Annotated in this window: 52 protein-coding genes (1 of these 52 running past the window's edge); 26 read left to right on the top strand and 26 right to left on the bottom strand. The window is 70.7% G+C overall.

Annotated elements, in window-relative coordinates:
• Window positions 1-596: the 5' portion of a CPBP family intramembrane glutamic endopeptidase gene (locus tag FFS51_RS06310; RefSeq protein ID WP_171006123.1), read on the bottom strand. It extends 217 nt beyond the left edge of the window; the window shows 596 of its 813 coding nt (coding positions 1-596); the start codon lies at window positions 594-596; its stop codon lies beyond the left edge, outside the window.
• Window positions 597-839: 243 nt separating this feature from the next.
• On the opposite strand from FFS51_RS06310, the gene FFS51_RS06305 reads away from it, so the two are divergent.
• From FFS51_RS06305 to FFS51_RS06295, 3 genes are all read left to right on the top strand, one after another.
• On the top strand, window positions 840-2,606 hold the full coding sequence (locus FFS51_RS06305) for an ABC transporter family substrate-binding protein (protein WP_045246954.1): 1,767 nt from the start codon (window positions 840-842) through the stop codon (window positions 2,604-2,606).
• 201 nt (window positions 2,607-2,807) lie between these two features.
• The gene (locus tag FFS51_RS06300; protein WP_249352668.1) at window positions 2,808-4,265 is read left to right on the top strand and encodes an ABC transporter permease; all 1,458 of its coding nucleotides are present in this window, start codon (window positions 2,808-2,810) and stop codon (window positions 4,263-4,265) included.
• Window positions 4,265-5,275, top strand: coding sequence for an ABC transporter permease (locus FFS51_RS06295; RefSeq protein WP_045246956.1), 1,011 nt, complete (start codon window positions 4,265-4,267; stop codon window positions 5,273-5,275). Before FFS51_RS06300 ends, FFS51_RS06295 begins: the two co-directional genes overlap by 1 nt.
• A gap of 5 nt (window positions 5,276-5,280) precedes the next feature.
• Here FFS51_RS06295 and FFS51_RS06290 read toward each other — a convergent pair whose 3' ends face one another.
• On the bottom strand, window positions 5,281-5,907 hold the full coding sequence (locus FFS51_RS06290) for a PH domain-containing protein (protein WP_249352667.1): 627 nt from the start codon (window positions 5,905-5,907) through the stop codon (window positions 5,281-5,283).
• A gap of 77 nt (window positions 5,908-5,984) precedes the next feature.
• On the opposite strand from FFS51_RS06290, the gene FFS51_RS06285 reads away from it, so the two are divergent.
• Entirely contained in the window at window positions 5,985-7,745 is a 1,761-nt protein-coding gene (locus tag FFS51_RS06285) for an ABC transporter ATP-binding protein (RefSeq protein WP_137877796.1), read from the top strand.
• An 87-nt stretch (window positions 7,746-7,832) separates the two neighbouring features.
• The gene (gene typA, locus FFS51_RS06280) at window positions 7,833-9,743 is read left to right on the top strand and encodes a translational GTPase TypA (RefSeq protein ID WP_137877795.1); all 1,911 of its coding nucleotides are present in this window, start codon (window positions 7,833-7,835) and stop codon (window positions 9,741-9,743) included.
• A gap of 18 nt (window positions 9,744-9,761) precedes the next feature.
• On the opposite strand, the gene FFS51_RS06275 is transcribed toward typA, so the two are convergent.
• On the bottom strand, window positions 9,762-10,112 hold the full coding sequence (locus FFS51_RS06275) for a DUF2200 domain-containing protein (RefSeq protein WP_045246960.1): 351 nt from the start codon (window positions 10,110-10,112) through the stop codon (window positions 9,762-9,764).
• A 57-nt stretch (window positions 10,113-10,169) separates the two neighbouring features.
• On the opposite strand from FFS51_RS06275, the gene FFS51_RS06270 reads away from it, so the two are divergent.
• From FFS51_RS06270 to ddaH, 7 genes are all read left to right on the top strand, one after another.
• Complete coding sequence (locus FFS51_RS06270; RefSeq protein ID WP_137877794.1) at window positions 10,170-10,904, top strand: AzlC family ABC transporter permease; 735 nt, start codon at window positions 10,170-10,172, stop codon at window positions 10,902-10,904.
• Window positions 10,901-11,215 (top strand): AzlD domain-containing protein, encoded by a 315-nt coding sequence (locus tag FFS51_RS06265; protein WP_137877793.1) that lies wholly within the window; start codon window positions 10,901-10,903, stop codon window positions 11,213-11,215. The genes FFS51_RS06270 and FFS51_RS06265 overlap by 4 nt, the downstream gene beginning before the upstream one ends.
• 9 nt (window positions 11,216-11,224) lie before the next feature.
• The gene (locus tag FFS51_RS06260; protein ID WP_171006122.1) at window positions 11,225-11,617 is read left to right on the top strand and encodes a DUF6113 family protein; all 393 of its coding nucleotides are present in this window, start codon (window positions 11,225-11,227) and stop codon (window positions 11,615-11,617) included.
• A 13-nt stretch (window positions 11,618-11,630) separates the two neighbouring features.
• Window positions 11,631-11,951, top strand: coding sequence for a ferredoxin (gene fdxA / locus FFS51_RS06255; protein WP_137877792.1), 321 nt, complete (start codon window positions 11,631-11,633; stop codon window positions 11,949-11,951).
• A gap of 2 nt (window positions 11,952-11,953) precedes the next feature.
• Window positions 11,954-13,066, top strand: a complete 1,113-nt coding sequence (dapC, locus tag FFS51_RS06250) for a succinyldiaminopimelate transaminase (protein WP_137877791.1) — start codon at window positions 11,954-11,956, stop codon at window positions 13,064-13,066.
• 147 nt (window positions 13,067-13,213) lie between these two features.
• Entirely contained in the window at window positions 13,214-14,509 is a 1,296-nt protein-coding gene (locus FFS51_RS06245; RefSeq protein ID WP_137877790.1) for a citrate synthase, read from the top strand.
• Window positions 14,510-14,513: 4 nt separating this feature from the next.
• Window positions 14,514-15,275 (top strand): dimethylargininase, encoded by a 762-nt coding sequence (gene ddaH, locus FFS51_RS06240; RefSeq protein ID WP_045246965.1) that lies wholly within the window; start codon window positions 14,514-14,516, stop codon window positions 15,273-15,275.
• Here ddaH and ppk2 read toward each other — a convergent pair.
• Both ppk2 and dapD read right to left on the bottom strand, forming a co-directional pair.
• Window positions 15,244-16,086 (bottom strand): polyphosphate kinase 2, encoded by an 843-nt coding sequence (gene ppk2 / locus FFS51_RS06235; RefSeq protein WP_171006121.1) that lies wholly within the window; start codon window positions 16,084-16,086, stop codon window positions 15,244-15,246. The two genes, ddaH and ppk2, sit on opposite strands and share 32 nt — an antisense overlap.
• 84 nt (window positions 16,087-16,170) lie before the next feature.
• Complete coding sequence (gene dapD, locus FFS51_RS06230) at window positions 16,171-17,112, bottom strand: 2,3,4,5-tetrahydropyridine-2,6-dicarboxylate N-succinyltransferase (protein ID WP_137877789.1); 942 nt, start codon at window positions 17,110-17,112, stop codon at window positions 16,171-16,173.
• 53 nt (window positions 17,113-17,165) lie between these two features.
• Here dapD and dapE point away from each other — a divergent pair, with 53 nt between their 5' ends.
• From dapE to FFS51_RS06215, 3 genes are all read left to right on the top strand, one after another.
• Window positions 17,166-18,239 carry a succinyl-diaminopimelate desuccinylase gene (dapE, locus tag FFS51_RS06225; protein WP_137877788.1) on the top strand — a complete coding sequence of 358 codons (1,074 nt, stop codon included), beginning with the start codon at window positions 17,166-17,168 and terminating at the stop codon, window positions 18,237-18,239.
• Window positions 18,224-19,462 (top strand): putative hexosyltransferase, encoded by a 1,239-nt coding sequence (locus FFS51_RS06220; protein WP_249352666.1) that lies wholly within the window; start codon window positions 18,224-18,226, stop codon window positions 19,460-19,462. Before dapE ends, FFS51_RS06220 begins: the two co-directional genes overlap by 16 nt.
• Window positions 19,463-19,555: 93 nt before the next feature.
• On the top strand, window positions 19,556-19,729 hold the full coding sequence (locus FFS51_RS06215; RefSeq protein WP_019179788.1) for a DUF3117 domain-containing protein: 174 nt from the start codon (window positions 19,556-19,558) through the stop codon (window positions 19,727-19,729).
• A gap of 63 nt (window positions 19,730-19,792) precedes the next feature.
• Here FFS51_RS06215 and FFS51_RS06210 read toward each other — a convergent pair whose 3' ends face one another.
• Window positions 19,793-20,431: an O-methyltransferase gene (locus tag FFS51_RS06210; RefSeq protein WP_056207314.1), complete on the bottom strand. Its 639-nt coding sequence runs from the start codon at window positions 20,429-20,431 to the stop codon at window positions 19,793-19,795.
• A 72-nt stretch (window positions 20,432-20,503) separates the two neighbouring features.
• Between FFS51_RS06210 and FFS51_RS06205 the strand changes: the two genes are divergently transcribed.
• Window positions 20,504-20,872, top strand: a complete 369-nt coding sequence (locus FFS51_RS06205; protein WP_137877787.1) for a Sec-independent protein translocase subunit TatA/TatB — start codon at window positions 20,504-20,506, stop codon at window positions 20,870-20,872.
• Here FFS51_RS06205 and FFS51_RS06200 read toward each other — a convergent pair.
• Genes FFS51_RS06200 through FFS51_RS06190 form a run of 3 tightly spaced genes read right to left on the bottom strand, consistent with a single transcriptional unit; the run spans window position 20,851 to window position 23,880 of the window.
• Window positions 20,851-22,026 carry an Mrp/NBP35 family ATP-binding protein gene (locus FFS51_RS06200; protein WP_045246969.1) on the bottom strand — a complete coding sequence of 392 codons (1,176 nt, stop codon included), beginning with the start codon at window positions 22,024-22,026 and terminating at the stop codon, window positions 20,851-20,853. The genes FFS51_RS06205 and FFS51_RS06200 overlap by 22 nt on opposite strands.
• On the bottom strand, window positions 22,013-22,615 hold the full coding sequence (locus FFS51_RS06195; RefSeq protein WP_137877786.1) for a DUF1003 domain-containing protein: 603 nt from the start codon (window positions 22,613-22,615) through the stop codon (window positions 22,013-22,015). The genes FFS51_RS06200 and FFS51_RS06195 overlap by 14 nt, the downstream gene beginning before the upstream one ends.
• Complete coding sequence (locus FFS51_RS06190) at window positions 22,615-23,880, bottom strand: magnesium transporter MgtE N-terminal domain-containing protein (RefSeq protein WP_045246970.1); 1,266 nt, start codon at window positions 23,878-23,880, stop codon at window positions 22,615-22,617. The genes FFS51_RS06195 and FFS51_RS06190 overlap by 1 nt, the downstream gene beginning before the upstream one ends.
• A 71-nt stretch (window positions 23,881-23,951) precedes the next feature.
• On the opposite strand from FFS51_RS06190, the gene FFS51_RS06185 reads away from it, so the two are divergent.
• Window positions 23,952-24,524 (top strand): YflT domain-containing protein, encoded by a 573-nt coding sequence (locus FFS51_RS06185; RefSeq protein ID WP_045246971.1) that lies wholly within the window; start codon window positions 23,952-23,954, stop codon window positions 24,522-24,524.
• A 15-nt stretch (window positions 24,525-24,539) separates the two neighbouring features.
• Here FFS51_RS06185 and FFS51_RS06180 read toward each other — a convergent pair whose 3' ends face one another.
• Together FFS51_RS06180 and FFS51_RS06175 are read right to left on the bottom strand one after the other, a co-directional pair.
• Window positions 24,540-25,949, bottom strand: coding sequence for an aminopeptidase P family protein (locus tag FFS51_RS06180; protein WP_045246972.1), 1,410 nt, complete (start codon window positions 25,947-25,949; stop codon window positions 24,540-24,542).
• Between the two features lie 31 nt (window positions 25,950-25,980).
• Window positions 25,981-27,003 (bottom strand): endonuclease/exonuclease/phosphatase family protein, encoded by a 1,023-nt coding sequence (locus FFS51_RS06175; RefSeq protein WP_137877785.1) that lies wholly within the window; start codon window positions 27,001-27,003, stop codon window positions 25,981-25,983.
• Between the two features lie 77 nt (window positions 27,004-27,080).
• Between FFS51_RS06175 and FFS51_RS06170 the strand changes: the two genes are divergently transcribed.
• The gene (locus FFS51_RS06170; protein ID WP_137877842.1) at window positions 27,081-27,950 is read left to right on the top strand and encodes a PHP domain-containing protein; all 870 of its coding nucleotides are present in this window, start codon (window positions 27,081-27,083) and stop codon (window positions 27,948-27,950) included.
• Window positions 27,951-27,978: 28 nt separating this feature from the next.
• Here the strand turns inward: FFS51_RS06170 and FFS51_RS06165 are convergent, their stop codons facing one another.
• The gene (locus FFS51_RS06165) at window positions 27,979-29,397 is read right to left on the bottom strand and encodes a DEAD/DEAH box helicase (protein WP_137877784.1); all 1,419 of its coding nucleotides are present in this window, start codon (window positions 29,395-29,397) and stop codon (window positions 27,979-27,981) included.
• A gap of 235 nt (window positions 29,398-29,632) precedes the next feature.
• Window positions 29,633-30,007 carry an SPW repeat domain-containing protein gene (locus FFS51_RS06160; RefSeq protein WP_045246976.1) on the bottom strand — a complete coding sequence of 125 codons (375 nt, stop codon included), beginning with the start codon at window positions 30,005-30,007 and terminating at the stop codon, window positions 29,633-29,635.
• A gap of 67 nt (window positions 30,008-30,074) precedes the next feature.
• Between FFS51_RS06160 and FFS51_RS06155 the strand changes: the two genes are divergently transcribed.
• Window positions 30,075-30,794, top strand: coding sequence for a ferritin-like fold-containing protein (locus FFS51_RS06155; RefSeq protein WP_137877841.1), 720 nt, complete (start codon window positions 30,075-30,077; stop codon window positions 30,792-30,794).
• Window positions 30,795-30,836: 42 nt separating this feature from the next.
• Here the strand turns inward: FFS51_RS06155 and FFS51_RS06150 are convergent, their stop codons facing one another.
• Together FFS51_RS06150 and FFS51_RS06145 are read right to left on the bottom strand one after the other, a co-directional pair.
• Window positions 30,837-31,127, bottom strand: a complete 291-nt coding sequence (locus FFS51_RS06150; RefSeq protein WP_045246977.1) for a hypothetical protein — start codon at window positions 31,125-31,127, stop codon at window positions 30,837-30,839.
• A 5-nt stretch (window positions 31,128-31,132) separates the two neighbouring features.
• Complete coding sequence (locus FFS51_RS06145; protein ID WP_045246978.1) at window positions 31,133-31,357, bottom strand: DUF3107 domain-containing protein; 225 nt, start codon at window positions 31,355-31,357, stop codon at window positions 31,133-31,135.
• A gap of 164 nt (window positions 31,358-31,521) precedes the next feature.
• Between FFS51_RS06145 and FFS51_RS06140 the strand changes: the two genes are divergently transcribed.
• Together FFS51_RS06140 and FFS51_RS06135 are read left to right on the top strand one after the other, a co-directional pair.
• Window positions 31,522-34,617 (top strand): ATP-dependent DNA helicase, encoded by a 3,096-nt coding sequence (locus tag FFS51_RS06140; protein ID WP_048809224.1) that lies wholly within the window; start codon window positions 31,522-31,524, stop codon window positions 34,615-34,617.
• Complete coding sequence (locus FFS51_RS06135) at window positions 34,614-37,871, top strand: ATP-dependent helicase (protein WP_045246979.1); 3,258 nt, start codon at window positions 34,614-34,616, stop codon at window positions 37,869-37,871. Before FFS51_RS06140 ends, FFS51_RS06135 begins: the two co-directional genes overlap by 4 nt.
• Before the next feature lie 22 nt (window positions 37,872-37,893).
• On the opposite strand, the gene FFS51_RS06130 is transcribed toward FFS51_RS06135, so the two are convergent.
• Window positions 37,894-39,201 (bottom strand): phosphotransferase, encoded by a 1,308-nt coding sequence (locus FFS51_RS06130; RefSeq protein ID WP_045246980.1) that lies wholly within the window; start codon window positions 39,199-39,201, stop codon window positions 37,894-37,896.
• Between the two features lie 62 nt (window positions 39,202-39,263).
• Here FFS51_RS06130 and nudC point away from each other — a divergent pair, with 62 nt between their 5' ends.
• Window positions 39,264-40,157, top strand: coding sequence for an NAD(+) diphosphatase (nudC, locus tag FFS51_RS06125; RefSeq protein ID WP_045246981.1), 894 nt, complete (start codon window positions 39,264-39,266; stop codon window positions 40,155-40,157).
• Window positions 40,154-41,899, top strand: coding sequence for an ATP-dependent helicase (locus tag FFS51_RS06120; RefSeq protein WP_048809225.1), 1,746 nt, complete (start codon window positions 40,154-40,156; stop codon window positions 41,897-41,899). Before nudC ends, FFS51_RS06120 begins: the two co-directional genes overlap by 4 nt.
• 833 nt (window positions 41,900-42,732) lie before the next feature.
• Here FFS51_RS06120 and FFS51_RS06115 read toward each other — a convergent pair.
• Complete coding sequence (locus FFS51_RS06115) at window positions 42,733-44,025, bottom strand: zinc-dependent metalloprotease (protein WP_157013156.1); 1,293 nt, start codon at window positions 44,023-44,025, stop codon at window positions 42,733-42,735.
• Between the two features lie 246 nt (window positions 44,026-44,271).
• Between FFS51_RS06115 and FFS51_RS06110 the strand changes: the two genes are divergently transcribed.
• Complete coding sequence (locus FFS51_RS06110) at window positions 44,272-45,441, top strand: YlbL family protein (protein WP_045246985.1); 1,170 nt, start codon at window positions 44,272-44,274, stop codon at window positions 45,439-45,441.
• An 83-nt stretch (window positions 45,442-45,524) separates the two neighbouring features.
• Window positions 45,525-48,443 (top strand): UPF0182 family membrane protein, encoded by a 2,919-nt coding sequence (locus FFS51_RS06105; protein ID WP_045246986.1) that lies wholly within the window; start codon window positions 45,525-45,527, stop codon window positions 48,441-48,443.
• Window positions 48,444-48,497: 54 nt separating this feature from the next.
• Here FFS51_RS06105 and FFS51_RS06100 read toward each other — a convergent pair whose 3' ends face one another.
• Genes FFS51_RS06100 through idi form a run of 7 tightly spaced genes read right to left on the bottom strand, consistent with a single transcriptional unit; the run spans window position 48,498 to window position 54,001 of the window.
• Window positions 48,498-49,364: a prenyltransferase gene (locus FFS51_RS06100; RefSeq protein WP_137877783.1), complete on the bottom strand. Its 867-nt coding sequence runs from the start codon at window positions 49,362-49,364 to the stop codon at window positions 48,498-48,500.
• Window positions 49,361-49,672 carry a lycopene cyclase domain-containing protein gene (locus FFS51_RS06095; RefSeq protein ID WP_056207231.1) on the bottom strand — a complete coding sequence of 104 codons (312 nt, stop codon included), beginning with the start codon at window positions 49,670-49,672 and terminating at the stop codon, window positions 49,361-49,363. Before FFS51_RS06095 ends, FFS51_RS06100 begins: the two co-directional genes overlap by 4 nt.
• Window positions 49,669-49,992: a lycopene cyclase domain-containing protein gene (locus FFS51_RS06090; protein WP_137877782.1), complete on the bottom strand. Its 324-nt coding sequence runs from the start codon at window positions 49,990-49,992 to the stop codon at window positions 49,669-49,671. Before FFS51_RS06090 ends, FFS51_RS06095 begins: the two co-directional genes overlap by 4 nt.
• 1 nt (window position 49,993) lies before the next feature.
• Window positions 49,994-51,538, bottom strand: a complete 1,545-nt coding sequence (gene crtI, locus FFS51_RS06085) for a phytoene desaturase family protein (RefSeq protein ID WP_137877781.1) — start codon at window positions 51,536-51,538, stop codon at window positions 49,994-49,996.
• Complete coding sequence (locus tag FFS51_RS06080) at window positions 51,535-52,404, bottom strand: squalene/phytoene synthase family protein (protein WP_137877780.1); 870 nt, start codon at window positions 52,402-52,404, stop codon at window positions 51,535-51,537. The genes crtI and FFS51_RS06080 overlap by 4 nt, the downstream gene beginning before the upstream one ends.
• Window positions 52,401-53,459 (bottom strand): polyprenyl synthetase family protein, encoded by a 1,059-nt coding sequence (locus FFS51_RS06075; protein WP_137877779.1) that lies wholly within the window; start codon window positions 53,457-53,459, stop codon window positions 52,401-52,403. Before FFS51_RS06075 ends, FFS51_RS06080 begins: the two co-directional genes overlap by 4 nt.
• Entirely contained in the window at window positions 53,456-54,001 is a 546-nt protein-coding gene (gene idi, locus FFS51_RS06070) for an isopentenyl-diphosphate Delta-isomerase (RefSeq protein WP_137877778.1), read from the bottom strand. Before idi ends, FFS51_RS06075 begins: the two co-directional genes overlap by 4 nt.
• A 76-nt stretch (window positions 54,002-54,077) precedes the next feature.
• Here idi and FFS51_RS06065 point away from each other — a divergent pair, with 76 nt between their 5' ends.
• Window positions 54,078-54,554, top strand: a complete 477-nt coding sequence (locus FFS51_RS06065) for a MarR family winged helix-turn-helix transcriptional regulator (protein ID WP_045246994.1) — start codon at window positions 54,078-54,080, stop codon at window positions 54,552-54,554.
• 25 nt (window positions 54,555-54,579) lie between these two features.
• On the opposite strand, the gene efeB is transcribed toward FFS51_RS06065, so the two are convergent.
• Entirely contained in the window at window positions 54,580-55,872 is a 1,293-nt protein-coding gene (gene efeB / locus FFS51_RS06060; RefSeq protein ID WP_249352665.1) for an iron uptake transporter deferrochelatase/peroxidase subunit, read from the bottom strand.
• Window positions 55,869-57,080: iron uptake system protein EfeO (gene efeO / locus FFS51_RS06055; protein WP_349303919.1), on the bottom strand; the 1,212-nt coding region annotated here is incomplete at its 5' end. The genes efeB and efeO, both read right to left, overlap by 4 nt.

Below are 57,080 nucleotides of genomic sequence, written 5' to 3'. Positions count from 1 at the left end.
GCCCACCACGACCAGCCGAGCCGCCGCAGCCTGTCGAAGAGGTAGCCGTTGAACACGACCTCCTCGAGCACGCCGGCGCGCAGCGCCGCGAGCAGGAGGAGCGGGACGGTGTACCACGCGGCATCCAGGGGCGACGCCTGCACCTGAAGGGTCAGCCCGAGCAGTCGACCGACCACGTAGAGCCCGAGCCCTGGCACGCCGATGACCGCGGCGAGAAGCGCCGCACGATCCAGGTCGCCGCCGAATCGGCGGAAGTCGAGCCCGATGCGTCGCAGCGCGCTGTCGCCCGCGCTCCACAGCAGGTAGACGACCAGCGCGATCAGCACGAAGCTGAAGAACACATCGAGGAACTGGTAGAGGATGTCCCAGAACGCCGCAGCGTCCTGCGTGGGGTTCAGCTGCGTCTGCGCGTCGCCGACCGTCTGGCCGCGAGACATCGTCTCGATCGTCGTGCGCACGATCGACAGCACCGAGTACAGGGCCGACTGGCCGACGCTGACGCCGAGGACGAGCCAGACCTCCCAGCGCAGCCGGGTGCGGTCGAAGCCCACGGCCCGCGGGCGCTCGGCGGGAAAGGGACGCGTCGTCTCGGTCACCCCGGCATCGTTTCACGGGATGCCGCTTCCGCCGTGATGCGCAGGTAAAAGGCGCATCGGCCCGCTCTGCACCCCGACTGTGCAGATTGCGCATCGCACCGTCATTCGCGTTAAGGGTATGTAACGGTTTCCGGTCCGGCTTTGAACAGGCGGATGGCCGTGCTTAGGGTTTCCGTATCTGCGCCATGCGAAGTTTTCGGACTTCGTGTGGGGCCACATCCCTTCTCATAAGGAGTCACCAAGTTGAAGAAGTCACGTCTCGGAGTGGTGATCGCGGCAGCAGCCGCGGGTGCCCTCCTGCTGGCGGGCTGCACCACGAGCGGCACCACCACCAAGCCCCGCTCGGGCGGCACCGTCACTGAGGCCATCGTCAACGACCTCACCTCGCTGAACTACAACACGCCGCAGGGCAACCTGGACACGAACGGTCAGTACGCGTACTTGACCAGTGCGGCGTTCCAGTACCCCGACAACAACTTCAACGTCGTGGCGAACACCGACATCGGCACGTACGAGAAGACCTCGGACAGCCCGCTGACGGTCAAGTACACCCTCAAGTCGGGTGCGAAGTGGTCGGATGGCCAGCCCATCACCGCAGATGACATGGTCCTCGCCTGGGCGATCGCCTCGGGTCACTACGACGACGCCACGTTCGACGCCGACGGCAACGTCACCAAGGGCACGCAGTACTTCGCCATCGCCGGTTCGACCGCGGGAATCAACAGCACCGCGTTCCCGACCGTGGGCGACAACAACACCTCGATTACGCTCGTCTACAGCCAGCCCTACGTCGACTGGAACCTCTTCTCGCCGATCGCGCAGCCCGCGCACATCGTCGCGAAGAAGGCCGGTCTCTCGTCGGCTGCCGACCTGACGAAGCTCCTCCAGGGCCTGCCCGCAGGTAACCCGTCGAGCCCGGTCGCCCCGAATGCGACCCTCGAGGCCGCGGCGAAGTTCATCAACACCGGCTACGACATCACGTCGTTCCCGACCGACTCCGACCTCCTCGTGTCGAGCGGCCCCTGGGTGCTCTCCGCGTGGACTCCGGGACAGTCGCTCGAGTTCTCGCTGAACCCGTACTACGACGGCAACCTGAAGCCGCAGATCGACAAGCTCGTGATGCGCGTCATCCCCGACGCCGCCGCACAGGTGACCGCCCTCCAGAACGGCGAGGTCGACATCGTCTACCCCCAGGCATCGGCCGACACCAAGAAGTCCCTCGAGGCCGTCACCGGCGCCACCGTGCTCACGGGTGACCAGGTCTCGTACGACCACCTCGACCTGAACTTCAAGTCGTCGGTGTTCAGCGACCCGACCGTGCGCCAGGCGTTCCTGCTCACGATCCCGCGCCAGCAGATCGTCGACGCGATCGTGAAGCCGGTCAACCCCGACGCGAAGCCGCTCGACTCGCAGATCTGGCTCCCGAACCAGTCGCAGTATGCGACCTCGGTTGCACAGAACGGCTCGTCCGCCTACGACTCGGTCGACATCGAGAAGGCCAAGAGCCTGCTCGCCGGCAAGACCCCGACCGTGAAGATCCTCTACAACTCGAAGAACCCCAACCGCGTCGACGAGTTCCAGGCGATCCAGGCGTCGGCCAAGCAGGCCGGTTTCAACGTCGTCGACGGCGGTGACCCGAAGTGGTCGTCGCTGCTCGCCGGTGGCAACTACGACGCGTCGCTGTTCGGGTGGATCAGCCCGGGTGTGGGCACCGCCCAGATCCCGCAGCTGTTCACCAGCCAGGGTGGCGGCAACTACAACGGCTTCACCGCCGCGAACGACCTCGCCACGCAGACCCAGACGACGCTTGACCCCGCCAAGCTGACCGATCTGGAGATGCAGATCGACAAGATCGCCTTCGAGCAGGGCTACGGCCTCCCGCTCTTCCAGGCCGCCGGTATCTACGGCGTCTCCAGCAAGGTTCAGGGTGTCAAGTACATGGGCAACCAGACCGGACCGATCTGGAACTTCTGGGAGTGGTCGGTGCAGACGAGCACCAGCTCCAAGTAAGGTCATGATGCTGGGGGTGGCGTCCGATCAGGGCGCCACCCCCAACTTCTGTCAGTGATCACCGACGCGGGGTGAGCCGGAAGATCCCGGCGAGCTCCGCGCGTGAGCGAGGAAAAACACACATTGGTCGGATTCATCCTCAGAAGAATCGGCGTTTCCGTTCTGATTCTCGTCGCGGCGTCGTTCGTGATGTTCAACCTGGTGGCGTTGTCCACCGATCCCCTCGAAGACCTGCGCACCTCGATCCTCCCAAACAAGGAGCAGTTGATCCAGGCGCGCATCCAGATCGGCAATCTCGATGTCCCGCCGCCGCTGCGCTGGTTCATCTGGATCGGTGGGGCCGCCAAGTGCCTCGTCCCCTTCGCCGGGCAGTGCAGCCTTGGCCAGACGTTCCAGGGGGCGCAGGTCACCGACCTGCTGCCGACCGCCATGCTCTCGACCGTGCAGATGGTCACCGCGGCACTGATTCTCGCGATCCTCTTCGGCATCGCGACCGGCATCCTGTCGGCCATCCGTGAGAACAGCGGTTTCGACATCACGTTCACCGTCATCAGCCTGTTCCTGTACTCGCTCCCGTCGTTCCTCGCAGCAACGATGCTCAAGAGCTTCGTCGCGATCGGGTACAACAACTTCCTGGCCTCACCAGAGGTGCCGATCTGGCTCTCGATCGTGATCGGGCTGGTGCTCGCGCTGATCATCCAGGCGGTCGTCGGCGGCGAGATGCGTCGGCGCCTCATCACGACGGCGTCCGCCTTCGTGGTCTCCGCCGGCCTCCTGATCTACATGAGCGCGACCGATTGGTTCGCCCAGCCCGCCATCGGCCCCGTCGGCATCATCGTGCTGAGCCTCGGCATCGCGGCCGCGGTCGCGGCGATCCTCGCCGGCATCTACAACCGCCGAGGACTCATCACAGCCGGCATCGTGGCGGTCATCGGCATCGCGTCGTACTTCGCCGTGCAGCCGCTGCTGGATGTCTCGACCGTTGGCACCATCGCGATCCTGGCGATCGCTGCGCTCGTCGTCGGTGCGCTCGTCGGCTTCCTCGTCGGCGGCGACGATCGTGGACAGAACATCCGCATCGGCATTCTCGTGGCGTTCTTCATCGGGTTCCTGATCATCATCGATCGGCTCATGCAGTCCTTCCCGGGCTACATGTTCGACATGAACGGCCGCCCGATCGCGACGGTCGGCTCGTCGACTCCCGGATATGATCCCGGCAACATGTGGCGGTCCGCGCTGGACACCTTCTTCCATCTGCTGCTGCCGACGGTCTCGCTGCTGACGATCTCGTTCGCGGGTTACACGCGCTACGCGCGCGCCGGAATGATCGAGGTGCTCGGGCAGGACTACGTGCGCACGGCCCGGGCGAAGGGCATGCCCGAGCGGGTCGTCGTGGTGCGCCACGCCTTCCGCAACGTGCTCATCCCGATCACGACGCTGGTCGCGACCGACCTCGGCGCCCTGCTCGGCGGCGCGATCATCACCGAGTACATCTTCGGCATCCCCGGCATGGGCGCGCTCTTCCAGAACTCGCTCGGTCGCGGTGACGTCTACCCGGTCATGGGCTACTTCCTCGTGATCGCCTTCATGGCCATCCTGTTCAACTTCCTCGCCGATCTCAGTTATGCGGCACTCGACCCGAGAGTGAGGGTCCGCTGATGTCCACCTCTCTGCCCAGTTCGGTCGACACGGTCGACCACCGCTCCGTCAGTCAGGGGCGCCTGATCCTGCGTCGGTTCCTGCGCAACCCCGCCGGCGTCGTCTCGCTGGTCGTGCTTCTCGCCATCGTGGTGTTCGCCACCACGGCGATCGGCGTCGGACCGATCCACGGGTGGTGGAAGTGGAACTTCACCGACCCCGACCCGAACATCGCCATCGATGGCGCACCCACCCTGCAGCTGTGGCCGTTCTCGTTCGGCGACCACCCGTTCGGACAGGACCGCATCGGTCGCGACTACTTCGCGATGGTGATGCGCGGCATCCAGAACTCGTTCGTCGTGATGATCCTCATCACGGGGATCGCGGTCGTGCTCGGCGTGATCGTCGGCGCGATCGCGGGCTACTACCGCGGCTGGGTGGATGCGGTGCTCATGCGCATCACGGATGTCTTCATCGTCATCCCCGCCATCGTGCTCGCCGCGGTCGTCGGAAACTACGCGGGCGCTGTCGGCGTGTGGATCCTCGGCGTCATGCTCGGCGCCGTGAGCTGGATGGTCATCGCCCGTCTCGTGCGCGGTGAGTTCCTCTCGCTGCGCGAGCGCGAGTTCGTCGAGGCGGCTCGGGTTGCCGGGGCATCCGACGCCCGCATCATCTTCCGTCACATCCTGCCCAACGCGACCGGTGTCATCATCGTCTCGGCGTCGCTGCTGGCCGCGGCCGCCATCCTGCTCGAGTCGGCGATCTCGCTGCTCGGCTACGGCATCCGCTCTCCTGATGTGTCGCTCGGTCTGCTCATCGGGGCGAACCAGTCGGCGTTCGCGGTGCGGCCGTGGCTGTTCTGGTGGCCGGCGTTCTTCATCGTGGCGCTCGCGCTGTCGGCGAACATCTTCGGCGATGCCCTGCGGGAGGCCTTCGACCCGCGCAGCCGTCGGTTCTCGCGGCGTCGCACCAAGGAGGCCCCGGTGCAGGACGTGCCCGCCGAGGTCGAGGCCGAGGTCGAGCTGAGGTGATCCGTTCAGGCCAGAGCGATCGCGGGCAGGCTCGCGGTGAGCAGCGCCACGACGGTCGCCAGGCTCGCCAGGTGAATGCGTACTCGCGCGCGCTGTGCGTCGGCCTGGCCGAGCGGGATCCGTTCCGCTTCGGCCAGGCGCATCCAGCGGTCGCGCACGATCACCGCGAGGTCGCCCGAGTCGGTCCCGAGCGCCGACGACGCGCGTCGTCCGCCGTCGCGATCGGCCGGTCCGATCGCCGGGTGGGCGCTGGCGGCGCCGGTGATCGGACGAGTGAGGGGTCCCGGCGCCGGAGCGGCTGCGGCGCGGTAGCGACGCTGCGGGGTGACGAGGGTCAGCGCGAAGCGCGTGTCGACATCGATCAGGCTGCTCCAGGCGACCGTCACGGTGTGGAACGGGTTCACGAGGGTGACATCCGCGTCCGTCACGACCACCCGCGGGCGCCAGAAGAGTTCCCACACCAGCAGCGCGAGCAGCGCGACCGGCACGAGCGCCCACAGGCGATGGGGCTCCCCGAGCGCGATCGCGTAGCCGACGGCTGTCGCCCCTCCCAGTCCGATGAGGGCCCAGCCGCTCACCGACAGCACGATGCTCGTGGTCGGTCGGAATACCAGGGTGTCGCGCTCATCCACAGCTTCATCCTCCCATCCGCGTCGGCGACCGAACCGGGTCGCCACGACGCCACCGAGATCCCGGAAGGATCCGCATCATGAACGCCACGACGCACAGCTTCACCCCCGGCGAGGTGGTCCTCGAGGTCAACGACCTCTCGGTGGACTTCGGCGTCGACGGGGTCTGGGTGCCCGCGGCCAAGAAGGTCTCGTACAAGGTCGCCACCGGAGAGGTGCTCGCCATCGTCGGCGAGTCCGGCTCCGGCAAGAGCGTGAGCTCGATGGCGCTGCTCGGCCTCCTGCCCAACAACTCTCGAGTGGCGGGAAGCGCGAAGCTGCGCGGCCGCGAGATCGTGGGGCTGCGCCCCAGCCAGCTGCAGCAGGTGCGCGGGCGTCAGGTCGCGATGATCTTCCAGGAGCCGATGACGGCGCTGAACCCGGTTCTCACCGTCGGCTCGCAGATCGTCGAGACGCTGCGCCAGCACTTCCACCTGTCGCCGTCGGAGGCCCGCACCCGCGCTGTCGAGCTGCTCACTCTCGTCGAGCTCCCCGACCCCGAGAAGGCCTTCGCCTCGTACCCCCACCAGCTCTCCGGCGGTCAGCGCCAGCGCGCCATGATCGCCCAGTCGATCTCGTGCGACCCGGTGCTGCTCATCGCGGACGAGCCGACGACGGCTCTCGACGTGACGGTGCAGGCGGAGATCCTCGAGCTCATGCGGTCGCTGCAGGAGCGCCTGGGCACCGCGATCCTGCTCATCACCCACGACATGGGAGTCGTCGCCGACATGGCCGACCGCATGATCGTGATGCGCTCGGGCGACGTCGTCGAGACCGGCACGGTCGCCGAGGTCTTCGCGGCCCCGAAGCATCCGTACACGCAGGCCCTCCTCGACGCGGTGCCGCGTCTGGGTGAAGGCTCGAGCGCATCGGAGGCCATCGACATCACGGCAACCCTCGAGGATGTCGACGCCGGCGATATCGACGCGGATGCCGCGGCCACCGACCCGCTTGTCGAGCGCGCTGTCGTCGTGAAGTTCGAGGATGTCGCGATCGAGTACCCGAAGCGCGGCCGCGTTCCTGCCTTCCGCGCCGCCGACAAGATCTCGCTCGAGATCCGCCAGGGCGAGGTGCTGGGTCTCGTGGGTGAGTCGGGCTCCGGGAAGACCACGATCGGCCGTGCCACGATCGGCCTGCTCCCGGTGCACTCCGGGCGGTTGACTGTCACCGGAGTCGACCTCTCCACGCCCACCCGCGACGCGATCCGCAAGGTGCACCACAACGTGGGCATCGTGTTCCAGGACCCGTCGAGCTCGCTCAATCCGCGAATGACGATCGGCGACTCCATCGCCGAGCCGATCCGACTCTCGCAGGGTCTCAAGGGCAAGGCTCTCGACACACGTGTGTCGCAGCTCCTCGACTCGGTGCGCCTGCCGCTGGCTTACTCGTCCCGGTTCCCGCACGAGCTCTCGGGCGGTCAGAAGCAGCGCGTGGGCATCGCGCGCGCCCTCGCGCTCGACCCGAAGCTGCTGGTCGCCGACGAGCCGACCAGTGCGCTGGATGTCTCGGTGCAGGCGACGGTGCTCGAGCTGCTGCGCGAGCTGCAGCGCGAGAAGGGCTTCGCGTGCCTCTTCGTCACGCACGACCTGGCTGTCATCGACGCCCTCGCCGACCGCATCGCGGTAATGCGTCGGGGCGAGATCGTCGAGGTCGGCACCCGTGAGCAGATCCTGCGCTACCCGCAGGAGGCGTACACGCAGCGCCTCCTGGCCGCGGTGCCGGTTCCCGACCCCGAGGTGCAGCACGCGCGTCGGGAGCTTCGTCTCGCAGCCCTCGGCCTCGACAACCCGGACGCGTCCTAAGCGCCTCAGGCGGCGTGGAGCCGCCAGACGGTAGGATGGGGGGCGGTCCGGATCCGGGCCGCCCCCCTCTTCGCAAGGAAACCCTTCATGGCGCACGCCCTCCGTCCCGACCTCCGCAACGTGGCCATCGTCGCGCACGTCGACCACGGCAAGACGACGCTCGTGGATGCGATGCTCCGTCAGACCGGATCGTTCGGCGAGCACGCGCACGTCGAAGAGCGCGCGATGGACTCGAACGACCTCGAGCGCGAGAAGGGAATCACGATCCTCGCGAAGAACACCGCGATCACTTACAACGGCATCCACACCGAAGAGCCGGTCACGATCAACGTGATCGACACCCCCGGCCACGCCGACTTCGGCGGTGAGGTCGAGCGCGGACTGTCGATGGTCGACGGCGTGGTGCTGCTGGTCGATGCGAGTGAGGGACCGCTGCCCCAGACGCGCTTCGTGCTGCGCAAGGCCCTCGAGGCGAAGCTGCCGGTCATCCTGCTCGTCAACAAGACCGACCGACCCGATGCCCGCATCGCCGAGGTGGAGGGGGAGAGTCACGACCTTCTCCTCGGACTCGCGAGCGACCTCGTCGACGATGTGCCCGATCTCGATGTCGACGCGCTGTTAGACGTGCCGGTGGTCTACGCGTCGGGTCGTGCGGGTGCGGCATCCCAGAATCGTCCCGCCAACGGCGAGCTTCCCGACAACGACGACCTCGAGCCGCTGTTCGCCGCGATCCTCGAGCACGTGCCGGCGCCGTCGTACGACGACGAGGCGCCGCTGCAGGCCTGGGTCACCAACCTCGACTCGAGCCCGTTCCTCGGCCGTCTCGCGCTCCTGCGCGTGTTCAACGGCACGCTCAAGAAGGGGCAGACGGTCGCCTGGGTCCGTCACGACGGCACGCACTCCAACGCCCGCATCACCGAGCTGCTGAAGACGAAGGCGCTCGAGCGCTTCCCGGCGGAGTCCGCCGGCCCCGGTGACATCGTCGCGATCGCGGGCATCGAGGAGATCACGATCGGCGAGACGATCGCCGACCCCGAGGATGTGCGCCCGCTGCCGGCCATCACGGTCGATGACCCCGCCATCTCGATGACGATCGGCACCAACACCTCGCCCCTCGTCGGCAAGGTGAAGGGCCACAAGCTCACGGCCCGCATGGTCAAGGACCGCCTCGACCGCGAGCTCATCGGAAACGTGTCGCTCAAGGTCGTCGACATCGGCCGGCCGGATGCCTGGGAGGTGCAGGGCCGCGGCGAGCTCGCGCTCGCGATCCTCGTGGAGAACATGCGTCGCGAGGGCTTCGAGCTCACGGTGGGCAAGCCTCAGGTGGTCACGCGCAAGATCGATGGCACGGTGCACGAGCCGTTCGAGCACCTCACGATCGACGCGCCGGAGGAGTACCTCGGCGCGATCACGCAGCTTCTCGCGGCCCGCAAGGGACGCATGGAGACGATGACGAACCACGGCACCGGGTGGGTGCGCATGGAGTTCGTCGTGCCGTCCCGCGGCCTGATCGGATTCCGCACCGAGTTCCTGACGACGACCCGCGGCACGGGCATCGCCAACGCGATCTCGCACGGCTACGAGCCGTGGGCGGGTCACATCGTGACGCGTCAGAACGGCTCGATCGTCGCCGACCGTGCGGGCGTCGTCACGCCGTTCGCGATCATCGCGCTGCAGGAGCGCATGAGCTTCTTCGTGCTGCCGCAGGACGAGGTCTACGAGGGCATGGTCATCGGCGAGAACTCGCGCAGCGACGACATGGACGTCAACATCACCAAGGAGAAGAAGCTCACCAATATGCGCTCCTCCACGGCCGACACGTTCGAGTCGATGACGCCGCCGCGCACGCTCTCCCTCGAGGAGAGCCTGGAGTTCGCCCGCGACGACGAATGCGTCGAGGTCACGCCCGAGAAGGTGCGCATCCGCAAGGTCGTGCTGGACGCGACCGAGCGCGGTCGTGCCACAGCACGGCTGAAGCGCCAAGACGCGAACGCGTGAGTCGGTGCGGTCCGCGTCTCAGGATGCGGACCGCAGCACCTTCTCGAGCGCCTTTCCGCGGGCGAGCTCGTCGACGAGCTTGTCGAGGTACCGGATCTTCTGCATGAGGGGGTCCTCGATCGTCTCGACGCGAACGCCGCACACGACTCCGGTGATGAGTTCGACCTCGTCGGGCAGCCGGGCGTCGTCGAAGAACTCGCGGAATGTGGCGCCTCCGGTCAGTCGAGTTGCGAGGGCGTCGTCGTCGAATCCGGTCAACCAGGTCGTGACGGCATCGAGCTCCTCCCGGGTGCGTCCCTTCCGTTCGAGCTTCGCCTGATACAAGGGGTAGACCGACGCGACAGTGGTATCGAAGATCCGGTGCTCCATGTCGGGAAGGGTAGCTGTATGCCCGGCCGCGCGCACCCGCGCCGATAGGCTCGGCGGGTGCCCGACCCCGATGCATCCGCGCTCGAGCATCGGCGCGCATGGCGGCAGGGGCTCGCGGTCGCACTCGCCACGAGCGCGTACGGCGTCTCGTTCGGAGCGCTCGCGACGGCATCGGGACTCGACATCTGGCAGACGTGCGTGCTGAGCCTGCTCATGTTCACCGGAGGGTCGCAGTTCGCGTTCATCGGCGTGATCGCCGCCGGCGGGCTCGCCGCGGCGCCCGCCGCGATCGCTTCTTCTGCACTACTGGGCGTGCGCAACATCGCCTATGGCATGCGCATGGCTCCCGTCATCGGGGGGGCGCTGCGTCGACGTCTCGCTGCGGCGCCGTTCACGATCGACGAGTCGACGGCGGTCGCTCTCGCACAGGATGCGCCGCGGGCGCGCCGCGTGGGGTTCTGGGTGACGGGAGTGGGCATCTACGTCGGCTGGAACCTGTCGACTCTTCTGGGAGCCCTGTTCGGCGACGTGCTGGGTGATCCGCGCGCCTGGGGGCTGGATGCGGCGGCCGCCGCGGCGTTCCTCGCGCTGTTGTGGCCGCGACTGCGCGGTGCGCAGCCCATCGCCGTGGGGATCGCGGCTGCCGTTGTGGCGGTCGTGCTCACACCCGCGCTCCTGCCGGGGCTGCCCGTGATCCTCGCCGCGGTCGTCGCCCTCGTCGTCGGCTGGTTCGACGTCGGCGGTCGGCGCGCTCGCGGGCCGGGTGCATCCGCGGGGGAGGCCGTGCGATGACCCTCTGGAGCGCCCTGCTGCTGGCCGCCGTGCTGTGCGTCGCCCTCAAGGTCGTGGGCTATCTCGTGCCGCCGTCGCTCCTCGAGGCGCCCCGGCCGTTGCGCATCGCGGACCTTCTCACGGTCGCGTTGCTGGCGGCGCTCGTCGGTGTGCAGACGTTCGCCAGCGGGCAGGCCCTGCACGTGGATGCGCGTCTTCCGGCCGTGCTGGTCGCGGCAGGGCTGTTGGCCCTGCGGGCGCCCTTCCTCGTGGTGGTGGTGGTGGCGGCCGTCGTGGCGGCCGCGCTGCGGGCACTCGGGTGGGCCGCGTAGCATCGAGGCGTGACCCTGCTGCAGCGCCTCGGCGCATACGTGCTCGCCCTTGCGATCGGGCTGTTCTACGGTGCGGCGGGTTCGTTCGCGCATTCGATCGTCGTCGGAGGCTGGCTGCCGCTCGGGCTCATCGTCGCACTCATCGGCTCCACGGCGCTGCTGCTCGCGCTCCGGCTGCTGTCGGGTGACCGGTGGGCGGTGCTCGCGGCCGCCCTGGGCATGATGGGGGCGACCTGGGTGCTGGCCCAGACGTCGGCGGGAGGATCGATCATCTTCAGTCAGCTGCATCCCGTGCTGGCGAACGTCTGGATGATCGTGGTGCCGCTCGTGGCCGCCGTCATCGTCGCCTGGCCGGACCTCTCCCGGGCTCGGCGCGCTCGGCAGCCGGTCACGCACCCCTGACTACACTGGACGGGTGACGTATGTGATCGCCCTCCCGTGCGTCGATGTGAAGGATCGTGCCTGCATCGACGAGTGCCCCGTTGACTGCATCTACGAGGGGGAGCGTTCGCTCTACATCCACCCCGACGAGTGCGTCGACTGCGGCGCGTGCGAGCCCGTCTGCCCGGTGGAGGCGATCTACTACGAAGACGACCTCCCCGAAGAGTGGCAGGACTACTACAAGGCGAACGTCGAGTTCTTCGACGAGATCGGTTCGCCGGGCGGCGCCGCGAAGGTCGGCGTGATCCCGAAGGACCACCCGGTCATCGCCGCCCTTCCGCCGCAGGGCCACTGACCGTGGGGGTCGCCGACCTCGCCGACTACCCGTGGGACGCGGTGATCCCGTTCGCCGAGACCGCGCGGCGGCATCCCGATGGCATCGTCGACCTCTCGGTCGGGTCTCCCGTCGACGCGACGCCCGAGGTCGTCGCCCGTGCGCTCGCCGACGCGACCGACGCTCACGGTTATCCGCAGACGATCGGCACGGCGCCGCTGCGCGAAGCGATCGTCGACTGGTTTGCGCGACGTCGGGGCGTCCCCGGGCTGGATGTCTCGCAGGTGCTCCCCACGATCGGCTCGAAGGAGCTGGTCGCTCTGCTGCCGCTGCTGCTCGGCCTTCAATCGGGCGACGTCGTCGTCCATCCGCAGGCGGCGTACCCGACGTACGAGGTCGGTGCACGCCTGGTCGGCGCGACCGCCGTGGCGAGCGATGATCCCTCGGAATGGCCTGCGGGCACCCGACTGGTGTGGGTGAACTCGCCCGGCAACCCCGATGGTCGCGTGTGGGATGCGGCCGCCCTTCGCGCGGCCTACCTGCGCGCCCGTGAGCTCGGTGCGCTGCTGGTCGGCGACGAGTGCTACGCGGAGCTCGGCTGGGACGGCCGGTGGGCGAGCGAACCGGTGCCGTCCGTGCTCGATCCGTCGGTGACGGGCGGCGGGTTCGAGGGCGTGCTGTCGGTCTACTCGCTCAGCAAGCAGTCGAATCTCGCGGGCTATCGCGCGGCTTTCCTCGCGGGCGACGCGGACGTGGTCGCCCGCCTCGTGACCGCCCGCAAGCACCTCGGTCTGCTCGTGCCCGCGCCCGTGCAGCGGGCGATGGCGGCGGCCCTCGGCGACGACGCGCACGTGGCCGAGCAGAAGCATCGCTACCGGGTGCGACGCGACATCCTGAAGCCGGCCATCGAGGCCGCGGGGTTCCGCATCGACGGCAGCGAGGCCGGTCTGTACCTCTGGGCGACCGAGGGACGTGACGCGTGGGAGAGCCTCGGGCGCCTCGCGGAGCTCGGGATCCTGGTGGGTCCGGGACACTTCTACGGCCCGCATTTCCCGCAGCATGTGCGGTTCTCGCTCACGGCCACCGACGAGCGGATCGCGGCCGCAGCGAGCCGTCTGCGGGCGTCTTCGTCGTGATCCTCCACACGATCGCCCGGACCTTTGTGCGGTAACGGAGTTCCCTCCCCGCCCGGCTAGGCTGTAGTCGGTGTGCATCGAGGACCCGATGCGCATCCTGCCGCTCGGCGGCAACGACCTCGACGATTTCCCTCACGAGGAGGCGCGGTGAGCGACGAAGACACGCAGCAGCTGAAGGCGACCCTCACGGTCGGTGAGCGCACGGCGGAATTCCCCGTGCTGACGGGTACCGACGGCTACCCGAGCATCGACGTGTCGAGTCTGACCCGTCAGACCGGTCACACCGCCCTCGACTACGGCTTCGTCAACACCGCAGCCACCAAGTCCGCGATCACCTACATCGACGGCGATGCGGGCATCCTGCGGTACCGCGGGTACCCGATCGAGCAGCTCGCCCAGCACTCCACGTATCTGGAGGTGGCCTGGCTGCTCATCTACGGCGAGCTGCCGACCGCGGCGGAGCTCGAGGAGTTCGACGGACGCATCCGCCGTCACACCCTCCTCCACGAAGACCTGAAGCGCTTCTTCTCGGCGCTTCCGCACACGGCGCACCCGATGTCGGTGCTGTCGGCGGCGACCGCGGCCCTCTCGACGTACTACGAGAACGAGTCCGACCCGCACAACCCCGAGCACGTCGAGCTGAACACCATCCGCCTGCTCGCCAAGCTCCCCGTGATCGCGGCGTACGCCCACAAGAAGAGCGTCGGCCAGGCGTTCCTCTACCCCGACAACGCCCTCGGGTTCGTCGACAACTTCTTGAAGCTCAACTTCGGCGTGCTGAGCGAGCTGTACGACATCGATCCGGTTGTGACCCGCGCGCTCGAGCGCCTGCTGATCCTGCACGAGGACCACGAGCAGAACGCCTCGACCTCGACGGTGCGGCTCGTCGGCTCGACCGGCGCGAACCAGTTCTCGTCGATCTCGGCCGGCATCAACGCGCTGTACGGCCCGCTGCACGGCGGCGCTAACGAGGCCGTGCTGAAGATGCTCGGCCAGATCCGCGACTCCGGCGAGAGCGTCGAGCGCTTCGTCGAGCGGGTCAAGAACAAGGAGGACGGTGTGAAGCTCATGGGCTTCGGGCACCGCGTCTACAAGAACTACGACCCGCGGGCGAAGCTCGTCAAGGAGTCGGCGGACGAGGTGCTGCAGGCACTCGGCGTCAACGACCCGCTCCTCGACCTCGCGAAGCAGCTCGAGGAGATCGCGCTGAGCGACGACTACTTCAAGGAGCGTCGCCTGTACCCGAATGTCGACTTCTACACCGGCGTCATCTACAAGGCGATGGGTTTCCCGACCCGCATGTTCACCGTGCTGTTCGCGATCGGCCGCCTGCCCGGCTGGCTCGCCCACTGGCGCGAGATGAACACCGACCCGCAGACCAAGATCGGTCGCCCGCAGCAGCTCTACACGGGCTCGCCGGAGCGGTCGTACCCGGGCTTCTGACCGGATGCCGCGTCTCATCGTCCGTCCGCCGTCGAGCCGTCTGGCCGACGGCGAGCTGACCCACCTCGACCGCGTGCCGGTCGATGCCGCGCTGGCCCGTGCGCAGTGGGACGGTTACGTCGAGGCGTTCCGCTCGCGCGGATGGGAGATCCTCGAGGCCGAGGCCGCCGACGATCAGCCCGACGGCGTATTCGTGGAGGATGCGGTCATCGTCTTCGGCGACCTCGCCGTGCTCGCCCGGGCGGGCGCCGTCTCGCGCCGCGGGGAGCGGGACACGATCGCACGGGTGGTGGCGGCATCCGGTCTGGAGACGGTCGAGATCGTCGAACCGGGCACCCTCGACGGGGGCGACGTGCTGAAGGTCGGACGCACGGTCTACGTCGGTGCGTCCTCCCGCACGAACGCGGCCGGTATCGCCCAGCTCGCTGCCCTGCTCGATGCGCGTGGATGGACGGTCGTCACGCGCCCGGTCGAGCGGGTGCTGCACCTGAAGTCGGGGGTCACTGCACTTCCCGACGGCACGATCGTCGGCTACGAACCCCTCGTCGACGACCGCGAGGGCTACGCCGCGTTCGCGGCGGTGCCCGAGGAGCACGGCACCGCTGTCGTGGTGCTCGACGAGCGCACCGTGCTCATGTCGGCGGATGCGCCCCGCACCGCCGAGCTCTGGCGAGGGCGCGGACTCGACGTCGTCACGGTGCCGATCAGCGAGTTCGAGAAGCTCGAGGGATGCGTCACCTGTCTGTCGGTGCGGCTGCGCGACTGACGTGCGCGTGGTGATGCGCCTCGAGTGCCGCCGCGTAGTCGGGCACGAGCCCGGTCTCGTCGCGCAGCGGGCGCACGTACCCGCCCGACGCGGGGCGAGGAGGCACCTCGACCGGTGACGGATCGACGCGCTCGTAGGGGATGCGGGTGAGCAGATGGGTGATCATGTTGATCCGCCCGCGCCGCTTGTCCTCGTTGTCGACCTCGAACCACGGCGCCTCGGCGATGTCGGTGTGCACGAACATGGTGTCCTTCGCGCGGGAGTAGTCCTCCCAGCGGGTGATCGACAGCAGGTCGTTGGGGCTGAGCTTCCACCGCCGCATCGGATCGTTCGCCCGCGAGCGGAAGCGACGCTCCTGCTCGACGTCGGACACGCTGAACCAGTACTTCAGGAGCCGGATGCCGTCGTCGACCAGCATGCGTTCGAAGATCGGAGCCTGCTGCAGGAAGCGGTGGTACTCGGCATCCGTGCAGTAGCCCATCACCCGCTCGACGCCCGCCCGGTTGTACCAGGAGCGGTCCATGAGCACGATCTCGCCCGCGGCGGGGAGGTGGGCGATGTAGCGCTGGAAGTACCACTCGGTGCGCTGCCGCTCGGTGGGCGTCGGGAGGGCGACGATGCGCGTGACGCGAGGGTTGAGGTATTCGGCGACGCGTTTGATGGTCGATCCCTTGCCCGCGGCATCCCGGCCCTCGAAGATCACCACGATGCGGGCGCCGGTGTGCTGCACCCACGCCTCGAGGTCGACGAGCTGGGCCTGCAGGCGCGCGAGCTCGGTGCGGTACAGCTTCTTCGGCAGCGATGCGCTCATCCTCGGCCTCCTCGGTGCGGATGAGGCGACCCTACGCCGCGTCGCGACCTCGCCGCGGGAGCGCCCGCCGGGAGAATGCGCCCCTCAGGCGTGCAGGATCGCGTTGAGCGTCACGCCGACGCCGGTGCGCCGCACGGCCTCGACCGCGCCGGTGACGGAGTTGCGCCGGAAGAGCACCCCGTCGCTACCCGACAGCTGCGCGCCCTTCACGACGGGGCGTGCCCCCGCGGCATCCGCCGGCTCGTCGGCCAGCACGATCTTCGTGCCCGCCGTGACGTAGAGACCCGCCTCGACCACGCAGTCATCGCCGAGTGAGATGCCGATGCCCGAGTTGGCGCCGAGCAGCGTGCGTGCACCGATCGAGACGCGATGCGTGCCGCCGCCCGAGAGGGTTCCCATGATCGACGCGCCGCCGCCGATGTCGCTGCCGTCGCCGACGACGACGCCCTGCGAGATGCGGCCTTCGACCATCGAGGTGCCGAGAGTGCCGGCGTTGAAGTTCACGAAGCCCTCGTGCATCACTGTCGTGCCGGGGGAGAGGTAGGCGCCGAGACGCACGCGCGACGCGTCGGCGATGCGCACGCCGGGCGGGGTGACGTAGTCGAGCAGGCGGGGGAACTTGTCGAGGCCGGCGAGCTGGATGCCGGCGCGGACAAGGTGCGCCCGCCGCGCGGTGACGGCATCGGGATGCATCGGCCCGGCGTTCGTCCACGCGACGTTGGGGAGGTGGGCGAAGATGCCGTCGAGGTTCACCCCGTTGGGCTGCACCAGCCGGTGCGAGAGCGCGTGCAGCCGCAGGTACGCGTCCGCGGTGGAGGCGACGGGCGCGTCGAGGTCGATCTCGACCGACACGACGTCGATGCGCACCCCGCGGCGGTCGTCGGCGCCGGCGAGGGCGTCGAGGTCGCTCAGACCCGTGCCGGTGAGCCGACCCGACGCGGGCGACGGGTACCACGCATCGAGCACCGTGCCGTCATCCGCCGTCGTCTGCAGGCCGTGTCCGGACACCCATCGCTCATCGCTCATGTGCTCCAGGCTATCGGCGCGGCAGGGCCGCGACCGCCGATTAGGCTGGCCTCATGCCGTCCCTCGACCTGACCGCAGATGCGGTCGCCCTCACGCGGGCGATCTGCGACATCCCGAGCGTGTCCGGTGAGGAGACCACCCTCGCCGATGCGATCGCCGAGGCCCTCGCCCCGCTCGCGCACCTCGAGGTCTACCGCGACGGCGATACGATCGTGGCGCGCACGCAGCTCGGTCGCGCGCAGCGTGTGGTGATCGCCGGTCACATCGACACGGTGCCGATCAACGAGAACCTGCCGACCCGTGACATCGACGTCGACGGCGAGCCCTACCTCTGGGGGCGCGGCACCGTGGACATGAAGGCGGGTGTCGCGGTGCAGCTGCGACTCGCCGCCGAACTGGTCGACCCCCGTGTCGACATCACGTGGATGTGGTACGACCACGAGGAGGTCGACGCCGAGCTCAACGGGCTCACGCGTCTCGCCCGCACGCGCCCCGATCTGTTCCAGGGCGAGTTCGCGATCCTCGGCGAGCCGTCCAACGGCACGGTCGAGGGCGGCTGCAACGGCAACCTCCGCGCCCTCGTGCGCACGCACGGCGTGCGCGCGCACAGCGCCCGAGCCTGGGTGGGGGAGAATGCGATCCACGCGGCGGCGCCCATTCTCACCCGCCTCGCCGAGTACCGCCCGCGCACCGTGGCGGTCGAGGGACTGGAGTACCGCGAGGGGTTGAACGCGGTGCGCATCCACGGCGGGATCGCCGGCAACGTCATCCCCGACGAGTGCGTCGTCGAGGTCAACTACCGCTTCGCGCCGAGCAAGAGCGTCGCACAGGCAGAGGCGCACGTGCGCGAGGTGTGCGCCGGCTTCGACGTCGAGGTCGTCGACAGCGCCCCGGGCGCCCGGCCGGGGCTCGACGCCCCTCTCGCTCAGGAGTTCCTCGCCGCCGTCGGGGCCGACCCTCGCCCCAAGTACGGATGGACGGATGTCGCCCGCTTCTCGGCGCTCGGCGTGCCCGCCGTCAACTACGGTCCGGGCGACCCGAGCCTCGCCCATCACGACCAGGAGCGCGTCCCCCTTGGGCAGATCCACGACGTCGAGCGCGGACTGCGGGCATGGCTGAGCGTCTGATCGACCACCCGCGGGTTGTCGCTGCGCGCACCACCTGGCGGGGGCTCCCGCCGTTCGTGCGGATCGCCGTCATCTACCTGCTCGCGCGTGTCGTCACGACCCTTCTCATGGTCGCCGCCGCGGCCGCGTCGACCGCGTCGTCGCGCTTCGGTGCGCACGCGACGATCGGCGATCTCGCCGTGGGGTGGGATGCCGCGTGGTACTGGTTCACAGCCCTCAACGGCTACCCGGTGCACCTGCCGACGAACACCGCCGGCCTCGTGACCGAGAACTCGTGGGCGTTCATGCCGCTCTACGCCTACCTCGCACAGGGCCTCGGCACGGCGCTCGGCGGCTGGGGTGCGGGGGCCGTCGCGATCTCGCTGATCTCCGGCTACCTCGCCTCGATCGTGCTCTTCACGATCACGCGGATGCGCCTCGACGAGACCTCCTCGATGTGGGCGGTCGCCTTCTTCGCATCGGGGCCGCTCGCCGCTCTGTTCCAGGTCGGCTATGCCGAGTCTCTGTTCCTCCTCTGGCTGTTCCTCGCCCTCTGGGCGGTGCTGCGCCGACGATACGGATGGGTGTATCCGCTCATCATCCTCATGGCCGCCACCCGACCGGGAGTGCTGGCCTTCGCCCTGTTCCTCGGCCTGCATGGCATCGTGCGGCTGGTGCACCGCAGGACCGAGCCGCTGCGGGGACGTGACGTCGCCCACATCCTCTCCCTCGGAGCGCTGGGCGTGTTCGCCGGCTTCGCGTGGCAGTTCATCGCCGGGTGGGTCACGGGAAACCCGAACGCGTACCTTCTCACCGAGCTCTCCTGGCGCCGCAACTGGATCGCGGACGCGAGCCCGCACTTCGCGCCGTTTGACGGATTCGCCGTCGCCGTGCCGTTCTGGTCGACCCAATGGGGGTGGCCGGCCGCCGTCGGCTTCGTCGTGCTGGCCCTGGCTCTCGTCGGCATCGCGGCGCTGTTGCTGTTCGAGCCGCACGTGCGGCGAATGGGGGTGGAGCTGCGGCTGTGGACGGCGAGCTACCTCCTCTACCTTCTGGCCGTGTTCTTCCCGCAGTCGAGCATCTTCCGTCTGCTCGTGCCCGTCGCCCCGCTCACGGCGGGTGCGCTCGCGGTGGCGCGCGCGTGGTGGTGGCGCGTCGGTGTCCTCGTCGTCTGCATCGCGCTGCAGTGGCTCTGGATCTACAACGTCTACGGACTCGCGAACACGTTCTGGCGCATCCCCTGACCCCGTGGCATCCACAACCGCACGGCCCGCGGTGCGGGGCCCGGCGACCCGGAGCGATAGACTGGATCGTCAGCCACCAGGAAGGGGAGCACGATGGCAGCCATGAAGCCGAGAACCGGTGACGGTCCGATGGAGGCCGTGAAGGAGGGCCGGCTCATCATCGTCCGCGTGCCGCTCGAAGGCGGTGGACGCCTGGTCGTCTCCGTGAACGACGCCGAGGCCAAGGAGCTCTACGACGTCCTCGGTGGCGTCGTGAACGCCGCCTGAGACGACGCATCCGTCATCGAGAACGGTCGGTCTGTGCAGACCGGCCGTTCTCTGCGTCCGGGGTCAGTCCGCCGACGGAACGGTGGTCAGCTGCAGCAGTCCGTCGCCGACGATCGACACTGCGGCGATGACCGCGGGTGAGGCCTGGGTCTCCTGGATGAGCGAACGGTAGGCGGTGGTGATCGCGTCGCGGCGCACCGGGTCGGAGACGGCGCCACCGGCGAGCACGCGCGCGACCAGGACGGTGCCGCCGGGACGCACGAGCCGCAACCCGTGCTCCACGTAGTCGAGCACGTTCTCGGGGTCGGCGTCGATCAGCACGATGTCGTACGAGGCTTCGTTCATGCGCGGAAGCACATCGACCGCGCGACCCGTGATGAACCGTGAGCGCGCGGGGGCGATGCCCGCGTCCGCGAACGCTCGGCGGGCGGCCGCGAGGTGCTCGTGCTCGGTGTCGATGGTCGTGAGGATGGCGCGGGGCGCACCGTGCAGCAGCCAGAGCCCGGACACTCCGGCTCCGGTGCCGATCTCGACGATGTTCAGCGCGGCGGACGCGGCGGCAAGGAGGGCGATCTGCGCGCCGAGCGCGGGGTCGACCGGCTCCGCGCCCAGCTCCAACGCATGCGCACGCGCTTTGGCGATGGCCTCCGGCTCGATCGTCGATTCGGCGATGAACCGCGCGTCAGCGTTGTGATCCCTCATGCTCACTCCCTCTTCGTCAGCCTAGGGCTCGTCCTCAGCTTCCCCATGCAGGCGCGGCGCTAACCTGAATCCATGTTCCTGGGCCTGACCTTCGAGAAGCTGGTGCTCATCGGCGTTCTCGCGGCGGTCGTGCTCGGACCCGAGCGACTGCCCCGTGCGGCCGAGTGGCTCGCGAAAGCCACCAAGCGGGCTCGCGCCTACGCCCAGGGTGCCCGCGAGCGCATGCGCGACGAGATGGGCGACGATTTCGACGAGGTCGACTGGCGAAAGCTCGACCCGCGGCAGTACGACCCCCGCCGCATCATTCGTGAGGCGCTGCTCGACGACGCCCCCGCGGCGCCGGCGGTGCGGGCCGCGGCCCCGGCCGCGATCGCGGTCGCGGCCGCCTCCCTCGACCTCGCCGACGGCGAGGTCCCGCCCTACGACTCCGAGGCGACCTGAGTCGAGACCCCCACGCGCAGGGACCGTCCGGCGAGACCGCGCGGGCGCCGGGCGAGGGTGTCCGCGAGGCGAAGGATCTCCGCCGCCGCCGGGTCGGCCGGGGCGCTGAGGGTCACCGGTGACCCGGTGTCGCCGCCGGTGCGCAGCGCGGGACTCAGCGGCACCGACGCGACGAGCGGCACCTCATCTCCGTCTCCCTGTGAGAGCGCGGATGCCGCGGCTCGCCCGCCGCCCGAGCCGAACAGGTCGAGCACGGTGCCGTCGGCGAGCCGCAACGGCGCCATGTTCTCGATGACCCCGATGACGCGCTGCCCGGTCTGGCGTGCGACCAGGCCGCTGCGCACAGCGACTTCCGCTGCGGCCGCCTGCGGGGTCGTGACGACCAGCACCTCGGCGTGGGGGAGCAGCTGACCGAGCGAGATCGCGACGTCGCCGGTTCCCGGGGGCATGTCGATGAGCAGCACGTCGAGGTCGCCGAACCACACGTCGGTGAGGAACTGCTGCAGTGTGCGGTGCAGCATGGGACCGCGCCACGCGACGGGGCTGCGCTCCTCGCCCTCGCGCAGGAACATGCCGATCGAGATCGTCTTCACGCCGTGGGCCACGGGGGGCACGATGAGGTCGTCGATGCGGGTGGGGTGCGGCATCCGCCCGTCGGCGTCGACGAGCCCGAGGATGCCGGGAATCGAGAAGCCGTGCACATCGGCGTCGACGAGGCCTACCGCGAGCCCCCGGTCGGCGAGGGCGACCGCGAGGTTCGCCGTGACCGTCGACTTGCCGACGCCGCCCTTGCCGCTCGTGACGGCGATCACCCGGGTGAGCGAGTCGGCGGTGAACGGGATGCCCCGGGGCCGCCCCGCCCGCAGGCGCTCGGTCAGAGCGGCGCGCTGCGCCGGCGTCATGACACCGAGCTCGACGCGCACCGGGCGGTCGGCGACGGTTGCGGCGGCCGCCGCCACCTCCCGTTCGATGCGATCCGACGCCGGACACCCCACGATCGTGAGGGACACGGCGACGACGATCGCGTCGTCGGCGGCGCGCACGTCCGCGATCATGTCGAGCTCCGACAGCGGACGCCGCAGCTCGGGGTCGACGACCGCACCGACCGCGGTGCGCACCCGGTCGGTCAGACCCCCCGGGTCACTGCTGCTCACGGGCCGCCTTGCGCTCGGCCTGCTCGCGGCGTTCGGCGCGCTGACGCTTGCGCTCGCGCTCCTCCGTGGCTGCGGCATCCTCACCCGTCGCCCGTGCGTCGAGGTCTTCGAGCAGGGCGCGCAGCTCGTCGCGCAGCGAGTCGCGCGTGAGCACGTCACGGCTGAGGTCGGTGAGCGCGAGGCGCAGCGCCACGATCTCGCGGGCCAGGTACTCGGTGTCGGCGAGGTTGCGCTCCGCGCGCTGGCGGTCCTGCTCGATCTGCACCCGGTCGCGGTCGTCCTGACGGTTCTGGGCGAGGAGGATGAGGGGCGCCGCGTACGAGGCCTGCAGCGACAGGATGAGGGTCAGGAGGGTGAAGTTCGTGACCGCCGGGTCGAACTGCGCCTCCCGCGGCACGAAGATGTTCCACAGGAGCCACACCACGACCACGACGGACATGCCGATGAGGAACCCGGACGTGCCCATCGCCCGCGCGAACGACTCCGAGAACCGGCCGAACGTGTCGTTCGACGGACGCGAGGAGCGCCCGAGCACCGAGTTGCGTCCGCGAGGCGCGTCGAACGCGCCGTCGCCGCCGCGGCGAGCCATCAGCGCGTCCTCCGGGTGGTCGACGTGCCCGTGCTGTCGGCGGAGCGCCAGTCGCGAGGCAGCAGGTAGTCGAGCACGTCGTCGATGCTGACGGCGCCGAGGAGGCGCCGTGCCGGGTCGACGACGGGGAGGGAGACGAGGTTGTACGTCGCCAGCAGGCGAGCCACCTCGCCGGCGGTCGCCGTCACCGGCAGCGGGTCGACCGTGTCGTCGATGATCGCGCCCAGCCGCTCATGCGGCGGGTAGCGCAGCATCCGCTGGAAGTGCACAGTGCCGAGCAGGCGTCCGGTAGGGGTCTCGTACGGGGGAAGCGTGATGTAGACCGCGGCCGCGAGCGCGGGGTGCAGCTCGTGGCGGCGGATGAGGGCGAGCGCCTCCGCGATGGTCGAGTCGGCCGAGAGCACGATCGGCTCCGACGTCATCAGACCGCCGGCCGTGTCGGGCCCGTACTGGAGCAGCGTGCGCACGTCCTCCGCCTCGTCGGGCTCCATGAGGTCGAGCAGCTCCTCGCGCTGGTCCTCGGGGAGCTGGGCGAGCACGTCGGCGGCGTCGTCGGGCTCCATCGCATCGAGGATGTCGGCGGCGCGCTCGTCGCCCAGGGCCTCGAGGATGTGCACCTGCTCGTCTTCGGGCATCTCTTCCAGCGCGTCAGCCAGACGATCGTCGGGAAGCTCCTCCGCCACCTCGAGGAGGCGGTCTTCGGGGAGGTCGAGGAGCGTATTGGCGAGGTCGGCGGGCTTGAGGTCGGAGAAGCTCGCGACCAGATGCTCGGCGGTGTGCTCGTGGCCGGGCGTGCTGCTCTCGCGCACGTCGCTCCAGTCGGCGAACGCCGTCGGGCCCTTCGCGAACGGCGACGCGCTCGTCTTCGGGCGACGCAGGAACAGCTGGCCGATCTCCCACTCCCCGAGGCGTGTGCGCTCGATGGCGACGTCCTCGACGACCGCGGTACCCGATCCGTCGACGAAGTGCATGGTCTTGCCCAGAAGCTCGGCCATGACACGCACCTCGCCCGCGCGGGGCTGGAAGCGTCGCACGTTGATCAGGCCGGTCGTGATCACCTGCCCGCTGGCGATCGACGTCACCCGTCCGATCGAGACGAACACATGTCGGCGCCCGGGGATCTCCACCACCAGACCGATGACGGCGGGGGAGTCGTCGGCACGGTACATGACGACGACGTCGCGCACCTTGCCCAGCCGGTCGCCGGCGGGATCGAAGACGCTGCAGCCGGCCAGCCGAGCCACGAAGACGCGCTGAGTGCTCACCCGACCAGCGTAGTCGCGCGCGAGGTGACGCCCTCGGCGGAACACGGGAACCCGCGTGGGATGATGGGGCCATGAGCATGATGTCGGGTCCGGCGCCGGAGGGCGAGGTCGTCGCCTCATTCCCCGCCTACGAAGGGGCGCAGAAGGCGGTCTCGGCGCTCATCGCCGCCGACATCCCCGCACGCGACATTATGATCGTCGGACACGACGTGCGCTCGGTCGAGCGGGTCACCGGGCGGCTCGGCTGGGCCGCAGCCGCTCGCAGCGGTGCAGTGAACGGTCTGCTGCTGGGCATGCTGTTCTCGTTCATCTTCGTCTTCGGCACCGCCAACGTCCCGATCCAGACGTTTGTCGGGGTCATGATCGTCGGCATCGCGTTCGGCATGCTGCTGAGCCTCCTCATGTTCGCGGTGGTGCGCCGCCGCCGCGACTTCGCATCGGTCATGCAGATGGTCGCCGAGCGCTACGACGTGACCGTCGCCCCCACGAGCATCCACCGCGCCCGCGAGGTCGTGGGCCACCGGGCGCCGCATCCGCACCCGCCCGTTGCGGAGCGCTCGCCGATCGACGACGAACCTCCACGGTACGGCGAGCGGATCACGCCGCCCGCATCCCGTCCCGACGACGAGACGCCCGCGTCCTAGCCGCTGCCGCGCCGGTCAGGATGCCGCGACCCGCGCCATCCACGCCTCGACGTCGTCGGCCGAACGCGGCACGTCGGCCGACAGGTTGACCGGCCCCGACTCGGTCATCAGCACGTCGTCCTCGATGCGCACCCCGATGCCGCGCAGCTCTTCGGGCACGGTCAGATCGTCGATCTGGAAGTAGAGGCCGGGCTCGATCGTGAACACCATGCCCGGCTCCAGGATGCCGTCGTAGTAGAGCTCCCGCCGGGCCTGCGCGCAGTCGTGCACGTCGATGCCGAGGTGATGGCTCGTGCCGTGCACCATGTAGCGGCGGTGCTGGCCGCCCGCGTCGGCGTGCAGCGCTTCCTCGGCGGTGACGGGCAGCAGTCCCCATTCGGCGACGCGCTCGGCGATGACCCGCATCGCCGCCTCGTGGATGCTGCGGAACGTGACGCCCGGACGCGCCGCGGCGAACGCCGCATCCGCGGCCTCCCGCACCGTCTCGTACACGCGGCGCTGCACCGGGGAGAAGGTTCCGGACACCGGCAGAGTGCGGGTCACGTCGGCGGTGTAGAGACTGTCGACCTCGACGCCCGCGTCGACGAGGATGAGGTCGCCGGGCACGACGGCCCCGTCGTTGCGGGTCCAGTGGAGGTAGCAGGCGTGCGGGCCGGATGCGGCGATCGTGTCGTATCCGACGCCGTTGCCGTCGAGCCGGGACCGCTGGTGGAACGCCCCCTCGACCACGCGCTCGCCGCGGTCCGCGGCGACGGCGCGGGGGAGCGCGCGGATGATGTCGTCGAAGCCGCGGGCGGTCGCCTCGACCGCCAGACGCAGCTGGCCGATCTCGTACTCGTCCTTGATCAGGCGGAGTTCGGAGACGACCCGCGTGAGGTCGTCGTCCTCATCGAGCACCAGGTCGTCGTCCGAGGCGACGAAGTCCTCGATCCCCGCCGTCGCGATCTCGAGGTCGGCGGCGACGGCGACGAGCGAGGGCCGCGGCCCCACCCAGAACTCGCCGATCTGGGCATTGCCGTAGAACTCGGGCGTCGTGCGATCCGCGCGCTCGCGGAAGTAGACCGTGGCCGTGTGCCCGCCGTCGACGGGGTCGAGCACGAGAACGGCGCCGGGCTCGGTGTCGGCACCCCACCCGGTCAGGTGGGAGAACGCAGAGTGCGCGCGGAACGGGTAGTCGGTGTCGTTGCTGCGCACCTGGAAGTCACCGGCGGGAAGCACCAGTCGGCGCCCGGGGAACGATGCCGAGACTGCGGCACGCCGCGCAGCCGCGTAGGGCGCCTGAGGTCGCGCCGGAGGCAGCGACTCGGGGCGCTCGGCCCAGCCGGAGCCGATGGAGGAGAGGAAACCCCGGGGGAAGGGCTGCTTGCGGTTGGTGGTCGCGGGAGCCGCGGCATCCGTCGTCGTCTGGTCGTCGCTCGAAGCCATGCCTCCAGTCTCGCACCGCAGCACGGCACTGTCAGCCGGAGGTGCGCTCGAGCTGCACGATCAGAGGCCGGTGGTCGCTGCCGGACCCGTCGAGCGCCGTCAGCACCACCGACCCGGTCGCTCGCCACGCCGACGTCGCCATGACGTGGTCGATCGGTGCGCCGAGCAGCGCCGGCACCGACGTCGGCCAGGTGCCGACGGCGCCGTTGCCGGTGACGGATGCCGCGTCGTGGCATCGTCCGAGGGTGCCGCCGTCGGTGCCGAGTCGAGCCATGTGCTCGACGGTCGCGTTGAAGTCGCCCGCCATGATGACGTTCGCGCTCGCGCACTGATCGGCCAGCCACTGCAGATCGTGGCGCCAGTCCGCCATCGCGCTCTGCCGCGGCGCGACAGCGTGGGCGGCGACGATGATCGGGCCGTCGCCCGACACGGGCATCGCCACCGCACTCGGCACGGTGGACGTGTTGCTCGTGCCGTTCTGCGACGACGCGATCACGGAGTACTCGCCGAGCGAGGGACTGATGAGAAGCGTCGTGGAGTCGGCGGCCCAGCCGTCCACGCCGTACTCGGTGTGGAACGCCCACATCGGATGGCCGAGCTCGCGCATCTGCACGGCGACCTTCTCACCCACCTCGATCGTCGTCTCGGGGAGCGTGACGATGTCGGCCGACATCGCGACGGCGGTGCGGGCGATGTCGTCGGGCGGGGTGGCCTCGCCGGCGGTGTTCCACGTCATGACGCGCACACTGTTCGCGTCCTTCTCGGGCAGGGTCGTCGAACCCATCCCGCGGGACGTGAGCGTCACCCCGCCGATCGCCGCGCCGGCCAGCAGCACGAGCGTCATCGCGAACGCGAAAGCCCGCACCCGACGCACGACCGCGAGCAGGAGGAACAGCACGGCGATGCCGGCCAGAGCGAGCACGACGGGCGCTCGGAACGAGATGATCTGCGCCACCGGGAACAGCCCGTCGATGCGGAAGAATCCCGGCCAGGTGAGGGCTGCGACCGCGATCGCGGCCACGAGAGTCACGAGGATCCCCGTCAGGCGCAGCATCCTTCCACCGTAGGTCGGCAGTCTGGGAGAAGCCGGGAGGGAGCCTCTGCGGTGTGTCAGCCGGTACGCTCGCAGACATGGCGGCGCACGGCGGATTCGAGGGTCCGAGCGACCTCCACCTCCACTCGGTGCACTCCGACGGCACCCAGTCGCCGCAGGACGTCGTGCGCGCCGCGCACCGGCACGGCCTGCGCACGATCGCCCTCACCGACCACGACACGACCTCCGGGTGGGTCGAGGCTGCGGAGGCGACCACCGCCCTCGGTATGACGTTCCTCCCGGGCATGGAGCTCTCCGCCCGGCACGAGTGGCGCAGCATCCATCTGCTCGCCTACCTCATCGATCCCGACGACGCCGATCTGCGGGCCGAGACCGAGCGCATCCGCCTCGACCGCCTCAGCCGGGCCGAGCGCATCGTCGCCGCCATCGGCCGCGACTACCCCCTGACGTGGGAGGACGTCGTCGCCCAGACCACCGACGGGGCGACCGTCGGGCGTCCCCACATCGCCGACGCGCTCGTCGCCCGCGGCGTCGTCGCCGACCGCTCGCAGGCGTTCGAGGGCATTCTGCACCCGCGCGAGGGGTACTACCTGCCCCACGACGCGCCCGATCCGTTCACCGCTGTCGACCTCGTGGTGGGCGCGGGCGGGGTGCCGATCATCGCGCATCCCGTGCCCTCCGGTCGCGGGCGCATGATCCCGGTGCCCGCGATCGAGCAGCTGATCGCCCGCGGGCTCGCGGGATTCGAGATCGACCACCGCGAGAACACGGCCGCGGGCAAGGCCGTGCTGCGAGAGATCGCCGCCCGACACGACCTCATCGTGACGGGATCGAGCGACTACCACGGTGCGGGAAAGCCGAACGTGCCGGGCGAGAACACCACGAGCGACGAGATGGTCACCCGCATCATCGAGCGCGGTATCGGCACGGTGCCCGTCTACGCCTGAGCGCCGCCGGACACCGCGTCAGCGGTCGTCAGGCCTGAGCGGCCGTCTCTCCGCCCGCCGCAGACGCCCCGCCGCCACCGCGGCGACGACGACGACGCCGACGCGCGGGGGCGTCGCCGTCCGCTGCCGGCGCAGCCGCGGCATCCGTCGACGCAGCGTCGCCCGCCGCGGGGCGGTCGGTGCGACGACGCGTGCGCGTGCGCTCCTCGCGCGGCGCCGAGCTCGTCGCCTCGCGGGGCTCACGCGGCTCGCGGCGCGGCGCCGTGACGATGCGTCCCTTCGTGCCGGCCGGGATCGACAGGTCGGAGTAAAGGTGCGGGCTCGACGAATAGGTCTCGACCGGGTCGGGCTGGCCGAACTCGAGGGCCCGGTTGATCAGGGCCCACTTGTGCAGGTCCTCCCAGTCGACGAAGGTGACCGCGATGCCGGTGCGACCGGCACGGCCGGTGCGTCCCGCGCGGTGCAGGTAGGTCTTCTCGTCGTCGGGGATCGTGTGGTTGATGACGTGGGTGACGTCATCGACGTCGATGCCGCGGGCCGCGACATCCGTGGCGATGAGCACGTCCTTCTTGCCCGCCTTGAACGCCGCCATCGAGCGCTCACGCGCCTCCTGGCTCATGTCGCCGTGCACCGCGCCGGCGTTGAAGCCACGGTCGCTGAGCTCGTCGACGAGTCGCTGCGCGGCGCGCTTCGTGCGGGTGAAGATGACGGTCTTGTCGCGACCCTCCGCCTGGAGGATGCGGGCGATCACCTCGTCCTTGTCGAGCGAGTGCGCGCGGTACACGAGGTGACGGATGTTCGCCTGCGTGAGACCCTCGTCGGGGTCGTTGGCTCGGATGTGGATCGGGTTCGACATGAACCGACGCGCCAGCGCGACGATCGGCCCGGGCATCGTCGCCGAGAAGAGCTGGGTGTGACGCACCGCGGGCACCTTCTGGAAGATCTTCTCGATGTCGGGCAGGAAGCCGAGGTCGAGCATCTTGTCGGCCTCGTCGAGCACGACCTCGGTCGCGTTCGACAGGTCGAGCAGGCGCTGGCCGGCGAGATCGATGAGGCGGCCGGGCGTGCCGACGACGATCTGCGCGCCCGCCTGCAACTGCTCGATCTGCCCTTCGTATGCCTTGCCGCCGTAGATCGCCACGACGCTCGTGGCGCGGCCCTGGGTCAGCAGGTCCATGTCCTCATAGACCTGCACCGCGAGCTCACGGGTCGGCACGACGATGAGCGCCTTCACGCCGGGCTCGGGGTGGGCGCCGAGGCGCTGCACCACGGGGATGCCGAAGCCGAAGGTCTTGCCGGTGCCGGTCTTGGCCTGGCCGATGATGTCCTGGCCGGGGAGCGAGAGCGGGATCGTCTGCTCCTGGATGGGGAAGGCATCCACGATGCCCTTGTGCGCGAGTGCGTCGAGGATGTCCTGGTCGACGCCGAGATCGGCGAACGTCGTCACGATATGAACCTGTCTGATGAGGGCGGCGTCTGCGCCGCGAGATCGTCCACGCCCTCATTCAGCCGCAGGCGCGGGGCCCCGATCCCTGCCGGGGCACTCCGTCCAGGGTACCCGGTCACCGCCCGCGCACCCGCCGACGCGCGGCATCCGGAGCCGTACGCCGCCCGACATGACCGTGCCCTCCGCCGCACGAGGCGGGGAGGGCACGGCTCCGGGGGGGGAGGAGCGACGAGGCTCAGCGACCGACCGAGGGTCCGGGCGCGGGCTTCGAGAAGATCACCACGACGATGACGGCGATGCCCACGACGACGTGCGGGAGCCACACGTTCGGCGGGTAGGACGAGAAGCCGAAGATGAACGGGGACAGGGCGAGGAACAGGCTCGCCACGACGTCGAACACGAGGTGGACCGGCATCGGGATGAGCTTGAACGGGCCCCACTCGTACCGGGTGAACAGGCTGTAGACGATGAGGCCTGCACCGAGGATGAGGGGGATGACGACCGCAGCGCCTCCGACCGACGAGAAGCCGAAGATCAGCGGTGCGAACAGCAGGGCGAGGCCGACGATGTAGTCGAGCGCTCCGTGGACTTTCGTGGGAATGAACCTCATGTCACTCATTCGGCGCACCGCCCCGAACGGATGGGATCGCGTGTGGAACCGGCATCCGCCTACGCTGGTGTGCGTGTGGGACTGGTTCCGTCGTCGTCGACCCGTGGGGCGCGTGCTGCGTCTGCGCACCCGAGGCGAGGCGTCGAGGGCGACCCGCGTCGACTTCGCCGAGCTCGCCCCGCCCGTCGACACGTTCCTCGGCCAGGCGGCCTATCTGCAGCTCGGCTACTTCGAGACGCTGAGCGCCCTCATCGCGCCCACGCCGTCGCTCGCCCAGAAGGAGGCGCTCTCCCGCGCATCCGGGGCGGCCCTCACCAAGCACCAGCAGCTCGTGGCGGTCATCCGCGAGCGCGGCGACGACCCGCTGACGCTGATGTTGCCCTTCCGCGAGCAGCTCGACGCGTTCCGTCGTCGCACCCAGGGGGAACGCTCGCTCGAGACCATGCTCACCGTGCACCTGACGGCGGGCATCCTCGACGACTTCTACCGCTCGCTCGCCGCGAGCTACGGCGAGACCGGGCGCCGCGTGGCGCGCATCCTCGAGGCCGACACCGACCGCAAGGCGATCGCCGACATCATCCACGACGCGATCTCCGCGGACGAGGAGTGGCGGTCGCTGCTCGCGATGTGGGGGCGGCGTCTCGTCGGCGACACCCTGCTCGTCGCCCGTGCGGCCCTCAGCCGTTCGCCGGAGACGGCCGAGGAGGACGCCACCGTGGAGCCGGTCTTCACCGCACTCATGGGCGCTCACGCGGCCCGGATGAGTGCGATGGGCCTCGAGTCCTGAGAGATCGGATGCCCCGCCTCGCCGTGGCGGGGAAGCGGGACGTCAGCCGATCTTGAGGCGGGACTTCTCGCGCGCGTCGTGCGTGGCGCGCACGCGCGAGAGCACGACACCGACGGGCACGGTCACCACGACCGCGGCGAGGATCGACAGGACCCACAGCAGCGGGTTGTCGGTGGTCAACCCCGCCCAGGTGAGAGCCAGCCACACCGCACCGCCGGCGACCGCCCCGACGGCCGGAAGCAGCGCGACACCGCGCGAGTCGCGACCCGGGAGCGCATAGTGCAGCACCAGCCCGATGCCGATGCCGAAGAGGAACGCGAGGACGATGTCCATCGTGCTCAGGCCACGAAGCCCACGCGACGCGACTCCTCGGTGCCGAGCTCGATGTAGGCGAGTCCGGCCGTCGGCACGATGAGCGTGTTGCCCTTGGCGTCGACGAGCGAGATGTGGGTCGCGTTGTCGTCGAGCGCGGCGGCGATCTGGGCCTTGACCGAGTCGGCCGACTCGTTGGTCTCGAAGTTGAGCTCGCGCCCCGTGTTCGCGATGCCGATGCGGATCTCCACGTCCCGGTCCTCCCTGTCGTCCCCGTCGATCGCGAGGGCGATCGGTGGCCGGGGCGCGCCCGCCGCGGGCGCATGATCGAGCGTAGCCTGCGCCTCGCGGCGCACCGGCCGCGCACGTCACGCTGTCGGCGAACGATGTCGGGCGGCGTCGGTAGCGTGGTCGGGTGACGTCCGACACCGTGCCCCCCGCCGACGCGGCTGTGCGGGCGCTGGTGCGCTCGGCGCCCGCGGCGCTCACGGGCGTCGTGACGGGCGCTCCCGGCTCGGGCAAGACGACGCTGCTCGTCGAGCGTGCCGCCGCGCTCGTCGCGGCCGGGTCGGACCCCGACGCGGTGCTCGTCCTCACGCCCACGCGTCAGACGGCGACGGCGCTGCGCGACCGCTTGTCCCTTGCGCTCGGGCGCGCGACGTCAGGCCCGCCGGCGCGTTCGCTGACCTCCTTCGCGTTCCAGCTCGTCCGCGCGCATGCCGTGCACACCGGCGACGAGCCGCCCCTGCTGCTCACGGCGTCCGACGACGACCAGATCCTCGCCGACCTCCTCGCCGGCGACGCCGAGGACGAGGCATCCGGTCGCTCGCGCTGGCCGGACGCGCTCGGAGCCGCCACCCGCGCAACCCGCGGCTTCCGCGGTGAACTGCGGGCCTTCATCGCCGACGCGCGCACGCTCGCGCTGACCCCCGCCCGCATCGCCGCGCTCGCCGACGCCGAGGCCGAGATCGTGTGGACGGCGCTCGCGTCGTTCCTCGCCGAGTACGAAGGCGTGCTGGGCGACATGCGCGCCTCGACGCGTGACGCGGCGGGCCTCACGCTCGAGGCCGTCGAGCTGGTGCGCGCTCTTCCCGTCGACCACCCCGTGTTCGCTGCGGTGCGGCGGCTCGACGCCGTGATCGTCGACGACGCCCAGGAGCTGACATCCGGGGGCGTCGATCTCCTCGCCGCGCTGCGGGACCGTGGCGTCGGCGTCGTCGCCTTCGGTGACCCCGACCTCGCCTCGGGCGCATATCGCGGGGCGAGGCCAGAGAACCTCGCCGCGCTGGGCGCGCGTCTCGGATCTCTCGGCGCGCTCACCGAGCCGCACCGAGCGCAGGGCGACCTGATCGAGGCACAGCGGCGCGTGACCGTGCGCATCGGGGCCGCGGGGGGCGTCGCGCACCGCACCGCACCCGCCGGGGAATGGGTCGGCGACGGCGGCCTGCGCGCGGTGGTGGCGACATCCGTCGACGACGAGCTCGACGAGATCGCGCGCACCCTGCGCGAGCGCCGACTGCGTGACGGAGTGCCGTGGGGCGAGCTGGCCGTCATCGCGCACGACACCCGTCAGGTGCAGGCGCTCGAGGCGGGTCTCGCCGCCCGGGAGGTGCCCACGCGCGGTCAGGGCCAGGGGGTTCCGCTCGGACAGGTGCCCGCCGTGCGCGACCTGCTGACGGTGGTGCTGGCGGCCGGCGACGCGGTGGTGGCACCCGCGGCCGCGGCCGACGTCCTCGTGGCGGCGGGGCTCGATCCGCTCGATGTGCGACGGGTGCGCACGGCGCTTCGCCATGCCCACCTCGGCGACGGCGGCGGGCGCACCGGTGCGGAACTGCTCGCCGCGGCGCTCGACGACCCGATGCACGCCGCGGCGATCGACAGCCGCGAGGGGCGGGCGGTCGTGCGCACCGCCGAGGCCCTCTCGCGCATGCGTGCGCAGCTCGCCGACGGTGCAACCGCGCACGATCTGCTCTGGACCGCGTGGGAAGCGAGCGGCCGTCAGGCGGGGTGGCTGGCCGCGACGAGCGGCCATGGCCCGGTCGCCGATCAGGCCCACCGAGATCTCGATGCGGTCGTCGCCCTGTTCCAGGCCGCCAAGCGCGACGCCGAGCGCGATGAGGATGCCGCCTCGCACCCGCTGCGGTTCGTGCACGCGGTGCTCGCCACCGATGTCGCCCCCGACCTGCTCGGCCGCGACCCCGATGCCGACGTGGTCGCGGTGCTGAGCCCGGCAGCCGCGCTCGGACGCGAGTTCGACACCGTCGTCATCGCGGGCGTACAAGAGGGCGTGTGGCCCAACACCCGACTGCGCGGCACACTGCTCGGCACGTGGCGCCTCCACGACGCCGCGGCCGGCGTCACGGCCGCTGCGGGTGTGCTCGACCGGCGGCGTGCCGTGCTCCATGATGAGCTTCGCCTGTTCGTGCGGGCCCTCTCCCGCGCCCGCACGCGGGTCGTCGTGACCGCGACGTCCGACGACGATCATCGCCCCAGCGGGCTGTTCTCCCTGCTCCCCGACGCGGAGGCGGCGCGGGCGCTGCCGCCCCTCACGCTGCGCGGGGTCGTCGCCCAGCTGCGGCGGGCTGTCACCGCCGATGTCCCCGACAGGTCGGCGGCGGCGCAGCTCGCCGCGCTCGCGTCCGCCGGTGTCGCCGGGGCCCGCCCCGACGACTGGTACGGCGTGGGGGCCGCGACATCCGATGCCCCGCTGCATTCGCTGGCGCACGGTGACATCCGCGTCTCGCCCTCCCGGCTCGCGGCGCTCGAGCAGTGCGAGCTCGACTGGGTCGTGCGCGAGCTCGGCGCCGACGCGGGAAGCACCGTCGCCGGGCTCGGCACGCTCATCCACGCGGCGCTCGAGGCGGCGCCGGACGCCGACGCCGTCGCGTTGTGGGAGGTCGTGGACGCCCGGTGGAACGAGCTCGGCTTCGAATCCGAGTGGCTCGAGCGTGCCGGGCGCGAGCGTGCCCGCGACCTCGTCGATCGTCTGGCGCAGTACCTCCGCGACTTCGCGGCGGGCGGCGGTGAGCTGCTCGCGAGCGAGACGCCGTTCGAGGTGGAGATCCCGCTGCCACCCCACGACGGCGAGGGACGTGCGCTGCTGCGCGGCGTCGTCGACCGCGTCGAGCGGCGGGCCGACGGCACCGTCGTGATCGTCGATCTGAAGACGGGTCGGGCCGAGCCGCGCACCGACAAGGCCGTGGTCGAGAACCCGCAGCTGCTCGCCTACCAGCTCGCCCACGACGCCGGGGCGATCGCGCCGTCGGCGGGCCTGCCCGCGGGCGGCGCCGAACTGCTGGTGCTGCACACCGGCACGGCGAAGCCCTACCTCGAACCGCGGCAGGCGCCGCTCGACGACGAAGCCCGCGAGCGGTTCATCGCCCGGCTGCAGCACGCGATCGCCGTGATGGCGGGCACGCGGTTCGCGGCGCCCTACGAGCAGCACTGCCGAGACGAGCACGCCCACGGTGTGTGCCGCATCCATGTGGTCGGAGCGGTGAGCGCGCCGTGACCGTCTCCGCTGCCGCGGTCGCCGCGGCCCTCGGCCAGTTCCCCCCGACCGACGAGCAGGCCCGCGTCATCGAGGCTGCGCTGGGCCCGGCGCTGGTGGTCGCCGGCGCCGGAAGCGGGAAGACCGAGACGATGGCGGGGCGCGTCGTCTGGCTCGTCGCCAACCGGCTGGTCGCCCGTCACGAGGTGCTCGGCCTCACCTTCACGCGAAAGGCGGCCGGCGAGCTCGCCGAGCGCATCGAACGACGTCTCGCGCGCCTCGCCGAGTTCGAGGCGGCGGGCCTGGTCGACCGCCTCGACGAGCTGCACGCGGTCGGCGCGCTCGATGCCTTCGGCGAGCTCGAGCGCGCCGGAGCCCCCGCCGCGGAGCGCCGAGCACGCATCGCCGATCTCGCCGGACGGCTGGGAGCGGATGCCGCGGCGGGTGCCGTCGACCCCGACGACCTCCTCGATCGCCCCACCGTCGCGACCTACAACAGCTTCGCCGACGCCCTGGTGCGCGACAACGCGGTGCTGATCGGGCGCGACCCCGATGCGCAGGTGCTGTCGGAGTCGGCATCCTGGCTTCTCATGCGGCGGGTCGCGCTCGACAGCGACGATTCCCGGCTGGAGAGCCGCAGCGAATCGCTCGGCACGATCGTGTCGGCGGCCTTGGGGCTCGCGGGCGCCGCCGTCGACAACCTCGCCGACCTCGGCGACGTGGCCGCGTTCCCGTCGCGGTTCCGCGGCATCCTCGAACGGCCCTCCGAGACGGCACGGGTGAGTGTCTACGCGGACTTCCCCCGGTTCGTCGAGAAGGTCGACGGCCTCGAGGTGCTGGCGGGTCTCGCGGCCGGCTACGCGTCGGCGAAGGAACGTCGCGGAGTCATCGACTTCGCCGACCAGGTGGCCGGTGCGCTGCAGATCGTCGAGCGCCACCGGGATGTCGCTGAGGGCCTGCGCTCACGGTTCCGGGTGGTTCTGCTCGATGAGTACCAGGACACCTCGGTCGTCCAAGCGCGGTTGCTCGCGGCACTGTTCGCCGACACCGCCGTGATGGCGGTCGGCGACCCGCACCAGGCGATCTACGGCTGGCGGGGTGCCAGTGCGGGCAACCTCGACGACTTCCCGCGCGCCTTCGTGACTCGTGGCGCATGCGAACGCTTCTCCCTGCTGACCAGTTGGCGCAACAGCGCGGATGTGCTCGAGATCGCTTCGGCGCTGCTCGCACCGCTCGCCGGCGGGGCGGATGTCGCGGCCCTCCGCCCACGGCCGGGTGCGGCAAGGGGAGAGGTCGACCTCGAGATGGCCTCGACACTCGACGATGAGGCGGAACGGGTCGCGGAGTGGTTCGTGCGGGTCCGTGCCGAGCGCCGCTGCGTGGGCCTCTCGACGACCGGCGCGGTGCTGTTCCGGTCGAAGCGGCGCATGAGCGTGTTCGCCGAGGCCCTCGTGCGTCACCGCGTGCCGCATCGCGTGCTCGGACTCGGTGGGCTTCTCGACACCCCCGAGGTGGTCGACATCGTGTCGGCGCTGCGGGTCATCGCCGATCCGCTCGCCGGGTCGGAGCTCATCCGTCTGCTGGTCGGGCCGCGGTGGGCGATCGGCGTCGCCGATCTGCGCGAGCTGCGGGCGCTCGGCGCCCGGCTCGCGCGACACGACGCGGCGCTCCAGCCCCTGGCCCCCGACGTCGTCGCGACCTTGCGCGCATCCGCGGCCGACGATCACGGCTCGCTCAGCGACGCGCTCGACTTCTTCCCCCGCGTGCGCGACGACCACGGCTGGCTCGCCGGCTTCACCCCGGCCGCGCGCACCCGACTGCGCGAGGCGGCCGGCGTGATCGCGGCCTGGCGCCGAGCCGCGGGACTTCCCGTGCTCGATCTCGTGCGACTGATCGAGAGCGAGCTGCGCCTCGACCTCGAGCTCGCCGCGAATGAGGCCCGCGGGCCTCAGCGCACCGCCCACGCGCAGGTGCGGGCTTTCACGGCCGAGATCGCGGGCTTCCTGTCCTCCGACGATGCGCGGTCGCTGCCCAGCCTGCTCGCGTGGCTCGACCACGCGGCATCCGTCGACGAGCTCGCCCCCCGACCGGAACCGACGGAGCCCGACGTCGTGCAGCTGCTGACGATCCACGGGTCGAAGGGTCTCGAGTGGGATGCGGTCGCGGTCGTGCGGATGGTCGAGGACGAGCTTCCCGCCGCGAGCCGCGACGCCAAGGGATGGCTGACGTTCGGTGCGCTGCCGTTCGAGTTCCGCGGGGATGCCCCGTGGCTCCCGCGCCTCGCGTGGTCTGCGGCCGAGGCTCCCACCCAGCAGGCCCTGCGCGATGCGGTCGAGGCGTTCGGCGAGCAGAACCGCGACCGGCAGGTCGCCGAGGAACGCCGGCTGGCGTATGTCGCCGTGACCCGCGCGCGCGACCACCTGCTTCTCACCGGCTCATCGTGGGCGGGAACGGTGCAGCCACGGGCGGCGAGCCGGTTCCTGCGGGAGGCCGCGTCCGCGCTCGGGCGCGGCGCGGTGGACGTCGATCCGGGCGAGCGCCCCGATGACGTGGTGCGTACGGTGAGCTGGCCGCTCGATGCGCTGGGCAGTCGGAGGGAGAGGGTCGAGCGTGCGGCGGAGCTCGTGCGGGCGGCGGACGCCGTCATCCTCGATCCGGACCTGTCGCTTCTTCTCGTCGAACGCGACGAGCAGCGGCGCGGGGGCGATCGTTCGGCACCGACCCGCATTCCCGCCTCGGCCTACAAGGACTTCACGACCGACTATTCGGCCGCCGTCGCCGCGCGGTCCCGTCCGCTCCCCGAGCGGCCGTACCGTGAGACGCGGATCGGCACGAGCTTCCACTCGTGGGTGGAGCGCCGTGCCGGACTCGCCGGCACGGCGGGGCTCGACGACGAACTCTGGGATGGGGACGAACCGGGCGGCGTCGCTGAGCCTGCCGCCCTCGCGCCGCTCATCGACGCCTTCCTCGCGTCGGAGTGGGCGCCTCTGCAACCGATCGAGGTGGAGACCGAGATCGACTTCCGACTCGACGATCTCGACGGGCGCCCTCACGTCATCGTGTGCAAGCTCGATGCCGTCTACCGGCGCGGCGACCGGATCGAGATCGTCGACTGGAAGACGGGCGCGCCGCCGCGGACGTCGTCGGAACGCGCCGAGCGGATGGTGCAGCTCGACCTCTACCGTCGGGCCTACCACTCCCGGCACGGGGTGCCGCTCGACCAGATCGACGTCGCGCTGTTCTACGTCGCGCACGGCCTGGTGCTGCGAGGCTGACCTGCGCCAGGACGCGCGGGGGTCAGTCCCCGCCGACAGCCCAGCGGCGCAAGGCGGCGCGGGATGCCCGCTCGGCCTCGTCGGCATCTGCCACCGGGTCGAGATCGAGGTCGAGTGTCGGAGGAGCCGGGTCGTGGGGGATCGTGCGGGAACCTGCTCCCCATGAAGCGGCTTCGATCGGTTGGGTCGCCTGCGGATCGCCGTCGACGTCCCCAGCGGGGTCGGCGTCGCCGTCGACGACTGCGAGGTCGTCACGTGTCTCGCCCGTCTCGATGTCGCCGAAGGCCGAGAGGTCGGCGCGGTCGAAGGCGTCGGTCTGCAGCGAAGTGTCCCCGCGCGGCGTGGCGGCCGCGGGAACACGGTCGAGCACGTCCATCGCCGCCTGCACATCGCTGTGACGTACCGGAGTGAGGTCTTCACCGCGCGTGCTCTCGTCGAGCGAGGCCAGCAGGCTCGCCGCGTCGGCGACGACGTCGTGATCGTCGCTCTCGAGTCCGTGCACGAGCCACTTCGCGAACTCGAGCTCGGCGTAGAGGCGCGAGCGCTCGGTGAGATGGGCATCGCCGGCGCGCACGGATGCCGCGGCATACGCCTCGCGCACGGTCGCCGCGGCCACCGGGGCCGCCGCGAGCCAGTGCAGGTCGGCGGCGGCGTCGCCGACGGACAGCCCGTGCCAGTCGATGAGGCCGGATACGCGGAGGTCGTCGTCGCCCGTGAACACGAATGCGCCCGCGTCGACGCCGCCGAGCACGACGACGGTCTCGAACTCCCAGAGCGAATCGGCGTCGATCGCGGTCATCCAGCGCGCCCGGAGGGTGCGCGGCAGGTGCCCGCTCGCGGCGGCGCGATCGATGAGACGACGGGTCTCGTCGCGCACCTGATCGCTCGTGCGCACCGGCAGGCCCTCGGAACGCACGACGGCGACAGGGAGCGCGTGCACGGCAGCGAGCGCGGCGCCCAGCGCCGTCGCCACGCCGCGACCGTCCGGGATCTGCGCGGCGTCGACGTGCCAGCCGTCGACCAGGTCGGTGACCAGCGCGGGGGAGCCGTCGACGACGGTCTGACCGACGGCGACGGGAGCGGCGAACGGGAGCACCGCGCGCACGCCATCGGTCAGTGCGGCGAGGGCGCGTGCCTCGGCGCGCAGCTGCTCGGCGGCGTCTACGGTGGCGGCGACCCGCACGGCGAGGCGTCGGCCGTCGTCGAGTACGACGACGGCCGAGTCGAATCGTCCGGCCGCGCCATCGGTGAGCGCGCCGGCGGCGACGATGCGGGCACCCGGAACGGCGGCGGTGACGCTCGCGGCTAGAGTGAACGGGGTGCGCGCCATGCCCTCAGGGTAGGTTGCGAGGTCCCCCCTCGCCCGGCGCCACGCCCTGGGAGGAGCGATCGATGTCGGCACGTAACGCGCCCGAGGACGGTGCGACGGCAGGCTTCGATCGGGCCGGCGATGAGCGCTCCGACGCCGCCCTGGTCGACGCGCTCCGCGCCGACCCGGCGACCCGCGTGCTGGTCGTGCGCGGCGACCGGGTGTCGCTCACACCCGACAGCGCGCTGGAGCTCGTCCCGCCCGCGGCGGTCACCGGTCATCGCGTCGTGTGGGCGCTCCTCGGGCGCCTCGACGGCGTCGCCGTGCTGCTCGCCGCGTCGGCCGCGCAGCCGGCGGAGGAGACCACCGGCTCGCCGCTGCGCGCCGTCGCCGCGGCGTTGGTCCCCGCCGAGGCGGAGCTCGCGGTCACCGGCGTCGCGCTCGGACGATGGCTGCTGGATGCCCCGTACTGCCCCGCCTGCGGTGAGCTCACCGATCTGGTCGCCTCCGGCTGGGCGCGGCACTGCCCCCGCTGCGGGCGCGAGCACTTCCCGCGCACCGACCCCGCGGTGATCGCGGCGGTGCGGCATCCGACCGATCCCGATCTGCTGCTCCTCGGCGCCAACGCCGCGTGGGAGCAGCGGCGCTACTCATGCTTCGCCGGTTTCGTGGAGGCGGGCGAGTCGCTCGAGCAGACCCTGGTGCGCGAAATCCGCGAAGAGGCGGGCATCACCGTCGGCGACGTCGATTATCGCGGCTCGCAGGCGTGGCCGTACCCTCGCTCCCTCATGCTCGGCTTCCTCGTACGCGCGCTCGATGCTGCCGCGCAGGGTGACGGCGAAGAGATCGTCGAGGTGCGCTGGTTCCACCGCGATGAGATCGGTCGGGCACTCGCCGGCGAATCCGATCTGCTGCTGCCCGGTCCGTCCTCGATCGCCTACCGTCTCATCACGGCCTGGCACGCGGAGCGGCCGTGACCGGCTCCGGAGTGCTCTCCGGGCTCGATGACCGCCAGCTGGAGGCCGCACGCGCGCTGCGCGGCCCCGTGTGCGTGCTGGCCGGCGCCGGCACCGGCAAGACAAGGGTGATCACCCGCCGTATCGCGCACGGCGTCGAGACAGGCGCCTACTCGCCGCAGCGGGTGATGGCGGTGACCTTCACGGCGAAGGCCGCGGGAGAGATGCGCGGGCGCCTGCGCGCTCTCGGGGTCGAAGGGGTGTCGGCGCGGACCTTCCACGCGGCAGCCCTCGCGCAGCTGAACTTCTTCTGGCCTCAGGTGGCGGGGGACACCGTACCCGCGATCGTCGACAGCAAGGTGCGGGCGCTCGCCCACGCCGCCGACGGCATCGGCATGGACCCGTCGGCGGCGACGCTGCGCGACGTCGCGTCGGAGATCGAATGGCGCAAGGTCACCATGCGTTCGGTGGAGGCGTACGTCGATGCCCGGCCCCGGGGGATCGGCTCGTTGGATGTCGCGGCCGTCGCGGCACTCATGCGGGCCTACGAGAAGCTCAAGGATGAGCGTCGTCAGATGGACTTCGAGGATGTGCTCCTCGCGTGCGCCGGCATGATCGAGGCGGAGCCGCGTGTCGCTCAGGCCGTGCGGGAGCAGTACCGGCACTTCACCGTCGACGAGTACCAGGATGTCTCGCCACTGCAGCAGCATCTGCTGGACCTCTGGGTGGGTCAGCGCCACGACCTGTGCGTCGTGGGTGACGCGAGCCAGACGGTGTATTCGTTCGCGGGCGCCGATGCCCGGTTCCTGCTGGAGTTCGAGCGGCGGTACGAGAACGCCCGCGTCGTGCGCCTCGAGACGAACTACCGCAGCGTGCCCGAGGTGCTGCGCACCGCCAACGCCCTCATGCGCGGACGTCCGGGCGCCCTTGAGCTGCACCCGCCCGCGGGGAGGGCGGATGCCTCGCCGCCGACGTCGCTCACGGCGTACCCCGATGAGCGAGCCGAGGCGCAGGGCGTGGCCGCGTCGGTCGCGGCGCAGCTGGCGTCGGGGACGGCGCCTCGCGAGGTCGCGGTGCTGTACCGGTCGCACGCGCAGTCGGCGGAGCTCGTGCAGGCGTTCGCCGATGCGGGCATCCCCGTGACGGTGCTGGGCGGGGCGCGCTTCTTCGACGTGCCGCAGGTGCGCCAGGCGGTGATGGCGCTGCGTGCCGCAGCCGTGTCACCCACGGGGCACGATTTCCGGGGCTCGGTGCGGGATGTGCTCCGCTCGCTCGGCCACACCGACGAGGCGCCGGCGGCGGGGGGAGCGCTCCGTGATGCGTGGGAGGCTCGCGCGGCCCTGCTGAGGCTGGCCGACGAGGCGCCCGACGGAACGACCCTCAAGGGGTTCACCGACGCGCTGCTCGCCCGGGCGAAGGACCAGCACGAGCCGACGCTGGAGACGGTGACCTTCGCGACCCTCCATGCCGCCAAGGGCCTCGAGTGGCACCACGTGCACCTCGTCGGGTTGTCGGAGGGACTGCTGCCGATCTCGTACGCCCAGACGTTCGAGCAGGTCGACGAGGAGCGCCGACTGGCCTATGTGGGCATCACGCGGGCCGCGCGAAGCCTGTCGCTGTCGTGGTCGCGCGGGGAGGGGCGCTCGGAGCGTCGGGTGTCGCGTTTCGCCGAGGAGATCGGCATCCGCACTCTGGATGTGCGCGATGGGCGAGCCACTCGCGGCGCATCGACTGGTTCGGGATCGTCACGGAGTGGCCGCTGAGAGCGAGGTCCTCCTCGCCGGAGACGAAGCCGGCGAGCATCGTGATGGCCTCGACCAGAATGTGATCGGCGATCTCGGGCGTGGGCGCCGTGAGCAGCTGAGCCGCGATCATCGGCCACGCCGGATCGCGGTCGCGCCGATCGGCGTCGACGCACGCGAGGCAGGCCGTCGCGCCCGGTTCGACGCGCGGGCCGATGGTGATTCCCGTCGTGGTGAAGACCACCGGGATGTGCACGACGTCATCGCCGAGAGAGGCCGCATAGGCGGCCGGATGCACGGCGTGGCTGGCGACGAGCACCTGAATGGTGCCGCGTGGGCGAGGCGCGCCCTCGGATACGAGCGGCGCGAACGGCGCGAGCCGGTGGCGCACCAGGCACACGAGTTCTTCGTCGACCCCCGGCCCGCCCGCGACCTCGACTGAGCGCAGCGGCCGGGGGACCCGCTCGAGCACCGGCTCGAGCGTTGCGACGAACCGCTCGAGGCTCTCGATGTCGATACCCGCCCGGTGCGCGGTGTACCCGAGAGAACCTTCGCCGATTCCGGTCACGAGGTCGGCGATCGCTCGCAGCTGCCAGTCGGGCGGGGAAAGGAGCACGAGCCGCGCATCGGCGCCGAACTGCACGTCGACGGGGCTGCGCCACAGCGGCGGGTGGGCGGGGTCGATGCGGTACATGCCCCGATTGTGCGTGCCCGCAGGGCTCAGTCGCGGGAGTCCACAGGAACTCGCGCGAGCGTCGCGGTCTGCGGGCGCTGGGGAGGAGCCGTCGCACGCGACGCCCGTCCCCGGTGACCACGGCGGACGATGCCGCGGCGATTCCCTCGCGGATGCCGCCTCAGACCGGCCGTCCGCCGTCCGCGGTGCCGGTCGGGTCGTCGTCGCGCTCGTCATCCGTGCCGGCTGCGCGCGGCGCGTCGCCCGACTCCTCGGCGAGAAGCTGGCGCAGTGCGTCGTCGAACTCGTCCGGCTCGGGCGCCGTGCCCGCGGCATCCGCCTGCAGACGGGCGATGAGCGTCGACGGGTCGTCGATGTCGGCCGACGTCGGCATCAGGTCGGGGTAGTCCCAGAGCGCGTCGCGCGCCGCGACGCCGACCGCGTCGGTGATCGCCCGCCACATCGAGGCCGCCTCACGGGCGCGGCGGGGACGCAGCTCCAGCCCGACGAGAGACCCGAGGGCCTTCTCTGCGGGTCCTCCGACGGCGCGGCGCCGGCGCACGACCTCGGCGATGCGGTCGGCGTGCGGGAGACGGGCGGTCGCATCCGCGGTGACGACTTCGACCCAGCCCTCGACGGTCGCGAGCACGTCCTCCAGGCGGCTGAGCGCCGCGTTCTGCTGGTCGCTGCGAGGGGGGATGAGCGCCCCCGACTCGAGCAGCTGGCGCAGCTCGTCGGGCGACGACGGGTCGAAGCGCGACGCGACGTCCTCGAGAGCCGACACGTCGATGCGGATGCCGCGGGCGAACTCGCCGATCTGAGCGATCACGTCCAGGCGCAGCCACTTCGCGTGCCGGAACAAGCGGGCGTGCGCGAGCTCGCGGGTGGCGGTCGCGAGCGCGAGCTGGTCGTCGGGGATCTCGAGTCCTGCTCCGAAGTCCGCGAAGTTCTGGGGGAGGATCGCGGCGTGACCGGCGGGCAGCAGCGGGATGCCCACGTCACCGCCGGAGACGACCTCCATCGACAGACGTCCGACCACCTGACCGAGCTGGGTGGCGAACAGCGAGCCGCCGACGGTGCGCATGAGGCGGCCCGCGCCCTGTGCGACTTCCCCGAACTCCTCGCCCGTCTGCTCGACCAGCGCGGCCGTCATCGCATCGGCGATGCTGCCGGAGACGGGCTCAGCGAGCTCGCGCCAGACCGGCAGTGTGAGTTCGACCCAGCGGGCGCGCGTGATCGCACCGCCCGGCTGCGCGAGCTCGGGGACCGTCGTCGCTTCGCCGAGCCACAGGTTCGCGAGGGAGAAGGCCTGATCGAGGTCGCTGCGCTGAGCGGAACTGACGGCGAGATCGCTCTGGCCGGCGATCTGCAGGGCCTGGCGCGAGGCCATCTCCCAGGTCGCCTCCTCGCCGCCGGCGAAGGCGGCCTGCATCTGCGTCATCATCTGCTGCAGCGTCGCCGGGTCGATGTTCATCCCCGACAGGCGGGAGAGCAGCTCGGGATCGAGCTGGCCGCCGTCCGTGCCCCCCCCCGAGCAGCCGCCGGAGCAGCTCGTTCAGGTCATCGCCCTGCGATGCATCGTCGTCGTCGTCGTGTGCCACCTCAGTCGCCTCTCAGCCGCATGTCGAGCTGCCAACTACGCTAGTTGCACACACCCTCGCAATGCCCGGGACGAGCCAGATCGTCGTACGCCGGCCGCGAACGACACGACGGAGGCGGCGTGACGCTGTTCGACGAGACCGGGCCCGCGGCATCCGAACGGCCCCGGCGTCCGCGGTCGCGCGCGGGGGTCGCCGGCATCTGGGCGCTCGTCGTCGCGCTCGTCGCGCTGCTCGTGCTGTCGTTCCTTCCGTCGGCGTATGTGATCGAGACGCCCGGGCCGGTGTTCAACACGTTGGGCACCGTGCAGAACGACCAGAAGCAGCAGGTGCCGATCATCACCGTCTCGGGTGCGACCACCTACCCGACGGCCGGCGAGCTGTCGCTGTTGACCGTGCAGGTCGTGGGAACGGCCGACGCTCGTCCGTCGTGGCTCGAGTTGATCCCGGCGTTCTTCGACCCGTCGCGCTCGATCGTGCCCGCCGACGCGATCTATCCGCCCGACCAGACCTCACAGCAGCTGAGCGACCAGAGCTCGGCGCAGATGGTCGATTCGCAGCAGGAGGCGACTGCGGCGGCCCTCACCCACCTCGGGTACACCGTGACGCCCTACCTCTCGGTCTACTCGGTCGAGTCCGACGGTGCCGCCAACGGGGTGCTGCAGAAGGACGACGTCGTCGAATCGGCCGACGGCACCGCCGTGACGGATGTCGCGTCGCTGCGTGCGATCATCGCGGCCAAGGACGGCGCACCGGTGAGCCTGACGATCCAACGCGGGGGCACGACGCAGCAGGTGAGCATCACCCCGAAGCAGCAGATCATCAACGGCCAGTCCACGTGGTTGATCGGGGTGTCGCTGCTGACGCAGTTCCACTTCCCGATCGATGTGAAGCTGCAGCTGTTCAATGTCGGCGGCCCGAGCGCGGGGATGATGTTCGCGCTCGGCATCATCGACACGCTCACCCCCGGCAATCTCAACGGCGGCAAGAACGTGGCCGGCACCGGCACGATCGACGCCGCCGGCGAGGTCGGGGCGATCGGGGGCATCCGCCAGAAGATGTACGGGGCCCGTTCCTCGGGCGCCGAGTACTTCCTCGCACCGGCCGACAATTGCGACGAGGTCGTCGGGCACATCCCGCAGGGGCTCTCGGTCTACGCGGTCTCGACGCTCGACGACGCGGTCAAGGACCTCACGGTGATCGGCTCGGGCGGGGACACCTCCACCCTCGCGACATGCTCGACGGTCATGGCCTCGCCGACGCCGTCGGTCTCGCCGACGCCGACGCCCTGACCACTCCCGACACACCCGGAGGACGCGGCGACGCCGGGAAGATGCTCGGCGTTCCTCCAGAGCCCGCCTCGTAGGATGACAGGGTGACCTCCGCCACGGCGCCGAAGCCCACCCGTCCGAGTCGAACCCGTCGCGTCATCGCGATCTCCCTCGTGGTGATCGCGCTGCTCGTGGCCGCGTTCTTCATCTTCGCCAACGTCTACGCGGACTGGCTGTGGTACTCCCAGCTCGGCTTCCTGAACGTGCTCACCACGCAGTGGGTGTGGCGCATCGGCATGTTCGTGGTGGGCTTCCTGGGGATGGCGGTGCCGACCTGGCTGGTCATCAACCTCGCCTACCGGCTGCGCCCGGTATACGTGCGGTTGAGCTCTCAGCTCGACCGCTATCAGGAGGTCGTGGAGCCGCTGAGACGACTCGCGATGTGGGGCATCCCGATCTTCTTCGGGCTCTTCGCCGGCTTCGCCTCATCTGCGCAGTGGCAGACCGCGGCCCTCTGGGTCAACGGCGTGCACACCGCGACCGGCGACCCGCAGTTCAACCTCGACACCGGCTTCTACCTGTTCGCGCTGCCGTTCTACTCGGCCGTCCTCGCCTTCGCGTCGGCCGTGGTGTTGATCTGCCTGCTGCTCACGGCCGCGGTGTCCTACCTGTACGGCTCCGTTCGGGTAGGCCAGCGCGAGCTGCGCATCTCGCGCCCCGCGCGGGTGCAGCTCGCCATCATCGCCGGCGTCTACCTTCTGCTCCAGGCGGTGAGCCTGTGGCTCGACCGCTACAAGACGCTCACCAGCGCCGACGACCGCATCACCGGGGCGGCATACGTGAGCGTGAACGCGACGATCCCGGGTCTGGCCATCCTCTCGATCGTGGCCGTGCTCGTGGCGATCCTGTTCTTCGTCACCGCCGTGATCGGCCGGTGGCGCTACCCGCTGATCGCGACGGCCCTGCTGATCATCACCTCGCTCGTCGTCGGTGTCGGCTACCCGTGGATCGTCAATCTCGTGCAGGTGCGTCCGAACCAGCTGAGCGTCGAGAGCCAGTACTACCAGCGCAACATCGACGGCACCAAGGCGGGCTTCGGCCTGAGTGACCTGCAGGAGACGAACTTCTCCGCGAACACCACGGCACAGCAGGGGCAGCTGCGATCGGATGCCGAGACGACGGCGCAGATCCGCATCATGGACCCGGCGATCATCCCGCCGACGGTGGCCCAGCTCGAGCAGTACCGGTCGTACTACCAGTTCCAGAGCCCGCTGAGCGTCGACCGCTACACGATCGACGGGCAGACGCAGGACACCCTGGTGTCGGTGCGCGACCTCAATCTCAACGCGCTCGGCACGACCGCCAGCACGTGGCAGAACACCTCGCTCATCTACACGCACGGCTACGGGCTTGTGGTCGCCAAGGGCAACGCTCGCACCTCCGACGGCAACCCCGTCTTCCTCGAGCGCGGCATCCCGTCCGCGGGCTTCCTGACGTCGGGCGAGAAGTACGAGCCGCGGGTGTACTTCTCGGCGAACGCTCCGACGTACTCGATCGTCGGCGCCCCCGCGGGCACCGCGCCGATCGAGCTCGACTACCCGGCCGGCGACGGCAGCAGCACCGAGACGAAGACCACCTTCGCCGGCAACGGCGGCCCAAACATCGGCAACGTGTTCAACCGGCTCATCTACGCGATCAAGTTCCAGGCGGAGCAGATCCTGTTCTCCGACTCGATCAACCAGGATTCGCAGATCCTCTACGACCGCGACCCCGCAACGCGCGTGCAGAAGATCGCCCCGTACCTGACCCTCGACGGCGAGCCGTACCCGAGCGTGGTGGACGGCCGCATCGTCTGGATCGTCGACGGCTACACCACGAGCGACCAGTACCCGTATTCGACGACGACGAGCATGTCCCAGGCCATCGCCGACGCGAACAACCCCACTCCGCGGGTCGCGCTCGACAACGTCAACTACATCCGCAATTCGGTGAAGGCGACCGTCGACGCGTACGACGGTCATGTGACGCTCTACGCCTGGGATCCGACGGACCCGCTCCTGCAGGCGTGGCAGAACGTCTACCCGTCCACGGTCAAGCCGATCGCCGACATGTCGGCCGATCTCATCAGCCACGTGCGCTATCCGACCGATCTCTTCAAGGTGCAGCGCACGATGCTGGGCGTGTACCACGTCAACGATCCGCAGTCGTTCTACCAGCGTGACAACGCCTGGACGACTCCCGCCGACCCGACCGACAACACCGTGCTGCAGCAGCCGTACTACATGACGATGCAGATGCCGGGCCAGGCCTCGCCGACCTACTCGATGTTCACCTCGTTCATCCCGCAATCCGACGGGACGAATGCGCGGAACGTCCTGATGGGCTATCTCGCGGTCGATTCGGATGCCGGCACCACCGCCGGCACGAAGGGTGCCGATTACGGCAAGCTGCGGATGCTGGTGATCAACGCCTCGACTCCGGTGCCCGGGCCCGGGCAGGTGCAGAACACGTTCAGCGCCGACCCCGCCGTCTCATCGTTCATCAACCTGCTCAAACAGGGGCAGTCGCAGGTGCTCAACGGCAACCTGCTGACCCTGCCCGTCGGTGGCGGCCTGCTCTATGTGCAGCCCGTGTTCGTGCAGTCGTCCGGCGCGACGAAGCTGCCGACGCTCCAGAAGGTGCTCGTCGCCTTCGGCAGCCAGGTCGCGTTCGAGGACACCCTGACGGCAGCGCTCGACTCGCTGTTCGGTGGCAACTCGGGCGCCGCCGCGGGCGACAACGGTGTGACGGCATCCCCGGTGCCCACCGGGACGTCGACCCCGAGCGCCACGCCTACGCCGTCGCCCTCTGCGAGCGGAGGCACCGGATCGTCGACCGCCTACCAGGCGGCGCTCCAGGAGGCCAAGCAGGCGATGCTCGATCGTCAATCGGCTCTCCAGGCCGGCGACTGGACGAAGTACGGCGAGGCCGACGCGCGTCTGACCCAGGCGATCAACACGCTGCTGCAGCTCTCCTCGCAGTGAACCGACGGTGGGGTGGGCGCGCGGGCGTCCACCCCACCTTCGGGCATTCGAGGCTCAGCGCGCCAGCTGCCACCACCAGATGAGCAGCAGCGTCACCGCGAACCCCGAGAACTGATTGATCCAGAGGAACCGATCCCATCCGACGGTGGCGCGGTGCGCGGTCTCGGCGGTGACCGCGCGATACGGCCACACGGCGACCAGGTAGGGCACGGCGAGCAGCGCGGCCAGCGGTGCGGGCCAGGCTCCCCCCGTCACGACGAGCGCGGCGGCCGCGTAGCAGGCGAGCGAGAACCAGACGGTCGCGCGGGGGCCGATCGCCGTCGCGACGGAGGCGATGCCGGCCTCGCGGTCGGCCGCGACATCCTGCACCGCGCCGAAGGCGTGCGACGCGACCCCCCACAGGGCGAATGCGCCGATGACCGCGGCGAGGGCCCACGTCCAGGTGGCCCCGGCGAGCACGAGGCCGTAGATGGCCGGTGAGAAGAAGTGGATGCTGCTGGTCGCCGAGTCGGCGAAGGGACGCTCCTTGAGGCGCAGCGGCGGCGCGGAGTAGAACACCACGAAGAACAGGCTCGCGGCGAGCGCCAGCCACGAGAGCGCGGAGCCGACGATGACGAGGTAGACGACGAACGGCAGGCAGCTGAGGCCCGCCGCCCAGAGCGTCACGCGGTGCAGCCGCCGATCGAGCACAGCACCGTGAGCACCGCCCTTGCGGGGGTTGCGCAGGTCGGACTCGTAGTCGAACACGTCGTTGATGCCGTACATCGCGAGGTTGTAGGGGATGAGGAAGAACACCACGCCGACGACGAGCGTGACGGAGATCTCGCGGGTGGCGAGCAGGTAGGCGGCGCCGAACGGGTAGGCGGTGTTGATCCAGCTGACCGGCCGCGAGGACACGAACAGGGTGCGCACGACGTTCATGCGTCGCTCCTCTCGCGCCGCGAGACGAGGGCGGCGATCGCGGGCACGAGGAACGCCGCGCACAGCGGGTAGGAGAAGTCCTCGATCGGGGCGAGGCCGATGCGGATGCCGCTCAGATGCTCGGGCGGGTAGGAGAACAGCCCGGCGCCGATCATGACGTTGTCGAAGACGGCGGTGAGGGCGAGCAGGGCGACGGCGGCGAGGGCGGATGCCGCCATCCGCCGTCCGAATCCGGGGCGCACGGCGCTCAGCAGCGTGACGACGACGGTGATCGCGAGGAACGGGAGCACGAGCAGCGCGTAGGTCATCGAGGTTCCTTCCGCGCGAGGAGGCGGGTGCCGGCTCCGGCGCAGACGGCGGCGAGGTAGCAGAGGAACAGCAGGAAGGTGATCTCCTCGAGGGGGAGGTGCGGGGCCAACTCGATGCCGAGGTAGAGCGGCGAGTCACCCTGCACGAAGACGCCCGCGGCGATGCCGACGAGATCCCAGACGACGAAGAACGCGGTGCCGACGAACACCGCGATCGCGGAGGTCAGCGGCCGCGCCCACAGGGCCAGCCGGTATCGCGCGTCGAGCAGCGCGACGCCCGCCGCGGAGACGACGATGACGAGCAGATATAGGCCGGGCACGTCAGCGACCCGCCGGCTCGACGAGCGGCGCCGCGCTGCGGTCCGCGCGCAGGCGTTTGGCGACGAGCTCGGCCGAGATCAGGCACATCGGCAACCCGATGCCCGGAAGCGACGAGGTGCCGGCGTGGAACAGGTTCGGGACCTTCGCCGAGCCGTTGCGCGGGCGGAACACCGCGCTCTGGCGCAGCGTGTGCGCGAGTCCGAGCGATGTGCCGCGCCAGGCGTTCAGGTCGTCGGCGAAGTCGGCGGGCGCGATCGTGCGTCGCACGACGACGCGGTCCACGAGGTCGGGCACGCCGCACCACGAGGCGATCTGGGCGATGGCGGCATCCGCTGCCCGTTCGATTCCCGCCTCTCCCGCCCCGTCGATGCCGCCGTGGCCGAGCGAGGGATCGGCGGGGACCGGTACGAGCACGAACAGGTTCTCGTGGCCTGCCGGCGCGACGGTGGGGTCGGTCGCGCTCGGGCGGCACACGTACAGCGACGCCGGGTCGGGGATCGCCGAGGGCTCCCCGAAGATCGCATCGAAGTTCTCGCGCCAGCGCTCGGTGAACAGCAGGGTGTGGTGCGCGAGCTCGGGCAGTTCGCCCCGCACGCCGAGGAGGATCAGCAGCGCCCCCGGTCCCGGCGTGCGTCGTTCCCACCAGCTCTCCGGCAGCTCGCGGTGGGTTTCGTCGAGCAGCGCCGTCTCGGTGTGGTGCCGGTCGGCGGTGGACACGACGACGTCTCCCGCGAGCATGCTGCCGTCGGCGAGCCGCACGCCGCGCGCCCGCCCGGCCACGACGTCGATCGCGGTGACGTCGGCGCCCGTCTCGATGACGACGCCGCGCGCCCGCACGAGGCGCTCGATCGCCCGGATGAGGGCGGTGAAGCCTCCCTGCGGGTACCGCACGCCGTCGGTCAGGTCGAGGTGGCTCATCAGGTGGTAGAGGCTCGGCACACCGTACGGCGATCCGCCCAGGAAGACTGCCGGGTACTCGAGGATCTGCCGCAGCCGGCGGTCCGTGAACGTGCGCTCGACCCGCGACGCGAGCGGCTCGACGAGCAGCCGCGCGAGCCGCGGCAGCTGCCGCGCGACGGCGCCGTCGACGAGGCCCGCGTACCCGAGGTACGGGTCGTACAGGAAGCGCGAGACGGCGAGGTCGTAGGCGTCGGCGGCGGAGTCGAGGTAGCGCTCGAGCTTCGCGCCAGCGCCGCGCTCGATGCTCTCGAACAGAGCGGATGCCGCGCCCCGCCCGCTCGGCACGTCGAGGGCGTCGTACCCCTCGGAGTAGACGCGGTACGCGGGGGAGAGCGGGACGAGGTCGAGCTCTCGCTCGGTGGTGGTGCCGAGAAGACGGAAGAAATGCTCGAACACGTCGGGCATGAGGTACCAGCTGGGGCCGGTGTCGAACCGGAATCCGTCGCGGTCCCACGTGCCGGCCCGACCGCCGACGTCATCGCCGCGTTCGACGATCGTCACGGTGTAGCCGTCGTCTGCGAGGAGGGCGGCCGTGGCGAGCCCCGCGATGCCGGCGCCGATGACGATCGCGGTGCGGCCCGTCATCCGCGCACCCCGAGGCGCTGGGGCCGTGCGCCCAGCAGGGCGCGAGCGGCGAGGTACGCCTTGACGGGGTCGGGGACGCGCACACGGCCCGCGGCGGCATCCGCTCGACGCAGCCGTCGCGAGAGGGCGGCGAACAGGTCGTGGGCGGCGGTCACGGCGGGTCGGCAGTCGCGGGGGAGGAGCGGCACGGTGTCGGCGGCGAGGTCGAGGTCGCCGTCGATGCGGTCGAGCACGTCGGCGCGGGACCGGGCGTCGGTCGCGCCGAGGTAGTCGCGGCCGAGGCCGGCCGCGTCGTGGTCGAGGTCGCGCAGGAAGTTGACGTCCTGGAACGCTCGCCCGAGCGCGCGGGCGCCGGCGACGAGTCTGCCGTCGGGCTGGATCGGTGCGACGGCCCCCGCGTTCACGAACACCGCCAGGCACATGAGCCCCACCACCTCGGCCGAGCCGTAGACGTACTCTTCGTGCGAGCGGGCGTCGTGCACGGTCGTGTCGAGGTCGGTGCGCATGGACGCGAAGAACGGTGCGGTGAGGTCGGTGCCGATGCCGCACGCGCGCGCCGTGCCGGCGAAGGCGTGCACCACCAGGTTGCTGCTGAACCCGCGCGCGACGGCCGCGGCGACCTCGGCCTCCAGGCCGGCGAGAAGCTCCGCCTGGCCGTCGCGGGCCACTCCCGCCTCGGCGGCGGGACCGTCGACGATCTCGTCGGCGATGCGCACGAGCGCGTAGACGTTGCGGATGTGGGGCCGCACCCGGCTTCCGAGCAGTCGCGCTGCCAGAGCGAAGGAGGTCGAGTAACGCGCGATGACGGTGGCCGCGGCATCCGCTGCCGTGCGGTCGTAGAGCGCGATGCCGGGTGCGTCGGTCACGGGATGCGCTCGCGGATCGCGTCGGCGGCACGGTCGACGAGGGCGGATGCCGCGACGCCGAGCTCCTGCGCACGGGTGCGCGCGGCGTCGAGTGCGCTGTCGATGAGCGCGACCAGCGCCGCACGGGCGCCGCTCTCGTCGAGCGCGCGCTGCGCGTCGAGCACGGCGATCGGACCGGTGTGGGCGACGGCGAGTGTGTCGCGCACCGCGTGCCACCCCTCGGTGCGACGGGCCAGGGCGATGAGGGGCGTCTGCTTCGCTTCGCGCAGGTCCACGCCGGCGTCGCGACCGGCCTGCGCGGAGGTACCGAACGCGCCGATCAGGTCGTCGACGAGCTGGAACGCGAGGCCGAGGTGGGTGCCGCACGCGGCGAGCGCCGCGGCATCCGTCTCGTCGGCACCGGCGATCACGGCGCCGGCGGCGAGCGGGGCGGCGAAGGAGTAGACGGCCGTCTTGTCGTGAGCGGTCGCGATGAGGCTGTCGTCTTCGGCCTCCGCGTCGGCGGCCGCATGCTCGACATCGGCGAGCTCTCCCGCGGCGGAGACGAGAACCGCGTCGTCGAGCAGATCGAGAAGGCGGGAGCGCAGGTCGGCGGGCAGATCGACCGCCGCGACCAGCCGGGTCGCCTCATAGAGGAGCACGTCGCCCGCGAGGATCGCCGCCGCCTCGCCGACGCCGGTCGCCGCCGACGGTGTGGCGCCGTGACCGAGCGCGCGACGGCGGAACTCCCCGGCGACGTTCGGCACGCCGCGACGCATCGTGTCGTGGTCGATCACGTCGTCGTGGATGACGAACGCGGTGTGCAGCAGCTCGAACGCCGCGGCGACGGATGCTGCGGCATCCCTGCGCCCGTCGGTACCTCCGCAGGCGCGGAACGCCGCGAGCACGAGCGCGGGACGGAAGCGCTTCCCGCCGGATGCCGCGCGGACCATCGAGGCCGCGAGGTCGTCGAAGGCGTCGCCGAGCCCGGCCCCTCGCTTCTGCAGCCGTGCCAGGGAGGCGTCGATCGCGTCGTCGACGGCGGCGCGATCGACCGCGGAGATGCGGGCGATCATCGCGCCGCCCTCGCGGCGGTGTCGTAGAGGGCGAGTCGGGGGACCTGCAGCCCGAGCCACGGGCTGAACGCCCACGGTGCCGCAGAGACGGCGGCCGCGACAGCCGAGGGTTCGACCCACGCCCATTCGGCGACCTCGTCCGGATCGGGATGCAGCGGTCCTGTCGCGTGCGCGACGAAGACGGGGCACACCTCGTTCTCTACGACGCCCGATGCGTCGACGGCGCGATAGCGGAAGTCGGGGAGGGTGAGCGTCACGTCGTCGAGGGCGAGTCCGAGCTCGACGCGCGCGCGGCGGTGCACCGCCGCCTCGAGGTCTTCGCCCGGGCCGGGATGGCCGCAGAAGGTGTTCGTCCAGACGCCCGGCCAGGTCTGCTTGGAGAGCGCGCGGCGGGTGATGAGCACCCGTCCGTCATCGTCGAGCACGTGGCACGAGAACGCGAGGTGCAGGGGGGTGTCGGCGCCGTGTACCGTGCTCTTGGGAGCCGTCCCGACGGGACCGGCGCGCTCGTCGAGCAAGACCACCTGCTCGACGTCTGACACTGTTGCTCTCCCCTTTTGCTAGCTAAACTAGCGATCTCTGAGTCCGATGCTACAAGAGGTGTGGAGGAGTGTCCACATGTCCGAGTATCGACCCGACCCCGCGTCCCGCGAAAGCGCCGTACAGCGGGTGCTCGTGGGCGTGCGGGCGCTGAACGACGCCCTCGACCGCATGCATTCGGGCGTCAAAGACGACATGGGGATGAACGCCACCGATCTCGCGACGCTCCGCATGCTGATCATCCGCGAGCAGCAGGGGCAGCCGGTCAGTCCGCACGACATCGCCCGGCATCTGCGCATCTCGACGGCCTCGACGACCAAACTGCTCGACCGGCTCGCGGCGGCGGGGTACCTCGAACGCCGCCCCCATCCTCACGATCGCCGCGCGCGGGTGATCGCGCTCCTCCCGGCATCGCGCACCGCGTTCTTCGCGCACTATCGCGAGAGCCTCGGCGCGATGCGTGACGTCGCCGGAACGTACTCCGACGCCGATCTCGACGTGGTCGCGCGGTTCCTCGATGGGCTGGCCGACGCCGTCGCCGCGCACGACGGCTGACGCGCGGGCCGCCTCGCCACGCAACTCAGGCGAACGCGCCCTGCGCGAGGTATGTCCCCGACCGGGCTGCCGACGGCACGAAGAAGATGCCCGAGCCGATGTGCGAGATGTACTCGTTCAGTGCGTCCGACGAGCCGAGACGGCGCTGCAGCGTCTCGAACTGCGCGGGGTCCTTCTGGTAGCTGATGAACAGCAGGCCCGCGTCCAGGAACCCGTACTGGTTGATGCCGTCGGTGTAGTTGTACCCGCGGCGGAGGATCTTCAGACCGTTGTTGTTCTCGTGCGCGGCCAGCCGGATGTGGGCCGTCGGATCGATCACCGGTGCGCCCGAGGCATCCGTCTTAGAGAAATCCGGGGTGTCGGATTCCACCGTGCCGGTCAGCGGCGCGCCGCTGAGCTTGTGGCGTCCGAACACACGGTTCTGGTCGGACACCCGGTCGGTGTCCCAGTTCTCGATGCGCATCTGGATCTTGCGCACGACCTGGTAGCTGCCGTCGCGCTGCCAGTCGGGACCATCACCGGTGAAGACGAACTGCGAGAAGTCCGCGTCGTCGACGATGTTGCGCGTGCCGTCCTTGAAGCCCATCAGATTGCGCGGCGTCGACTGCCCCTTTCCGGCTGAGGCCCGCCCGAAGCCGGTCACCGTCCATCGGGTGGATGCCGCGCCGAGCTTCTTGCCGACGCGAGCCAGCGACCGCACCGCGTGATAGGCGACCTGGGGGTCGTCCGCGCAGGCCTGCACCGACAGGTCGCCGCCGGTGAGCGACGGATCCAGGGCCTCGCTCGGGAGCTGCGAGAGCTCCCGCAGCAGCGGCGGCTTCTGAGCCGCGAGACCGTACTCGTCGCCGAACACCCGCGGACCGAGACCGATCGTGACGGTCAGCGACGCCGGGTCGAGGTCGACGGCCTCGCCGGTGTCGTCGCCGATGGCGCTCGGCTGCGACGGCTCGACCTGGCCGATCGTGGCGCCGCGCATGAGCTGAGCGCTCGCCGCCGACCAGGTGGCGAGCAGGGTCTGCAGGTCGGTGCGTGAGGACGTGGTCAGGTCGAACGTCATGAACACGCAGTGCCGCTGCGGAGGGGTGCGGATGCCCGCCTGCTCGGCGTCGCCGTAGAACGAGACCGCATTGTCGAGCCGCACGACGTCGCCTGACGACGCGGTCGGCTGCGCCGCGACGGCGCGCCCGCCGGCGAAACCGGTCGCCACCCCCGCCACCAGGCCGCCGGCTGCGGCGCCGAGGAGCAGTCCGCGGCGGGAGACCCCCGCATCCGGTGACTCCTGCGACGACGGCTCCCGCGGCGGCACGGCCGCGCTCACGATGCTGTCGCCGCCTTCTCCGCGATCTGCGCAAGCGGTTCCTGCAGGGCCTGCACCGCACGGCTCAGAGTCGCGGCGTCCGCGGCCTTCACGGCGTCGGTGTAAGGCACGTAGCCGCCGATCGCGCTCTGATCGCGGTAGCCGTCGAGCAGCTTGTTGACGGCGGCGAACTGCGCAGAGATCTGCTGGGTCAGCCCGGAGTCGAGCGTCGTGAGCCCGGGCTCGAGGTAGGCGAACGCCTGCTGCGCACCCTCGACGTTGCCGGCGAAGTCGACGAGGTCGATGTGGCTGTACGCCTCCTCCTCGCCGCTGATCTTGCCCGACTGCACCTCTTCGAGGAGGCTCGCTGCGCCGTTCGCGAGGTCCTCCGGCTTGTAGCTGAGCGCCTTCACGAGCGAGTCGAGCGTGGTGACGTTCGTGAGGAGCTCGGCCGCGAGCTGTGTCGTCGACGCCGTGATCGCGCCGGCCTGGAACAGGTCGCGCTCGATGGCATGGAACCCGTGCCAGCCGACGGCGGGATCGAGGTTCGACTCGCGCATGTCGATGAGGTAGTCGAGGCTGCCCGCGTTGTCGGTTGCGGAGTGGCCCGGCAGCACGAACCCGTCGACATCGGACTCGATGCGCTCGTAGAACGGACGCGCGAGCGCGTAGTCGGCCTGCGCCTTCGTGAGGTCGCCGGCGTCAATCGAAGACTTCAGGGTGGCGACCGCGGTCACCATGCTGTCGACGACGCCATCGACGTAGGTCGCGTAGCCCTGGGTGCCCTCGGCCATCAGCGATGCGGCGCTGCCGGTCGGGGTCGCGGCCTGGCCGGTGACGCTGAAGGGGATGGTTTCGGTGGCGGCGCCCGGGCAGTAGAGCTGGTAACTGCCGCCGTCGAGGGTGACGGTGAAGCTCGCGGGGGAGAGGCCGGGCGCGAGGTTCTCCTTCTCGCCGACGATCCTGTCGCCGCTGAGAAGCTCGATCTCGGTGATGGAGGTCGCGCTCTGGTTCGTCACCGTGAAGGTGACCGGACCTGCGGCGGCAGTCGCCGTGTCGAGGCTGCAGGTGCCCCCGTTGTCGCCGGTGAGCGTCACAGCGACGTGGGTGGCGCCGCCGGAGGCGGTCGCGGAGGGCGCGGCTCCCGCGCTGCATCCGCTCAACACGAGGGCGAAGGTGGCGGCGGCGGTGAGCGGGGCCAGGAGGCGGACGTTCATGAGGTCCTTCCG

This window comes from Microbacterium sp. 4NA327F11, assembly GCF_005503465.1.
GTDB lineage: Bacteria > Actinomycetota > Actinomycetes > Actinomycetales > Microbacteriaceae > Microbacterium > Microbacterium ginsengisoli.
Note: the sequence above shows the minus strand (reverse complement) of the source record. Positions and strands in the feature narration are given on the sequence as shown.

Excerpts from the sequence above, each read along its gene's own strand:
- FFS51_RS06295 (WP_045246956.1), top strand. The coding sequence starts at position 4,265 with ATGTCCACCTCTCTGCCCAGTTCGGTCGACACGGTCGACCACCGCTCC.
- FFS51_RS06285 (WP_137877796.1), top strand. The coding sequence starts at position 5,985 with ATGAACGCCACGACGCACAGCTTCACCCCCGGCGAGGTGGTCCTCGAG.
- typA (WP_137877795.1), top strand. The coding sequence starts at position 7,833 with ATGGCGCACGCCCTCCGTCCCGACCTCCGCAACGTGGCCATCGTCGCG.
- FFS51_RS06275 (WP_045246960.1), bottom strand. The coding sequence starts at position 10,112 with ATGGAGCACCGGATCTTCGATACCACTGTCGCGTCGGTCTACCCCTTG.
- FFS51_RS06265 (WP_137877793.1), top strand. The coding sequence starts at position 10,901 with ATGACCCTCTGGAGCGCCCTGCTGCTGGCCGCCGTGCTGTGCGTCGCC.
- ddaH (WP_045246965.1), top strand. The coding sequence starts at position 14,514 with ATGCCGCGTCTCATCGTCCGTCCGCCGTCGAGCCGTCTGGCCGACGGC.
- ppk2 (WP_171006121.1), bottom strand. The coding sequence starts at position 16,086 with ATGAGCGCATCGCTGCCGAAGAAGCTGTACCGCACCGAGCTCGCGCGC.
- dapD (WP_137877789.1), bottom strand. The coding sequence starts at position 17,112 with ATGAGCGATGAGCGATGGGTGTCCGGACACGGCCTGCAGACGACGGCG.
- dapE (WP_137877788.1), top strand. The coding sequence starts at position 17,166 with ATGCCGTCCCTCGACCTGACCGCAGATGCGGTCGCCCTCACGCGGGCG.
- FFS51_RS06220 (WP_249352666.1), top strand. The coding sequence starts at position 18,224 with ATGGCTGAGCGTCTGATCGACCACCCGCGGGTTGTCGCTGCGCGCACC.
- FFS51_RS06215 (WP_019179788.1), top strand. The coding sequence starts at position 19,556 with ATGGCAGCCATGAAGCCGAGAACCGGTGACGGTCCGATGGAGGCCGTG.
- FFS51_RS06210 (WP_056207314.1), bottom strand. The coding sequence starts at position 20,431 with ATGAGGGATCACAACGCTGACGCGCGGTTCATCGCCGAATCGACGATC.
- FFS51_RS06205 (WP_137877787.1), top strand. The coding sequence starts at position 20,504 with ATGTTCCTGGGCCTGACCTTCGAGAAGCTGGTGCTCATCGGCGTTCTC.
- FFS51_RS06195 (WP_137877786.1), bottom strand. The coding sequence starts at position 22,615 with ATGGCTCGCCGCGGCGGCGACGGCGCGTTCGACGCGCCTCGCGGACGC.
- FFS51_RS06185 (WP_045246971.1), top strand. The coding sequence starts at position 23,952 with ATGAGCATGATGTCGGGTCCGGCGCCGGAGGGCGAGGTCGTCGCCTCA.
- FFS51_RS06180 (WP_045246972.1), bottom strand. The coding sequence starts at position 25,949 with ATGGCTTCGAGCGACGACCAGACGACGACGGATGCCGCGGCTCCCGCG.
- FFS51_RS06175 (WP_137877785.1), bottom strand. The coding sequence starts at position 27,003 with ATGCTGCGCCTGACGGGGATCCTCGTGACTCTCGTGGCCGCGATCGCG.
- FFS51_RS06170 (WP_137877842.1), top strand. The coding sequence starts at position 27,081 with ATGGCGGCGCACGGCGGATTCGAGGGTCCGAGCGACCTCCACCTCCAC.
- FFS51_RS06160 (WP_045246976.1), bottom strand. The coding sequence starts at position 30,007 with ATGAGGTTCATTCCCACGAAAGTCCACGGAGCGCTCGACTACATCGTC.
- FFS51_RS06150 (WP_045246977.1), bottom strand. The coding sequence starts at position 31,127 with ATGGACATCGTCCTCGCGTTCCTCTTCGGCATCGGCATCGGGCTGGTG.
- FFS51_RS06130 (WP_045246980.1), bottom strand. The coding sequence starts at position 39,201 with ATGGCGCGCACCCCGTTCACTCTAGCCGCGAGCGTCACCGCCGCCGTT.
- nudC (WP_045246981.1), top strand. The coding sequence starts at position 39,264 with ATGTCGGCACGTAACGCGCCCGAGGACGGTGCGACGGCAGGCTTCGAT.
- FFS51_RS06115 (WP_157013156.1), bottom strand. The coding sequence starts at position 44,025 with ATGAACATCGACCCGGCGACGCTGCAGCAGATGATGACGCAGATGCAG.
- FFS51_RS06100 (WP_137877783.1), bottom strand. The coding sequence starts at position 49,364 with ATGAACGTCGTGCGCACCCTGTTCGTGTCCTCGCGGCCGGTCAGCTGG.
- FFS51_RS06095 (WP_056207231.1), bottom strand. The coding sequence starts at position 49,672 with ATGACCTACGCGCTGCTCGTGCTCCCGTTCCTCGCGATCACCGTCGTC.
- crtI (WP_137877781.1), bottom strand. The coding sequence starts at position 51,538 with ATGACGGGCCGCACCGCGATCGTCATCGGCGCCGGCATCGCGGGGCTC.
- FFS51_RS06075 (WP_137877779.1), bottom strand. The coding sequence starts at position 53,459 with ATGATCGCCCGCATCTCCGCGGTCGATCGCGCCGCCGTCGACGACGCG.
- FFS51_RS06065 (WP_045246994.1), top strand. The coding sequence starts at position 54,078 with ATGTCCGAGTATCGACCCGACCCCGCGTCCCGCGAAAGCGCCGTACAG.